At 35.8% G+C, this 57671-nt stretch carries 51 protein-coding genes, 1 tRNA gene, 1 other RNA gene, 1 pseudogene and 1 riboswitch (1 of these 55 running past the window's edge); of the genes and pseudogenes, 49 read left to right on the top strand and 5 right to left on the bottom strand.

Annotated elements, in window-relative coordinates:
* The 12 genes from I7822_RS20245 to I7822_RS20190 all read left to right on the top strand — a co-directional run.
* Positions 1–489, top strand: partial view of a DgaE family pyridoxal phosphate-dependent ammonia lyase gene (locus tag I7822_RS20245; RefSeq protein ID WP_207980885.1) — the final stretch only. It extends 618 nt beyond the left edge of the window; the window shows 489 of its 1107 coding nt (coding positions 619–1107); its start codon lies beyond the left edge, outside the window; the stop codon is at positions 487–489.
* A gap of 1 nt (position 490) precedes the next feature.
* Positions 491–1246 carry a 2-dehydro-3-deoxy-phosphogluconate aldolase gene (gene dagF / locus I7822_RS20240; protein WP_207980884.1) on the top strand — a complete coding sequence of 252 codons (756 nt, stop codon included), beginning with the start codon at positions 491–493 and terminating at the stop codon, positions 1244–1246.
* Positions 1239–2255, top strand: a complete 1017-nt coding sequence (locus I7822_RS20235; protein WP_207980883.1) for a sugar kinase — start codon at positions 1239–1241, stop codon at positions 2253–2255. Before dagF ends, I7822_RS20235 begins: the two co-directional genes overlap by 8 nt.
* Positions 2256–2374: 119 nt before the next feature.
* A complete protein-coding gene (locus I7822_RS20230) occupies positions 2375–3700 on the top strand; it encodes a GntT/GntP/DsdX family permease (protein ID WP_207980882.1) in 1326 nt (441 codons plus the stop codon).
* 197 nt (positions 3701–3897) lie between these two features.
* Positions 3898–5358, top strand: coding sequence for a tetratricopeptide repeat protein (locus I7822_RS20225; RefSeq protein ID WP_207980881.1), 1461 nt, complete (start codon positions 3898–3900; stop codon positions 5356–5358).
* Positions 5359–5702: 344 nt separating this feature from the next.
* Positions 5703–6653, top strand: a complete 951-nt coding sequence (gene trxB / locus I7822_RS20220) for a thioredoxin-disulfide reductase (RefSeq protein WP_207980880.1) — start codon at positions 5703–5705, stop codon at positions 6651–6653.
* A 607-nt stretch (positions 6654–7260) separates the two neighbouring features.
* The gene (locus tag I7822_RS20215) at positions 7261–7719 is read left to right on the top strand and encodes an 8-oxo-dGTP diphosphatase (protein WP_207980879.1); all 459 of its coding nucleotides are present in this window, start codon (positions 7261–7263) and stop codon (positions 7717–7719) included.
* 135 nt (positions 7720–7854) lie between these two features.
* Positions 7855–8760: an RNase adapter RapZ gene (gene rapZ, locus I7822_RS20210; RefSeq protein ID WP_207980878.1), complete on the top strand. Its 906-nt coding sequence runs from the start codon at positions 7855–7857 to the stop codon at positions 8758–8760.
* A gap of 3 nt (positions 8761–8763) precedes the next feature.
* The gene (mgfK, locus tag I7822_RS20205; protein ID WP_207980877.1) at positions 8764–9732 is read left to right on the top strand and encodes a gluconeogenesis morphogenetic factor MgfK; all 969 of its coding nucleotides are present in this window, start codon (positions 8764–8766) and stop codon (positions 9730–9732) included.
* 29 nt (positions 9733–9761) lie between these two features.
* Positions 9762–10712 carry a DNA-binding protein WhiA gene (gene whiA, locus I7822_RS20200; protein ID WP_207980876.1) on the top strand — a complete coding sequence of 317 codons (951 nt, stop codon included), beginning with the start codon at positions 9762–9764 and terminating at the stop codon, positions 10710–10712.
* Positions 10713–10966: 254 nt separating this feature from the next.
* Positions 10967–11224 (top strand): HPr family phosphocarrier protein, encoded by a 258-nt coding sequence (locus I7822_RS20195; RefSeq protein WP_207980875.1) that lies wholly within the window; start codon positions 10967–10969, stop codon positions 11222–11224.
* Between the two features lie 267 nt (positions 11225–11491).
* Positions 11492–13216, top strand: a complete 1725-nt coding sequence (locus tag I7822_RS20190; protein WP_207980874.1) for a methyl-accepting chemotaxis protein — start codon at positions 11492–11494, stop codon at positions 13214–13216.
* An 82-nt stretch (positions 13217–13298) separates the two neighbouring features.
* On the opposite strand, the gene clpP is transcribed toward I7822_RS20190, so the two are convergent.
* Positions 13299–13895: an ATP-dependent Clp endopeptidase proteolytic subunit ClpP gene (gene clpP, locus I7822_RS20185; RefSeq protein ID WP_207980873.1), complete on the bottom strand. Its 597-nt coding sequence runs from the start codon at positions 13893–13895 to the stop codon at positions 13299–13301.
* 368 nt (positions 13896–14263) lie between these two features.
* Here clpP and I7822_RS20180 point away from each other — a divergent pair.
* From I7822_RS20180 to I7822_RS20110, 16 genes are all read left to right on the top strand, one after another.
* A tRNA-Arg gene (locus I7822_RS20180) sits at positions 14264–14339 on the top strand.
* A 169-nt stretch (positions 14340–14508) separates the two neighbouring features.
* Positions 14509–14757, top strand: coding sequence for a hypothetical protein (locus I7822_RS20175; protein ID WP_207980872.1), 249 nt, complete (start codon positions 14509–14511; stop codon positions 14755–14757).
* Between the two features lie 358 nt (positions 14758–15115).
* Positions 15116–15202, top strand: a riboswitch (cyclic di-GMP riboswitch).
* A 100-nt stretch (positions 15203–15302) separates the two neighbouring features.
* The gene (folE, locus tag I7822_RS20170; RefSeq protein WP_207980871.1) at positions 15303–15872 is read left to right on the top strand and encodes a GTP cyclohydrolase I FolE; all 570 of its coding nucleotides are present in this window, start codon (positions 15303–15305) and stop codon (positions 15870–15872) included.
* A gap of 12 nt (positions 15873–15884) precedes the next feature.
* Positions 15885–16934 carry an alpha/beta hydrolase family protein gene (locus tag I7822_RS20165; protein ID WP_207980870.1) on the top strand — a complete coding sequence of 350 codons (1050 nt, stop codon included), beginning with the start codon at positions 15885–15887 and terminating at the stop codon, positions 16932–16934.
* Between the two features lie 11 nt (positions 16935–16945).
* Positions 16946–17188: an acyl carrier protein gene (locus I7822_RS20160; protein ID WP_207980869.1), complete on the top strand. Its 243-nt coding sequence runs from the start codon at positions 16946–16948 to the stop codon at positions 17186–17188.
* Positions 17181–18653: a class I adenylate-forming enzyme family protein gene (locus tag I7822_RS20155; RefSeq protein ID WP_207980868.1), complete on the top strand. Its 1473-nt coding sequence runs from the start codon at positions 17181–17183 to the stop codon at positions 18651–18653. The genes I7822_RS20160 and I7822_RS20155 overlap by 8 nt, the downstream gene beginning before the upstream one ends.
* A gap of 14 nt (positions 18654–18667) precedes the next feature.
* Complete coding sequence (locus I7822_RS20150) at positions 18668–20242, top strand: methyl-accepting chemotaxis protein (RefSeq protein ID WP_207980867.1); 1575 nt, start codon at positions 18668–18670, stop codon at positions 20240–20242.
* A 48-nt stretch (positions 20243–20290) separates the two neighbouring features.
* The gene (locus I7822_RS20145; RefSeq protein WP_207980866.1) at positions 20291–21610 is read left to right on the top strand and encodes a DNA-methyltransferase; all 1320 of its coding nucleotides are present in this window, start codon (positions 20291–20293) and stop codon (positions 21608–21610) included.
* A gap of 96 nt (positions 21611–21706) precedes the next feature.
* Positions 21707–22525, top strand: a complete 819-nt coding sequence (locus I7822_RS20140) for a 6-carboxytetrahydropterin synthase (RefSeq protein ID WP_207980865.1) — start codon at positions 21707–21709, stop codon at positions 22523–22525.
* A 7-nt stretch (positions 22526–22532) separates the two neighbouring features.
* The gene (locus tag I7822_RS29970; RefSeq protein WP_243459577.1) at positions 22533–23234 is read left to right on the top strand and encodes an SDR family oxidoreductase; all 702 of its coding nucleotides are present in this window, start codon (positions 22533–22535) and stop codon (positions 23232–23234) included.
* A 12-nt stretch (positions 23235–23246) separates the two neighbouring features.
* Positions 23247–24185 carry an ATP-binding protein gene (locus tag I7822_RS29965; protein ID WP_243459576.1) on the top strand — a complete coding sequence of 313 codons (939 nt, stop codon included), beginning with the start codon at positions 23247–23249 and terminating at the stop codon, positions 24183–24185.
* 64 nt (positions 24186–24249) lie between these two features.
* Entirely contained in the window at positions 24250–24567 is a 318-nt protein-coding gene (locus I7822_RS20130) for an STAS domain-containing protein (protein WP_207980864.1), read from the top strand.
* The gene (locus I7822_RS20125) at positions 24567–25406 is read left to right on the top strand and encodes a PP2C family protein-serine/threonine phosphatase (RefSeq protein WP_207980863.1); all 840 of its coding nucleotides are present in this window, start codon (positions 24567–24569) and stop codon (positions 25404–25406) included. Before I7822_RS20130 ends, I7822_RS20125 begins: the two co-directional genes overlap by 1 nt.
* Before the next feature lie 8 nt (positions 25407–25414).
* Positions 25415–27496, top strand: a complete 2082-nt coding sequence (locus tag I7822_RS20120; RefSeq protein WP_243459575.1) for a flagellar assembly protein A — start codon at positions 25415–25417, stop codon at positions 27494–27496.
* A 19-nt stretch (positions 27497–27515) separates the two neighbouring features.
* Positions 27516–27827, top strand: a complete 312-nt coding sequence (locus I7822_RS20115; RefSeq protein ID WP_207980862.1) for an STAS domain-containing protein — start codon at positions 27516–27518, stop codon at positions 27825–27827.
* A gap of 364 nt (positions 27828–28191) precedes the next feature.
* A complete protein-coding gene (locus tag I7822_RS20110) occupies positions 28192–32760 on the top strand; it encodes a PAS domain S-box protein (RefSeq protein WP_207980861.1) in 4569 nt (1522 codons plus the stop codon).
* 76 nt (positions 32761–32836) lie between these two features.
* Here the strand turns inward: I7822_RS20110 and I7822_RS20105 are convergent, their stop codons facing one another.
* The gene (locus tag I7822_RS20105; RefSeq protein WP_207980860.1) at positions 32837–33208 is read right to left on the bottom strand and encodes a PilZ domain-containing protein; all 372 of its coding nucleotides are present in this window, start codon (positions 33206–33208) and stop codon (positions 32837–32839) included.
* A 514-nt stretch (positions 33209–33722) separates the two neighbouring features.
* Between I7822_RS20105 and rpoN the strand changes: the two genes are divergently transcribed.
* The 19 genes and pseudogenes from rpoN to I7822_RS20010 all read left to right on the top strand — a co-directional run bounded on the left by rpoN (position 33723) and on the right by I7822_RS20010 (position 52929).
* A complete protein-coding gene (rpoN, locus tag I7822_RS20100; RefSeq protein WP_207980859.1) occupies positions 33723–35015 on the top strand; it encodes an RNA polymerase factor sigma-54 in 1293 nt (430 codons plus the stop codon).
* Between the two features lie 61 nt (positions 35016–35076).
* The gene (locus I7822_RS20095; RefSeq protein WP_207980858.1) at positions 35077–35310 is read left to right on the top strand and encodes a glutaredoxin family protein; all 234 of its coding nucleotides are present in this window, start codon (positions 35077–35079) and stop codon (positions 35308–35310) included.
* Positions 35311–35456: 146 nt separating this feature from the next.
* A complete protein-coding gene (locus I7822_RS20090; protein WP_207980857.1) occupies positions 35457–36476 on the top strand; it encodes a sugar-binding transcriptional regulator in 1020 nt (339 codons plus the stop codon).
* Positions 36477–36593: 117 nt separating this feature from the next.
* A complete protein-coding gene (gene gap, locus I7822_RS20085; RefSeq protein ID WP_066329186.1) occupies positions 36594–37601 on the top strand; it encodes a type I glyceraldehyde-3-phosphate dehydrogenase in 1008 nt (335 codons plus the stop codon).
* A gap of 267 nt (positions 37602–37868) precedes the next feature.
* Positions 37869–39053, top strand: a complete 1185-nt coding sequence (locus I7822_RS20080) for a phosphoglycerate kinase (protein ID WP_207980856.1) — start codon at positions 37869–37871, stop codon at positions 39051–39053.
* Between the two features lie 145 nt (positions 39054–39198).
* On the top strand, positions 39199–39960 hold the full coding sequence (tpiA, locus tag I7822_RS20075; RefSeq protein WP_207980855.1) for a triose-phosphate isomerase: 762 nt from the start codon (positions 39199–39201) through the stop codon (positions 39958–39960).
* Positions 39953–41488 (top strand): 2,3-bisphosphoglycerate-independent phosphoglycerate mutase, encoded by a 1536-nt coding sequence (gene gpmI / locus I7822_RS20070; RefSeq protein WP_207980854.1) that lies wholly within the window; start codon positions 39953–39955, stop codon positions 41486–41488. The genes tpiA and gpmI overlap by 8 nt, the downstream gene beginning before the upstream one ends.
* Positions 41489–41502: 14 nt before the next feature.
* Positions 41503–42795, top strand: coding sequence for a phosphopyruvate hydratase (gene eno / locus I7822_RS20065; protein WP_207980853.1), 1293 nt, complete (start codon positions 41503–41505; stop codon positions 42793–42795).
* Positions 42796–43033: 238 nt separating this feature from the next.
* Complete coding sequence (locus I7822_RS20060; protein ID WP_207980852.1) at positions 43034–43990, top strand: nuclease-related domain-containing protein; 957 nt, start codon at positions 43034–43036, stop codon at positions 43988–43990.
* Between the two features lie 243 nt (positions 43991–44233).
* The gene (secG, locus tag I7822_RS20055; RefSeq protein WP_066329173.1) at positions 44234–44467 is read left to right on the top strand and encodes a preprotein translocase subunit SecG; all 234 of its coding nucleotides are present in this window, start codon (positions 44234–44236) and stop codon (positions 44465–44467) included.
* Between the two features lie 202 nt (positions 44468–44669).
* Positions 44670–45410 (top strand): alpha/beta hydrolase, encoded by a 741-nt coding sequence (locus I7822_RS20050; protein WP_207980851.1) that lies wholly within the window; start codon positions 44670–44672, stop codon positions 45408–45410.
* 15 nt (positions 45411–45425) lie between these two features.
* Positions 45426–47783 carry a ribonuclease R gene (gene rnr / locus I7822_RS20045; RefSeq protein WP_207980850.1) on the top strand — a complete coding sequence of 786 codons (2358 nt, stop codon included), beginning with the start codon at positions 45426–45428 and terminating at the stop codon, positions 47781–47783.
* Positions 47784–48207: 424 nt separating this feature from the next.
* Entirely contained in the window at positions 48208–48675 is a 468-nt protein-coding gene (gene smpB / locus I7822_RS20040) for an SsrA-binding protein SmpB (protein ID WP_066329164.1), read from the top strand.
* 204 nt (positions 48676–48879) lie between these two features.
* Positions 48880–49219, top strand: a transfer-messenger RNA (tmRNA) gene (ssrA, locus tag I7822_RS20035).
* A gap of 541 nt (positions 49220–49760) precedes the next feature.
* Positions 49761–50009: pseudogene (locus I7822_RS20030) on the top strand (MFS transporter); the annotation flags it as partial.
* A 408-nt stretch (positions 50010–50417) separates the two neighbouring features.
* Positions 50418–50867, top strand: a complete 450-nt coding sequence (locus I7822_RS20025; protein ID WP_207980849.1) for an AraC family transcriptional regulator — start codon at positions 50418–50420, stop codon at positions 50865–50867.
* Between the two features lie 257 nt (positions 50868–51124).
* The gene (locus I7822_RS20020) at positions 51125–51532 is read left to right on the top strand and encodes an NUDIX hydrolase (protein ID WP_207980848.1); all 408 of its coding nucleotides are present in this window, start codon (positions 51125–51127) and stop codon (positions 51530–51532) included.
* 88 nt (positions 51533–51620) lie between these two features.
* Positions 51621–52103, top strand: a complete 483-nt coding sequence (locus I7822_RS20015) for an NUDIX hydrolase (RefSeq protein WP_207980847.1) — start codon at positions 51621–51623, stop codon at positions 52101–52103.
* Positions 52104–52377: 274 nt separating this feature from the next.
* Entirely contained in the window at positions 52378–52929 is a 552-nt protein-coding gene (locus tag I7822_RS20010; protein ID WP_207980846.1) for an acyl-CoA thioesterase, read from the top strand.
* 499 nt (positions 52930–53428) lie between these two features.
* Here the strand turns inward: I7822_RS20010 and I7822_RS20005 are convergent, their stop codons facing one another.
* The gene (locus tag I7822_RS20005; RefSeq protein WP_207980845.1) at positions 53429–53914 is read right to left on the bottom strand and encodes a hypothetical protein; all 486 of its coding nucleotides are present in this window, start codon (positions 53912–53914) and stop codon (positions 53429–53431) included.
* Positions 53915–54137: 223 nt separating this feature from the next.
* Between I7822_RS20005 and I7822_RS30720 the strand changes: the two genes are divergently transcribed.
* Entirely contained in the window at positions 54138–54236 is a 99-nt protein-coding gene (locus tag I7822_RS30720) for a hypothetical protein (RefSeq protein WP_207980939.1), read from the top strand.
* Positions 54237–54460: 224 nt separating this feature from the next.
* Positions 54461–55561, top strand: coding sequence for a GerAB/ArcD/ProY family transporter (locus tag I7822_RS19995; RefSeq protein WP_207980844.1), 1101 nt, complete (start codon positions 54461–54463; stop codon positions 55559–55561).
* Between the two features lie 388 nt (positions 55562–55949).
* On the opposite strand, the gene I7822_RS19990 is transcribed toward I7822_RS19995, so the two are convergent.
* Both I7822_RS19990 and I7822_RS19985 read right to left on the bottom strand, forming a co-directional pair.
* The gene (locus I7822_RS19990; protein WP_207980843.1) at positions 55950–56837 is read right to left on the bottom strand and encodes an AraC family transcriptional regulator; all 888 of its coding nucleotides are present in this window, start codon (positions 56835–56837) and stop codon (positions 55950–55952) included.
* Positions 56838–57321: 484 nt separating this feature from the next.
* Positions 57322–57671 (bottom strand): IS3 family transposase (locus tag I7822_RS19985; RefSeq protein ID WP_207980842.1); only part of this gene is annotated, 350 nt, incomplete at its 5' end.

Raw genomic sequence — 57671 nt, 5'->3', positions numbered from 1 at the left:
ATCTACAGTGGTTCAAAGGCCATAGAAGGCCCAACTTCAGGGATTATTGGCGGTAAGCGAACCTATATTGAGTGGGTAAAAGTTCAATTACATTGTATTGGACGCAGTATGAAAGTCGGGAAAGAAACAACATTTGGATTACTTCAAGCTCTCGATGAATACGGCAATAAAGAAGATAAAAGTGAACAAGAAAAAGAATCATTACAGGCATTAATGCCATTGAATGAACTTCAAGGTGTCAATGTGACAATTGTTCAAGATGAAGCGGGTCGGGCGATATTCCGTGCTAGGATTCAAATTGATCCAAAACAAGCGCATATAACAGCACAAGAAGTGAATACAGGTCTGCGCGAAGGTGAAATTGCCATTTATACACGTGATTATGGTGTGAGACAGGGCTATTTCGATATCGATCCCCGTCCGCTGCAAAATGATGATATTGAGGTAATTGAATCTAAGATACGTGAATTAGTAGGAGGAGGAAAATAAGATGTCAAACATGACAAAACGTTTTTACAAGAACCGTGTCGCATTAAATGTTTTAGCAAATAGTGTAGAGAATGCCAAAGGGGTATACGAAGCAGCGGAAGGTTTTGTTTTAGTCGGTGTTCTTTCAAAAGACTACCCAACGGTAGAAGAAGCTGTAGCAGCTATGAAAGACTATGGAAAAGAAATTGATGAAGCCGTATCGATTGGATTAGGTGCTGGTGACAATCGCCAAGCTGCAGTAGTAGCAGAGATTGCGAAACACTATCCTGGCAGTCATATTAACCAAGTATTTCCTGCTGTTGGAGCTACACGTGCCAACCTTGGTAAAAAAGATAGCTGGATCAATAGTTTAGTGTCTCCGACAGGACGAGTAGGATATGTGAATATTTCAACAGGTCCAGTTAGCGCTGCACAGGACGAGCATGCAATCGTACCGATCAAAACGGCGATTGCGCTTGTACGCGACATGGGCGGCAATGCATTAAAATACTTCCCAATGAACGGGTTAAGCAGTGAAAACGAGTTCCGTGCAGTTGCACAAGCATGTGGGGAAGCAGGTTTTGCGTTAGAGCCAACAGGTGGGATCGACAAAGAGAATTTTGAAACAATCTTGCGGATTGCTTTAGAGGCTAATGTGCCGCAAGTCATTCCTCACGTGTATTCATCGATTATCAACAAAGAAACAGGAAAAACAAATGTCGAAGATGTACGCGAATTACTTGAAACGATAAAGAAATTGGTAGATCAACATGGCTAAAAATGTTGCAGCATTTGGAGAGGTTATGATGCGCTTGCAGGTACCGGGGTATGAACTCCTGTCACAAGCAAGCACTTTAAATTATTCTTTCTCCGGTACGGGAGTTAATGTAACCGCAGCTCTAGCACGCTTTGGGCATACAGGGTACCTTGTCTCCACATTGCCAGCAAATGCTGTTGGGGATGCAGCAGTATCTTATCTACAAAGACTTGGTGTCACACAATCTTTCATTAGAAGAGATGGAAATTACGTTGGAATGTATTTTTTAGAAAATGGATTCGGTGCGCGGCCTAGTCGCGTTACCTATTCCAATCGACTAGAGAGTAGTTTTAATACAGCAGCTTTGGGAAAGTATGATTTTAAAAACATTGCAAAGAAAATCGATGTTGTTCATTTTTGCGGAATCACGCTTGCGATGAATGATACTGTTCGTCATCACATGAAAGCATTTGCCAAAGCGGTGAAAGAAAATGGAGGTACAGTTGTTTTTGACTGTAATTACCGTCCATCGCTTTGGGGTGAAGACGGATATGAAAAAGCGAAACCACATTATGAAGAAATGCTTCATTTAGCCGACATTGTCATGATGAATGAAACAGATGCCATGTTTGTTCTAGGGATGAAAACAGAGAAGGACGATCGCAGGGAGCAGCTTATGGAATTGATTCCAACTGTTGCGAAAACATACAAGATCTCTGTCATTGCTGGTACGCACCGTTCAATCAACGGTGACAATACACATTCTTTAAAGGGATTTATCTTTAAGAATCAAGCATTCATCTTTTCAAAAACACTTTCCTTTTCTGTCTATGACAGAATTGGTGCAGGAGATGCTTATACAAGCGGCATTGTACATGGTGAAATGGAAGGCTTTTCATCTGAGATAACTGTTGAATTTGCTGCAGCAGCAGGAATGCTTGCACATACAATTGTAGGCGACACGCCAATGTCATCGGAGAGCGAAATACTGCGGGCGATGACAGAATCAGTAGGCGATATAGAAAGGTAGAAACGTGGCAAAGGACTTAGTAAATAATAAAGGCTAGAGAGAATGCGAGAAGGGGGAAAAGCTTCTTTTCTCGCAATAGAATTGAAAACGTTTACGTATAGGGAGAAGGGGGAAGAACAATGGAAGTATATTTATTATCAATTACATTGCTAGCTATTGTGATTGTTATTTTAGGAGTAGCATGGTGGAAATGGCATGCATTCATTAGTTTAACCGTTGCGAGCTTGTTCTTAGCGATTATGTCCGGATTATCGATGGATCAAATTGTGAGTGCCTATGAAACAGGAGTTGGGAGTGTTTTAGGCCATTTAGTAGGAATTTTAGCGTTAGGGACGATTTTAGGTAAGTTGATGTCGGATTCCGGTGCTGGAATGCAAGTTGCGGATTTCTTCATTCGAATCTTTGGTGTAAAGAAATTGCCATGGGCGATGCTGCTCTCAGGCTTTATCATTGGGATCCCAGTATTTTTTGACGTAGGGATTGTTATGTTATTACCTCTCGTTATTTCAATTTATCGAACGACAAAGCAAAACATTTTATTAATCGCAATACCAGTCCTTGCTGGGTTATCCATTGTACACGGTCTTGTACCACCGCACCCGGGAGCAATGACGGCAATAGGAATCTATCAAGCTGATATAGGAAAAGTTTTAGTCTACTCACTCATTATTGCGCTGCCAGCAGCAATTATCGCAGGACCATTGTTTGCAAAGTGGGTGAAACATCGCGTGATTCCTGAAGGTGAGCCACAGTTAATACGAGTAAGTAATACGTCAGAAAAACTGCCAAGCACAGGCATTTCATTTTTCATTATCTTATTACCTGTTTTTTTAATGGTACTATCAGTTATTGCACCATATCTGGGACTACCTAGTGGTGTTCTAAAATTCTTTATCTTTATTGGAAGTCCTGTTATTGCCCTTTTAATTTCATGTTTTGCAGCTTTTTATTTCCTTGGCATTCGTCAAGGCATGGATAAAAATTTCATTCAGAAGTTATCAGAAGAGTGCCTACTTCCTGTTGGATCTATTATTTTAATAATTGGTGCAGGTGGCGGTTTTAAACAAATCCTTATTGAGAGTGGTGTTGGTACATCGATTGGGCAAATGTCCGAGCATTTTTCCCTCTCACCAATTGTATTGGCGTTTATTGTAGCAGGCTTAATTCGTATTGCGACAGGTTCAGCGACAGTCGCATTAACAACAGCCGCTGGTATCGTTGCACCAATCATTGAACACTTGTCAGGTGTAAACTTGGAATTACTCGTTATCGCAACAGGTGCAGGATCACTAATGTTCTCACACGTAAATGATGCTGGTTTCTGGATGGTAAAAGAATACTTGGGCTTAACGGTAAAAGAAACATTTAAAACGTGGACGGTATTGGAGACATTACTTTCATTTATTGCTTTCGGAACAGTTTTACTGTTCGATATGTTCGTTTAAAATCAAAACTCCTTCTACACATTGTAAAGGGAATCAGGTTATCGACAAAAGGGGTTCGGAATGGTCTAATTCCGAATCCCTTTTGAGATTTTCTATGAATTCACTTGTTTTGGAATGGTTTTGTATTCTCACTATTATTCAACACTTATCTTATGGTATACTAACCTACGGTGAATTGAATGAAATGGAGGATTTCAGTGGGAAAACAATTGAGCAAACAACAACAAAAAGCACAGGTTGTCCCGTTTCTCCAAGATGGACAATATTATTATAATAAAGGCCTGAAGGCTTATCGAGAGCAGAACTTTCAAAAAGCTAGCAAATATTTGCAAAAGGCAGTTGAGTTAAATCCTAAAGATTTAACAATGCTATCCCAATTAGCAACGATTTATACGGATATGGGGAAGTATAGCCAATCAAATGAATTGCTTTCATATATACTTGATGAAGTTGATAAAGAAATGACAGAGTGCCACTATTTTATGGCAAATAATTTCGCACATCTTGGATTATTTCAGGAAGCATATAAGTGTGCAACTGAATATTCAAACAAAGAACCTTATGGTGAATTTATAGAGGAAAACGAAGACCTCATTGATCTCCTTACAATGGAAGATGATGGAGAGGAGCCGTTTTTAAAGGATCCTGATGATTTGATATTAAAACAGGATGCAGCAAAATCTCTTTTAGAAAATAGTCAGTTTGAAGAGGCCATTTTACTACTTGAAGAGATTGTAGTGGAATACCCTGAATTTTGGTCTGCCCATAATAATTTATCGCTTGCTTATTTCTATGTTGGAGAAGTTGATAAAGCGAAGGAATATTTGCAAACTGTTCTTCAACGTAATCCTGGTAATCTTCATGCGTACTGCAATTTATTAGTATTTTATTTTTATGAACGACAAGATGAAAAGGTTGAAGAGCTTACAAAAACACTATCAACTGTTCATCCTCTTCTTTACGAGCATCGTTATAAATTAGGGGCAACCTTCGCGTTAGTAGGGTATTATCCATTTGCTTATAAATGGCTTCGTTCTCTTCATAAGTCAGGATTTGAAGGTGATGATACCTTTTATTATTGGCTATCCTATTCGGCTTATTTTACAGGACATATTTCTTTTGCTGAACAGATGTGGGAGCGGGTGTTAAAGGAAAATAAAAGTAAGGCTGGTTCTGAGCCATGGAATCAAAAGATTGACACAGCTTTCCAGCGAGCAACAAGTATGACGTTAGAAGAACGCTTGTATGCTATTTTCCTTGCAGCTCAAACAAATAATTATGAGCAAATTAATGACTACGAAGCATCAAATGTTCCACAGTCGCAATTAGAAAAAGAATTTATCAAGCTAGCCTTATCGAAGGATTTTAATGCTTATGATAAAATAACCTCTTTTTATCAGATTGCAAACTCATTATTTGTACACTCTGAGCATGATAAGCTTTTTTTATTTTCGTTTAAAATTCTTATAAAAGCATATAAGCGTGACTATTCGCTAAAAAATCATCTTGGTTGGGCAGCAGCTTTAGATTACGTATGGAAAAATCAAAGTAATGAGCATGTAAGCCAAGCTACAGTAGCAAATATGTATGGTGTATCGGTATCTTCAGTTGGGAAGTACGTAAAGCTCATCAAGAACATGACTGACATTAGCTCCTAACTGCTTTTAGAAAAGTGCTCTTTTTTCTACGTCGCTGATCAAGGCGCTTGCGCTTTTGTTCTCGTTTAGGAGATTATATAATTCTTGAACTGTGGATAAGCGCACGACATCCAGCTCCAGCGCCTAGCCCCTCGAGGTCATAAGCTAATTTAGAATTGAAGGCAAAGAACGCCTTCTATCCTAAATTAGCTTATGCTTGTCGGGGCTGATCAAGGCGCTTCCGCTTTTGTTTCTTGAGCAAAAAAATGGCATGAATCGTCATTATTTTATACGATGTGTATAGGGCAAAATGAAAAAGAGATCGTACAAATCAAAGTAAACTTTCTTGTTAGGAGTGAACATTCGTGTCAGAAGAAAAAATATATGACGTGATCATCGTAGGTGCGGGTCCAGCAGGTATGACTGCAGCTGTTTATACATCACGTGCAAACTTATCAACACTTATGATTGAACGTGGGGTGCCAGGCGGGCAAATGGCTAACACAGAAGAAGTAGAAAACTACCCTGGCTTTGATCATATATTAGGACCTGAGCTATCAACAAAGATGTTCGACCATGCGAAGAAATTCGGTGCTGAATATGCATATGGCGATATTAAAGAAGTGATTGATGGTGTAGAATACAAAACGGTTATAGCTGGAAAAAAAGAGTATAAAGCACGTGCCGTTATTATTACAGCTGGTGCTGAATATAAAAAGATTGGTGTGCCGGGCGAAAAAGAATTAGGTGGACGTGGAGTTTCTTATTGTGCCGTATGTGATGGTGCATTCTTTAAAGGTAAAGAGCTAGTTGTTGTTGGTGGTGGAGATTCAGCTGTCGAGGAAGGTGTGTATTTAACACGTTTTGCTTCTAAAGTTACAATTGTGCATCGCCGTGAAGAATTACGAGCACAAAAAATTCTACAACAACGTGCATTTGACAACGAAAAAGTAGATTTCATTTGGAACCATACTGTGAAAGAAATTCATGAACAAGATGGTAAAGTAGGAAATGTAACATTAGTGAATACTGTTAATGGTGAAGAAAAAGATTTTAAAACAGACGGTGTCTTCATTTATATTGGAATGCTGCCTTTATCAAAGCCATTTGAAAGTCTTGGTATTACGAATGAGAATGGGTATATTGAAACAAATGACCGCATGGAAACTAAAGTTGAGGGAATCTTTGCAGCTGGGGATATACGTGAAAAAATGCTTCGCCAAATTGTCACAGCAACTGGTGATGGTAGTATTGCAGCACAAAGTGCACAACACTATGTAGAAGAATTAGCGGAGAAGCTAAAAGCAGTTAAGTAAAGCTTTGGATAAGAGCTTGCGAATTTGTTCTTAACAAATTCGTAATTCTGTTTTAACCATCCTGTAACATGGGTGAAACAATTATAGGTTATTATAGAGTTAGTAATTGACCCCCTTTTATAAATAGACTTATTTTAGAGCATGGGCGCCCTTTCCCATGCTCCCTTTTTTTGTCCTCACTACTGTTGTATTTTTTTATGTACAGGGAGTAATACAGTCATTTTACCTTACCTCTAGAATGAAATTAAATTCACTATTAAAATGAATTTTGTGTGACATCGTAAGTTTTACCTTAAAAAGTGAAACTGTTTTGATTACCATCCGTATATACATATAGAAAGTCTAATATTTCAACTAATCGACTTCGTTGTTAAGACCAAATTAAAATAGTATAATAAGTGAAAGTGAAGAACGTAACAAACAAGATTAGACTTTTCTACTTAGTGTCGGTGTCTAACTCCTTAAAGAGAAAATAAAACCCTTTTTTCCTAGGGGCTGGTCACATATAAATAAAAGGTAAAGAATGCCTTCTATTTATGCTTATTCCTTTGAGGCTGAGTATACGCTTATGCTTTTCTAAAGTCATGTGAAAATTGAGGTGAAGAAGGTGCAACGAGTTACAAATTGCGTCTTAGTAGAAGGAAACAAAGTACTTCTCCTACAAAAACCAAAAAGAGGCTGGTGGGTAGCTCCTGGTGGAAAAATGGAGCTAGGTGAATCTGTTAAGGATACCGTGACCCGTGAATATCGCGAGGAAACTGGCATATACATTAAAAACCCTCAGTTAAAGGGAGTTTTTACCTTTTTAATTCAAGACGGTAAAGAAATTGTATCTGAATGGATGATGTTTACTTTCTTGGCAACAGATTATCAGGGTACAAATGTCCTTGAATCGGAAGAGGGAACGATTAAATGGCATGAGAAGGAAGCCATTCAACAATTACCAATGGCTCCAGGGGATCATCACATATTCGATTATGTCATTAAAGGGACGGGTATGCTATATGGAACCTTTACCTATACACCTGACTATGAGCTGATCTCTTATCGTTTAGATCCACAATAAATCGAATATCCTCAATGAGACTATTTAACTCCGTACATCAATAATATGTGGGAAATTTGTATAGTGAAAGCTAAGCAAATAATCCATATATTTTAGTAAATAGAGCTAGGTATCAGTAGAAAGGAGGAAAAGGCTATGACGATTGAAAATAATGAACAGCAAACTTCAACTCAAGATGTACAAATGGTGATTATCACAGGGATGTCAGGTGCAGGTAAAACTGTGGCGATTCAAAGCTTCGAAGATCTTGGGTATTTTTGCGTTGATAATTTACCGCCAACTCTGCTGCCAAAATTTTTAGAGTTAATGAAAGAATCAGGCGCTAAGATGAATAAGGTTGCATTAGTTATGGATCTACGAGGAAGGGAATTCTTCGATCATCTTTTCCAAGCACTTGATGATTTGTCTGAAAGTACTTGGCTTACACCGCAAATATTATATCTTGATGCGAAAGACGCTACACTAGTAACGAGGTATAAAGAAACACGTAGGTCACATCCTTTAGCTTCAAAAGGGCTTCCATTAGAGGGGATTGGACTTGAACGTGAGCTTCTTGAGGAGCTTAAAGGAAGAGCACAGCTAATCTATGAAACATCAGACTTGAAGCCAAGAGATTTAAGAGAAAAAATCCTGAAGCAATTTTCTTCAAATGTTGAGCATACGTTTACAGTTAATGTGACTTCATTTGGATTTAAATATGGTGTACCAATTGATGCTGATCTCATGTTTGATGTACGATTCTTGCCAAACCCGCACTATATTGACCATATGAGACCAAAAACTGGATTACAAGAGGAAGTATCCTCTTATGTGTTAAAATGGAGTGAAACACAGAAGTTTTTAGAAAAACTCATCGATTTACTCACTTTTATGCTTCCTTATTATAAGCGGGAAGGCAAAAGTCAAATCATCATTGCGATAGGTTGTACGGGAGGACAGCATCGCTCAGTTACACTAGCAGAATACATTGCAAACCATTATAAAAATGACTATCATACTCAAGTTTCTCACCGAGATATTGAGAAAAGAAAGCAACATTAATTAATGGAGAGTAAACATTTGCCAAAGGTTGTCATCATTGGCGGGGGTACTGGTTTATCTGTCCTTTTACGAGGATTAAAGCAGTTCCCCTTAGACATTACAGCAATTGTCACAGTTGCTGATGATGGCGGGAGCTCAGGCAGGCTCCGAAATGAATTAAACATTCCTCCTCCTGGTGATATTCGCAATGTATTAGCAGCTTTGTCAGATGTTGAGCCTCTTGTAGAGGAGCTTTTCCAGCATCGTTTCAATAAAGGAAATAATTTAATTGGACATTCATTAGGAAATCTGATCTTAGCTGCTATGACAAATATTACTGGTGATTTTGTCCATGCAATAAAGGAAATGAGTACTGTGTTAAATGTGCGTGGGAAAGTATTACCTGCTGCAAATACCAGTGTCATTTTAAACGCTGAAATGGAAGATGGAACCATTGTTTCTGGTGAGTCCAAAATTCCTTTTTCAGGAAAGAAAATAAAAAGAGTCTTTCTTAGTCCTGATGATATTGAGCCGTTACCTGAAACACTTGATGTGATTAGAGAAGCGGATTTAATTATAATTGGGCCTGGTAGTCTGTACACAAGTATTCTACCGAACCTTCTTGTTCCTAAAATAGGAGAAGAGGTTTGTAAAGCGAAAGCGAAAAAAGTTTACATTTGTAATGTGATGACACAAGCAGGAGAAACATTGAATTTTTCTGCAAGTGATCATGTTAAAGCATTATATGATCATATGAGATGCACATTTATGAATACCATTCTTGTTAATGAAGAAGAAATTCCTGATCATATCAAATCGTTATATGAAGAGGAGCTTGCAAAGCCAGTACATTTTGATATCGAGGCATTAAAATCATTAGGTCTTGAAGTCATCACAGATAAAATTGTAAGTTACGAAAATAGTGTAATTAGACATGATACAAATAAAGTAGCAAAGCTACTTTACGGAATGCTTCAGCAAGAAATGACATAAGTGCATGTCTTAGAATGGGGGTGCAGAGGTTGTCATTTGCATCTGAAACAAAAAAGGAACTAACAAACTTAGAGCTAAAGCCTTGCTGTCTAAAAGCAGAGCTATCTGCACTTATTAGAATGAATGGATCCCTTTCATTTTCAAATCGAGTGATTATGGTTGATATTCAAACAGAAAATGCAGCTATTGCAAGGCGTATCTATATATTATTGAAAAAGCAATATGAGGTTTCAGTGGAATTACTCGTACGTAAAAAAATGCGTTTGAAAAAGAACAATGTCTATATTGTTCGCCTAACTGAAAAGGCAAAGGCTATTTTAGAGGATTTAAATATTTTAGAGGAAGATTTTACCTTTGTTAGGGATATTTCAAGCACACTCGTGAAAAAGAAATGTTGCAAACGCTCTTATATTCGCGGAGCATTTCTTGCAGGAGGCTCTGTTAACAATCCTGAAACTTCCTCTTATCATCTCGAAATTTTCTCTCTTTACAAAGAGCATAATGATTCTCTTTGCGAGTTAATGAATACATTTGATTTAAACAGCAAGACGTTAGAACGAAAAAAGGGCTTCATTACGTATTTAAAAGAAGCAGAAAAAATTACCGAGCTTCTAAATATAATCGGTGCCCATCAAGCATTACTTCGTTTTGAGGATGTAAGAATTGTCCGAGACATGAGGAATTCTGTTAACCGTCTAGTGAATTGTGAAACAGCCAATTTGAACAAAACAATTGGTGCTGCACTAAGACAGGTTGAAAATATTCGATTCATCGATAATAAAATTGGGCTAGATGCATTACCCGATAAACTTCGAGAAATTGCAAAGCTACGAGTCGAATATCAAGATGTTACATTAAAAGAACTGGGTGAAATGGTAACAAGCGGAACAATTAGCAAATCTGGTATTAACCATCGCTTACGAAAATTAGACCAAATTGCTGAACAACTACGAACAGGCCAACCGCTATCATTAAAATAAATGGCTCTTTTCTAAGAGATTGTTGTTTTAAAGCGAGAACTGGTTAGGTTGATTGGAGCGGAAGTGCGAGACTCCTGCGGGAGTAGCGGGACAGGTGAGACCCCACAGGCGTTTACGCCGAGGAGGCTCACCGCCCGCCCCGCGGAAAGCGAACATCTGGAGTTGAAATCAACCACACCGCACTACTTGGTAAATAGCAACAAAGTTTGAGAAAACAGCCAAATAAATTAATTAAAAGAGAAGAGGAGATAACTATGGTTGAAAAAAAAGTTGAAGTTCACCTGAAAACTGGTTTACAAGCTCGTCCAGCTGCATTATTTGTTCAAGAAGCAAACCGGTTTGCATCAGATGTTTTCTTAGAGAAAGACGGAAAAAAGGTAAATGCAAAAAGTATTATGGGGCTTATGAGTTTAGCAATAAGTTCAGGATCTATCATAACACTAATTGCAGAAGGAAATGACGAACAAGAAGCAGTAGATACATTAGCTAACTACGTACAGCAAGAAGGATAAAAAAGGCAGCACACCGATTGATATACGCGGTGTGCTATTTTTTTTATCCTTAATGTTGATAATAAATAGCGACAATTTTTTTAGAATTTTCATTATTTAATATCTTGACTTAACATGAAATTAGGACTATGTTACTATCAGGAAGATTTTGTAGTTATTTGTAATATTTTGAACAGTGGTAGGATGTATCAGCAATGTAAAAAATGATTCTTTTTGTGTTTTAGTAAATAAAAAAATTAAGACAACGCATTAAGGAAGGTAAAATTTATGAAAAAGAGAATAAAAATGAAAAGTTTAAAATCTAAAATGATAACACTGTTTTCACTACTTATCTTGATCGTAGTTGTTATTATCGGGATCATCAATTTTAAGTCATCAACAGATTTAGTGAATGGGTCTTTAAACCATCAAGCTACTAATATTGCAAAATATACGATAAGTAAAATTGATATAGATGAGTTTACCAATCTTACTATCAATAAAACTGAAAACGATTATTATAAAGAACTACGAGTGGAAATGAATGAAATTCGTGAGGCTAACGGATTAACGTATTTATATACGATGGCAAAACAGGGAGATGAGTACTATTATGTCGTCGATGGAATGCCAATTGATAGCGATGATGCTTCTGCACTTGGGGAAGTAGAAGAGAATTCGGCCGAGTATTATCAGATGATTGAAACCTTTAAAACAGGTGTAAGTAGTGAAGGTCAGCTTACGTCTGATGAATATGGTAAATTGTTTTCTACCTATTTACCTATTCAAAATGAGGCTGGAGAAACGATTGGAGTTGTTGGTGTAGACCTTGATGCAACCAAAATTTATGAGGTCTTACAAAAAAACATAAATAATATGCTTCTTTTAGTAGGCGTCATATTAGTTATTAGTATTGCAATAATTTATGTATTTTCTAGAGTCTTAACAAACCCTCTTATCACATTATCAAAGCAGGCAGAGGATATTTCAAAGGGTGACTTTACTGTACAGATTAAAACGAATCGTAATGATGAGATTGGAACCTTATCACGTGCCTTTAATGAAATGGTTGTTGAATTAAAACAAACGATCACAGATATTAACACATCAACTTTTAAAATAAATGGAACCACAATGGGCTTATCAAAACATATAAATACGACGAATGATGCAGCAAACCAAATTGCTGTGTCAATGAATGAGACCGCAGCTGGAATCCATAAACAGTCAGAAGAAGTGAACAACATTTTAGACATGATGAATCTTTCAATGAAGCTTCTACAAAATGGCGAAAACAAGATGACACAAACTGTTCAAAACGCAAAAATATCTGCAGAAGTAGCTTCAGAAGGTAAGGAAGCGATGAAAAAGGCAACTGTACAGCTTGACGAGTTAGTTTTGGCTGTCAATGAAACAACAAAGACTGTTCAGAACTTAGCGAATCGTTCCGATGAAGTTGGAGGAATAATCGCTATTATTTCTGAAATTGCTAATCAAACAAATCTACTTGCCTTAAATGCTGCAATTGAAGCAGCAAGAGCTGGAGAACATGGTAAGGGGTTCGCGGTCGTTGCTGATGAGGTAAGAAAACTAGCTGAACAAACACAAGCTGCAACAAATAAAATTGCTGATTTAATTGGTAATATTCAAACTGAAACTTCCCAAACGGTAAGTAAAATGGAATCTAATATAGAAGCCGTTAAGAAACAAGAATCTTTTATCAAAAAAGGGGAAGACGCACTCCAAAACATTGTTGAAAAAGTAGATCAGACAGAGCTTGATACGACCCAGATTCAACAAATTCTTAATGAACTTAAAAATGAATCAAACAGTGTCCTTTCTGCATTAGAGAATATCTCAGCAGTGATCGAAGAAAACACAGCTGTTACGGAAGAGGTCGCTTCTTCCAGCAGAGAACAGTCACTTGCAGTTTCTGATATTACAAAGAGCGTTGCTTTCGTTGAGAGCCTATCATCTGAACTGAAAGATAAAGTAGAAAAATTCAAGTTGTAATAATATAGAAAAAACAATTAAGGATTAAATGAAAAAGAGTTAAAGCTCAGAAGAAGCTTTAACTCTTAATAAAAAAATCATTTTATTTTTCGCCAATAGGACTACGGTCTAATACTTTATCAATTAAACCATACTCTAGAGCACGATTAGCAGTCATGAAATTATCACGCTCTGTATCACGCTCAATGACATCTAAGGACTGACCAGTACGGTCTGAAAGGATTTTGTTTAATTTGTCACGCAAGAAAAGAATACGCTTTGCAGCAATTTCAATTTCTGTTGCCTGACCTTGTGCTCCACCAAGTGGTTGGTGAATCATTACTTCACTGTTCGGAAGTGCGTAACGTTTACCTTTTTCTCCAGCTGCAAGTAAGAATGCACCCATAGATGCAGCCATACCGATACAGATTGTTGAAACTTGTGGTTTAATAAATTGCATCGTGTCATAAATCGCCATACCGGCAGTGATTGATCCACCAGGAGAGTTAATATAAATGGAAATATCCTTTTCTGGATCCTCTGCTTCTAAAAATAATAGCTGAGATACGATTGAGTTTGCTACGTTATCGTCAATTCCACTTCCAAGCATAATAATGCGGTCTTTCAATAGACGAGAGTAAATGTCGTAAGCACGCTCACCACGATTTGTTTGTTCAATAACTGTAGGGATTAAATTCATTATTCTATTCCTCCTTCGTAATAAGAAAGATTGCACTAAAGGATAAACGTATACCAGTATGTAATCCTTTAGAACATAATACTAAACATGCAACTAGCAGTTGTATTACTTTATGTATTTCCATCATACAACTAAGGTCAATAAAGGTCAAACGAAAAGGTTAAAGATCCTTATTGAACCTTATTTATACTATACTATGTACTTATTAAGCATAACATGTTTATCATGTTTCCCACATTTATTGCATTTCAAACGGTATAAATAGTCAAAATTGGATTAGGAATAGGATGTAGAGTTTGCTATAAAAAGACAGTTGATATTATTGTAAAGTTCACGTATAATTTTCGTTACTGATGTATAAATATTTTGCGCTCGTAGCTCAGTCGGATAGAGCGGTGGTTTCCGGTACCACGTCTGCCGGGGGTTCGAATCCCTCCGAGCGCGTCATAGATGTTAAGGATAGCAAGGGTTTGAGTGAATCTCAGGTCCTTGTTATTTTTTATGGATAAGTTTACTCTTGTTTATTATATTAGTTTTTCTAAATTTGGAGGCCTTTTCTTTATCATTATCAAGAGTTTGTATCTAACTATATACAAATTAGGAGGAAAAAAATATGGATAAAGAACAACAGCATTCAGTCACAACAGTTGATTATAAGAGAATTGACGATAAAAAATGTTTTGTGGAAGTGAAAGGCTATGATGCGATTTTAGATTCTGAATTCAAGGGTGTCATAAAATTCTTGAATGGTGAACCTTTTGGGGATATTATTCATCCTTTAAATAGCTCGCTATCTCCAGATTGTCGTATATTTGTTACAACCTATGTAATAACCAGGTACAATGCAGATGAATATAACTAACAAAGCTAATCAACTAAGAGCTATATTATCGATTTTCGCATCTTTAGAACGTCAAACCTAACGGTGGGGTCCTTTATTAGGATCTCACCGTTTTTTTTAGTACTCCCACGTTAATGATCCTCCAATTCTTATAGAAATAGGAAGACCTTCCTAATAAAAATTCCAAAACAGTAAAACAATTAAGAGCTATTGGTGATAGGCATGATTCAGATTGTATAGGAAAATAGACATATAAAATAGTTCGACAATAAAGAGGTTATATGGATCGCTGGTAGGTTATAGGCTACCTAATAATTTATTCATGTGTAAAATTTACCACTCCAAATATTAGGGCTAAATGACGATAAAAATAATATACCTTCGATAATGGCAAACCCAGTGAAAGTTGGGGACGCAAAGCTACGGGCCTAAAGGAGAATTTCTCTACGGTCGCCGAGTTTCCGAAAAGGATTGGAATCGCGTAATTTTCTTCATTGAAGAAAAAACCATGCCCACCAATCTAGAATTGGTGGGCATTTTTTATACTTATTTTTGGGGGGTTCAAAATGACAGTTGAAATTAAAAAAGGTTTATTAGAAGAACATATCCGAGCGATTTTGGAGCAAATTGGTGAAGATCCAAACCGAGAGGGATTATTAGATACCCCAAAACGAGTTGCCAAAATGTATGGCGAAGTTTTTGCTGGGGTAGGTGTTGATCCAGCAACAGCGCTTACAACTACTTTTGAAGAAGATTATGAGGGAATCGTTGTTGTAAAGGATATTAGCTACTATACGTTTTGTGAACATCATCTGATTCCATTCTTTGGGAAAGCACATATAGGCTATATTCCAAATGGTAGAGTCGTAGGATTAAGCAAATTCGCCCGTTTAGTAGAACTAGCATCTAAGAGACCGCAAGTACAAGAACGCATGACACAACAGATTGCTGATGCTGTAATGAATGTGCTTCAACCAGAGGGAGTTATCGTAAGTATTGAAGGTCAACATCTATGTATGTGTGCGCGAGGAGTGAAAAAGCCAGGTAGTTCAACAGTAACTACAATTAAAAAAGGCGTGTTTAAAGAGGATGTTTCATTAGCGGAAGAGTTTGAAAGAGCTCTTTTGAGAGATTGATAGGTGGATTAAATGGTTGGAGAAAATTTTTTATCTACTATTAAGAAAACCTTACTAACCACTCTTGTGATGGATGGCTTCTGGGATAGATGGAAAGCCCATGGTGTTATTCCAGAGGATTTAGAAAAAATCCGTTACAAATTCACATCATTAGAAAACTGGGGTATTGGTTGGAAAGGTTTAGCGATTGAGAAATTTGAAGAGGCTAAAAGCTTGGTAAAACAAGGCCGATTTAAGGAAGCTGAATATCAGTATCGTCTAAGCTCCCTTTATTACAACCTTAATCAGTGGATCTATCCTAGCAGACATGCTGAAAAGTTAACCGGGTATAACGAATTGCTTCAATCAACGAAAGAGGCAGATGAATTGTCAGACAAGAAAACGGTATATGATGCATTTGAGGTGGACGGACAATATTGCGAAGGTCGAATTCGGATACCTGATAACCCTAAAGGGATCATCATAATTATTAACCCTATAGATTCATCAAAAGAAGAATTGTTTACTTATGAACTCGATTTTATCGAAAATGGATTCATTACAATAAGCTTTGATGGGCCTGGTCAAGGTCAGACATATACGTTAAATGGATTAAAAGCAACATACAAAAGATGGTCAACTTTTATCGATAAACAAATTGAATATGCTGATACAAACTATCGAGATTTGCCTATCAACTTATTTGGAACAAGCTCTGGTGCAGCATGGGCTATTTATGGAAGTACAAATGCTCTTGTAAATAAAGTAGTTGCCGTAAGTCCAGCATTAACGTTAAAAATGGAAACAGTGCTACTACCGGATTATTTTATAAAAAGAATGAATGCAGTTTTAGAAGAGGGAGAGCAAATATTACCTCACTATGAGCAGCTAACATACAAAAAACCAATCTTATTTTTCCATGGCAACCTAGATGTTATGGTGCCAGATAATGAAATTTATGATTACTATCATTCGATACCAGTTGAAAAAAAGTTAATTGAATACGCAGACGAAGGACATTGTTGCAACTATAAACTTCAAGATGTTAGAAAACAAGCGATTCGATGGTTTCAAAATAGATAGGAGGATTAAACATGACATTTGATGATTTTCGAAAGATTGTATCAGAACTATCAAACTTACCATTGGAAGATATAGAAAAGGATAGTAGTTTCCGAGATGATTTAGGAGTGGATTCCATGCAACTCGTTAATCTTATATGTGAAGTAGCGGAGAGATTTAAACTTGAGCTTGGGAGTATTGATAAAATAGATGATGTTTTAACTGTTGGTAGTATGTATCGTACGTTTATGAAGGGAGAGATATTAATTGGCTAATCAAACCTTTTCTGATTGGATTTTTAGTGGAAATGCAGATATGAAGAAAACCTCTTTATCTACAGTTAGAGGAGAATATTCATTAGAAGATATTAAAGAAAAAAGAGACCAATTTATTCAGCTTCTAAATGGATGTAGTGAAATAAAAGGGAAAAAAGTCGGAGTAATGATTCCTCAGGTGGAATCATTTCTAGGACTGGCTTTAGCTGTCAATGAATTAGGTGGGATTCTTATACCGTTAAGTTGGCAGTTCCGAAAAGATGACTTAACTGCTGTGCTGGAATTTCTTTCCCCTCATGTCGTATTCTCAATAAATGAAAACAATGGATTCAATTTTGAGGAAGTCCTAATTAAATGGGCACAAGAAACCAATGAAGAATGCATTATTTATACTACATCAAACAATACCGAATGGGTTGAAAACAAGTTTGAAGGTGATGAGAAGCCTGTTGAAAAAGATCGAATCGATGTCATTGGTTGTTCATCTGGAAGTACAGGGATTCCAAAAGGATTGATGTTAGGAAATGAAAACCTGGATTCTTGGATTAATGATATACAAGATTTTTTTGAACTCAATACAGAAGATGTCTTCTTTAGTATACTTCCACCAACAGCTCCTGTAGGACTGGCAACCATATTATTGAGTTTAAGAAAGAATGCGCACCTTGTTATACCGGATTCTTTCGATCCTATTACAATTGGGAGAATTTTGGACGAGAAATCATGTAATAAATTGTACTGTACACCATCCATTTTTAAATCTGTATATAAAATTGTTCAGAAAACGAACCCAGGTTGTTTACAAATTCTAAAAAAAGTAGGATTTGTAGGGGAAATGATCTCTCAAGAACTTATAGATTTAGTAGATTCCTTCCCTGATACTCAATTCATAAACTCCTATGGTTCTTCTGAAGGAGGAGCAATGTTATATAGCGAACTCAGGGAAAAAGAAATGCGAGGATTTAATGGTGTTGAGTTTAAGCTGTTTAACGTTGATGGACAAGAAGATATTGGAGAGTTACTTGCTAGAGGGAAAGGTGTTTTTTCTGGGTATTATAAACGGCCTGATTTAACAGATGAAGTTTTGAAGGATGGTTGGTACCATACAGGTGATCTTGTTAAGTCACTTGGTAATAACAGATATATCCTAATTGAAAGAATAAAAAATATGATAAAAAAGGGTGGACAAGCTGTGATACCTGGAGAGGTGGAGTACGTATTAACACAACACCCTAATGTTAAACAAGCAGCTGTTATTGGTGTACCGCATACTTTGTATGGGGAACAAGTCATAGCGTTTGTTGTACCTGAGGGTAACTTAAATGTACAAGAGTTATATTCGCACTGCTCAAGAAAAATTGCAGCCATTAAAGTACCGGATAAAATTTTACAGATTGAAGCAATTCCACTCATTCAAGGAAAGACAGATCGCTTAACCTTACGCAAAATGATAGAGACATCATAGAGGAGGATGTAAGAGTGAATATAAAACCAAAAACATTAAGGGCAAAGTTTTTAGCTCAACTTTCCGCAGTACTCATTCTCGTTGCATTAAGTTCAGGCATTATACAGTACTTTTATTTAAAGGATCAAATTTCAAAAAATATTGAAAACCAGGCTAATTTGTTGAATCAAGGACTTCAGCAAGGGATAAAGGATACTGAAATAGCATCAGTCGCAATAGAAGATCAAATCAATAGAAAAATCATTTCAAGCTCGAAATATATCGGGAATTTACTAGAAGGGAAAAATGTTGACAATATTACAAATGATGAACTGGTGGACATACAAAACCAATTAGGGCTTAACGGATTAACGGTTATGGCTAGAGTGAATGATGATATTCAGGGTGTAAAATCTACTGATCCTAATGAAATTGGATTCAGTATTAAAGAGATTAATTCTGAAGCGCACAATATACTAGATCAAATGTTAAAAGACGAAGAAATTAAAGACAATGATTATTTTAGTTTCATAGATGATGTTATTGTTCTTCCTATTGTGCAATCAGGTTCACATGGTGATAAACCAATGTTTTTCAAATATGCGTATTATAAGCCTAAAAATACAGATTATATTATAGCCCCTTATATTGAAGCAAATGAAGTTTATCAATATACAAAAGAAGTTGGTCCTGACAGTTGGATTCAAAAAATGATATCCGAAAATTCAATAACAGTAGAAATGGGTGTTTTAAACCCTAGAGTGTTTGAAGATAAAAGTTTAGAAACAGCCTATTACCCACCGTTAAAAAGAATTGAATTTGGTTCATTTAAGACAAAAGGACCGAAAGACGAAAATATATTAATCGATATGATAAAGAAACAAAAAGAAACATCGTATATCGATAATGTAAATGGAAAACAAATGTATAAAACGTTTATACCAATTAGTCAAGATCGAGTGATTTATATTGCTCTAGACTATGATTTGTTAAGTGCTCCGCTCGTTCGCCATTCGTGGATACTTATTGCTACAGGCATTATGTCATTAGTAGTGTTGTTTTTATTAGCTGTTAGTTTCTTTAATCAAATATACACAAATATCCAAAAAGTAAAAGTTCAAATGGAACGATTAGCAACAGGTGATTTAACTGCAAAGAGTAGTATCAAAAATGGAGGAGAATTAACGATCCTTTCTGAAAGTGCTAACCAAATGGTAGATACCCTTTATGAGATGTTAGATAACACAAATAACCAAGCAATAACAACTCAAAGACTATCATATTATCTTGAGCAGGATACCAAGAAATCTGTGGATGAATTGTTTAATCTTTCAATCGAAACCACCGGTAAACAAAGACAAGTAGTGGAGGATATTCTATATTTCCTAGATCAAGTAGAAAAGCATTTGAAAGAATTAGAAACACCTGAAGACAATGAAATATTACAAAAAGTTGATGATATGAGGCTGTTTGCTAGAGAAAGAGCTTCTACTACTACCGAAATGACAATTACACTTTCTGATTTAGTAAAGTCTTTGCACGGGCAATCAAAAGAGCTTTCGGATGTATCAAAAAATCTCCTAGAGCATTTGGCGAAATTTAAATTTTAATATAGGAGGTAACTTCCCTCCAAATTTAAAAAATAGGGATGGATGAATGTGAATATTTACCCCGATTTAGACATAATTAATCGTTCCTTCGTTTTGGGCGATAATCAACATATTATGAAACAGTTAATAGATAAAGGTTACAGTGGGAAATTTGACATGATCTATTTAGATGGTCCTTTTAACTCGGGCCTGATATTTTCCATGCATAATGACCAAGGGATTGAATTTGTCCACCCATGGGATGAAGCAAAAAGTATCCGTGATCATTTTCAACCAAATTTGTATTTAGAAGATTACAAAATCCGAATGGAACTTGCCAAAGAATTATTGAGCGATACAGGGCTGATTGTATTACAAACGAATCAAATCATGGGTCATTATGTCAAAATAAAATTAGATGAAGTTTTCGGTAAGGCTCATTGTTTGATGGAGGTTATTTGGAAGCATAGTCAAACACCTTGGACATTTGGCATTGATCAATTTGGTTATCAACATGAAACACTATTTTTCTATAGTAAGACAAGTAATTATTCCAAAAAGAAAGACATTGTTTATCCATCAGTTTGGGATGATGTTGGCGGTTATGACTTAGGAGAAGAAAATACTTATTTCCCATCTCAAAAACCTGAAGCGTTATTGAAGAGGGTCATTAAGGCAACTACACAAGAAGGGGATTTAGTTGGGGATTTTTATAGTGGAAGCGGCACAATTCCTTATGTGGCTGAAAAATTAAATCGACGTTGGTTTGCCTGTGATAATCATGCGTATTCTTTAAAAACAATGGAAAAACGTTTCTCTAAAAGGAATATTACTATTCATGTTCATTCACTAGTTGAAAGATTTAATCCGAATTACTTGAATGGTACAACCTATACAAAAAAAACAGCTATTCCATTTTCTATGTACGAATTAGAAACATTGAAAGAATTTGCTGGTGATCAAGTAACAAATATCTATGCTCAAAGTTATCTATCAGATATTGATTTACAGGTTAATGGTCATATCACTTTTAATCTTTTGATGCCCTCAATGGGTGATAGTATTTCAGAAGAAAATCTAGGAACGATTTCGAGACCTATTCTAATAGAAACAAAAGACGGCTATTCGCTAAAAATTGAAAATCCACTCGAATGGATTTTATACCATGTTGTCCATGTTGAGCGAAATAAATTTAATATGATTCATATAAACGAAAAAACAAATAGTTATAAAAAAGAAAGAGAAACTTTAATTAGTCAGGCTAAAGAAATTGAAAATCAGATTAATAGTAAATGGATTCAAAGTATCGAACATGTAGGTAACTTTGTGAGAATAATAGATGTTTTCGGGTACAGTTACATGTTAAACAAAGTAAGGAATTCTCAGTGAAATTGATAGTATCAACAGATTTAAAAATCGGGTCACATTAAGCTAGTAATTACTAAATGTACCTCTAAGATTGACATTATGATAGGAGGTTCAATCATGCTTTACCTTTCAAGAAAACTATATTTTTCTGCTGCTCATTCCTACCGCATAGAAAACTGGAGCGAGGAAGAAAATGTTAAGGCCTTTGGACCATGTAGTAATCTAAATGGTCACGGACACGACTATACACTAGAGGTCATGGTCAAAGGAAAGCTAGATAGTCAATCTGGTATTGTTGTTAACATTACTGATATTGATAAAGTAGTAAAGTCTTTTGTCAAAGAGGAATTAGACGGGAAGTTTTTAAATAAAGAAGTCCCATACTTTATGAAAAACATTCCTACAACCGAAAATATTGTTTCATATCTATGGGATTCATTGGACGGAAAAATAGAGAATTGTCAGCTGCATAAAATTCGTTTAAGGGAAAATGATTTCTTATATGCCGAGCAGGAGGAGAATTCAATGGTTAGACTAACGAGAAAGTATCATTTTTGCACAGCACATCGGTTGCATAGTGACCAATTAAGTAATGAAGAAAACCTTGCCCTTTTTGGGAAATGTAATAACCCATATGGACATGGACATAACTACTACTTAGAGGTAACTGTCAGTGGGAAACCTGATCCAATAACAGGTATGATTGCAAATTTAGCTAATGTAGATGAAATCGTCGACCAGGAAATCATGAAGAAGTTTGATCATAAACACTTAAATCTTGATACCGAAGAATTTCAAGAGTTAAATCCAACTTCGGAAAATGTGGCAGTTGTGGCGTGGGAGTTGCTAGCTCCTAAATTAAATAATCTATTCAAAATTGGCTTATATGAGACTGAGAAAAACTATTTTGAATATTATGGACCTGGTAAGGAGTAGAGAAAGAATGGACACTTATCAACAACTTAAAGGGAAAACGATCGCAATAACAGGTTCGAGTAAAGGGATTGGAAAAGAAACAGCAGAGTTACTCAAAGAACTAGAAGTAAATCTAGTATTAGGAAGTAGACAAAACAAAGAAGATTTAACAAATAACGTCTTAACTCTACCACTGGATGTAACAAATGAAGCATCGGTAAGTGCGTTTTATGAAAAGTCTATCAAGCATTTTGGAACAGTTGATGTTCTGATAAATAGCGCAGGTGTTGGCGTGTTTGAAAGCATCATTGACTCTTCAACAGCTGACTTTGATGAAATGCTTTCAGTTAATTTACGTGGAACATATTTAACATGTAAATATTTCGGTAAACATATGGCAGAACAAAGAAAAGGCCATATTCTAAATCTAGTTTCTGTTGCAGGTACAACTGCATTATCTGGTTGTGGTGGTTATTCTGCTTCAAAATTTGGGGTATTAGGTCTGACAAAGGTATTACAGACAGAGCTTCGTCAAAAAGGGGTTCAAGTTACATCTGTTATTCCTGGTTCAGTTAGTAGCAGTTTTTGGGAAAAAATAGAGTCAAAACCTGACTTATCCAAAATGATTCCAACAAATACAATTGCCAAACACCTAGTTTCAATCATTGGTCAACCGCAAGGAGCATTTGTCGACGAAATAACGATCATGCCTCCGCTTGGAATCCTGTAGGGAGGGACGTGCTTGAGACGGTTATTAGATAAAGTAATGAAAAGATCGGATAAAGGAATTGAAAATCAACCTAAGACTCCGTCTCCCTTGCATGAATTGTCTTATTCCGACCTCTCTTTTATGAATAAAAGAGGATTTCTTGCAATGAAGATATGTCAATATCTTCAATATAATGATGAAGATTATTTGTTTTTAAAATCCTTTACTAATCATACATTTGAAATTTTTAACGAAGAAACACAGCAAAAAGAATTTATTCTATATTTGAGTGAACTGATGTTGAAATGGAGCCAGCAAAATTTAGATATTCAACAACAAGTTAAAAAGACTGAATTAAGAAATGATATCCAAAATGCGATGCTGAAGGCTTACGAAATGTATAAACTGGAATTATTTTCTCCAGCCATAGGTAAAGATAATACTGTCACACATAATGAAACGAATCTTGATGATATCAAATGGACAGTTTATCGGGATGTCATTTCTGCTGCAACCCAGGGGCAGTTTCTTTTAATCTCTAAAGAAGAAGTAACAGAATATAAGTCAGGGCATGTCTTTTGTGAGGGAATAATTAAAGACCGTTCTGATATCCCTTTATGTCGTAATCATGCTAAGGATAGCATTGAAAATCGGGGATTTAATAAAACGAAGATCATGAGTTGGTTATTAGTTTTATCGGAAGCTATTACGAATACGATAAAGCACGGTGAAGGCGGAAAAATGACACTTATAGAAGATGTGGAAAATCATGAAGTACGATTTGTGATTGAGGATAAAGGACCTGGATTTTCTCTCGAGGATTTGCCGAAGCAAACGTTGCAGGCAGGATATTCCACTAAAAGGTCAATGGGACAAGGATTTACTTTAATGATGAAAATGACGAAGCAAGTGTTACTATATACTTCCTCTAAAGGTTCAACGATTATTTTAATTTTTGATTCTGGAGAATAAAAGGTAGCAAATTAAACTCTACTTGCTAAAATGATCAAACTTAACAAAAGGGGGAAGGGATGCAATGGAATTTACAGTAAAAAAAGAAGTTGTAGGATCTTCCATTATCCTTCAGCTGAATGGAATGTTAGATATTACAACAACAAATCTTATCGATCCCTATTTAGAAGAGCTTGAAGATATTGAAGCATTAATCATTGATTTTTCTAGTCTTGAATTTATCGATTCAACAGGCATAGGCTCAATCATGAATGCGATTTACTTATCACAGGAAAAAAACTTCAAATTAAAACTTCAAGGGATTGATGAACTTACTCATACAGTTTTCGAAACAGTTGGTTTATATAAAATCCTCGAAGCCTTTCATGGGGAGGTTGTTTGATGTATTATGATGGACGCTCCTTTTCCCATGCTGATTGTAATGAGGTAATGAATAAGACTTTACAACGAGAAATCAATCTTGCGAAAAACATCCAGTCAAAATTACTAAATGGTAAAACTCCAACATTTGAGGGTGGTGAAGTATCTGGAACCTCCCTCCCTGCACGCTTAATTGGCGGTGATTATTACGATTTTTATCCATTAGTAAACGGGAAAATCCGGATAGTCATTGGAGATGTAATGGGAAAAGGTATACCTGCTGCGATGTTGATGATCTTAACAAGGGGAGCCTTTCGTAGTGCAGCTGAAAGTACACAAAGTCCAGGAGAAACCTTAACTTCTATGAATCAAGCATTATATGAAGATTTACGAACATTAAAATCGTTTGTCACTTTATTTTGTGCAGATTGGGATCCAACAACAGGTATTCTCACCTTTGCCAATGCAGGGCATAATTTACCCTTGTTTATAGATAGTAATAATCAGAAGGTAACATCTCTTCCGAAAGTATCAGGGATTATGGTTGGTGGCCTTCCTAATCAAAATTACCCTGAAGCATCGATCAAGTTAGCTAATAATGACACTGTATTCTTTTATACAGATGGAATTGTCGAGGCTACAAATAAAGCTGGTGAACAATATCAAATAGAACGTTTAATAGGTACCTTAACTGTACATCAGGATAAAGCTGTTGGAGAAATCGAAAAGTGTGTTATGGCATCGATTCAGGAATTTACACAAGGTGTGCCGCAAAAGGATGATATCACAATGGTTCTATTAAAAATTGCGAATGAAAAATCAGATATAACGAGCTTTAATTCACCAGTATTAACTATATAGGTGGGGTAATGATGCAAAGTATAGTTTCAAAAGGTAAAGATATAAACGATGCGATAAAACTGGGTCTTGATTTATTGGATGCCACAAAAAAAGAGGTCAATATTGAAATCATTCAGAATGAAAAGAAGGGTTTCTTGGGGATTGGATCAAAAGGAGCTGTCGTTAAGCTTACAAGGCTAGAACAAACTCCTTCTGTTAGTAAAAATGATCAACAACCAATAGAAGAGGTAGATTTAGAGCAGCTTGTCTCAGATTTTCCAGAAGAAAAAATAGGACTGGATGCAACTCCGATTACAAGAAATCTAGACGAACCTCCTGTTTTTGAGGCAAAAACTGACTCCCTTGAAGGAAAGGTCTGGGTAAGGAATGGACAGCTATATTGTAAATCTTCACCAACTCAATTCCCATTAGTCACTGTTAATGAGGGGATTAAGTTGTACAAAAATAATCAACGGGTATCGGAAAAAACAACGATTATTTCAGAAAAAGACGTGTATCAAATCAAGGTTGAAAACGAAGAAATAGCAACAAGCTGGAAAGTCACGATAGATAAAGATAAATTAAAAGTCCTTTTACATGTAGAGCCAGGCTATAAGATCACTCGGACAATACCAGATATTGTTGCAGACCATCACATTGATCTTATAGTGGAAGAAATTAAAGAGATTCAACATAAACTGAATGAAGCAGAAGTTATGCAAAGGTTAGAAGCATTACAGGTGAAGCATGGGTTTAACCTAGATGAATTAAAAAAAGCCATGGAAACAAAGCAAGCTAGTACATTTGAAATTGCTAGTGGGAAGAGTCCGACACCTGGAAAAGACGGTTGGATCGAATTTAAAATTGAGTTGGACTCACAGGATGAACAAAAGGAGAGAACCGGACAAGTCGACTATCGAGAGATGAAAACAATACCTTCAGTGGATAGAGGGAAGCTGATTGCCATCCTTCATCCGCCAATACCAGGGCAAATCGGGTATACCGTAACAAATGAGCCTATCCCTGCTAAACAAACTGTTCCTATCATTCTTAAAGCAGGAAATGGAATTGTGTTACTCGATGATAAGATCGTTTCAACTGAATCAGGGCGACCGCGGATTGAACAAAGAGGAAAGCTTGTAAAAATATCGATTATGCCAAAGCTTACACATGTTGGTAATGTCGATTTATCAAGTGGGAATATAAGGTTCATGGGCGATGTTGAGATTATTGGAGAAGTAGCAGAAAACATGGTCGTTGAAGCAGAGGGTGGTATTATTATTCATCAAGCAGTAAATTTTGCTACTATCACTGCTTCAGGTGCGATCACTACTTTTGGTAATGTTGTTGGATCAGAACTTTCAGCTGGAAAAAATAATCTACTTGTTACTGAATTAGGTCATTTACTTGGAAGAATCAATCAAAATATCGAAAAAATAATCAGCTTGATCAAACAGCTTACACAAAGTCCTGCTTTTAAATCAAGTGATTTTTCTCGAGGTGGCTTACAACCTTTAATCCGGATATTACTAGAGAAGAAATTTAAAAACTTTCCTCCTTTAGCAAAGCAATATGTTGAAATTGTTAGAAGGGGTGAGAAATATTTAGATGATGATCGCTGGAGGGAAGTTTCTATCTCTTTATCACAGCTATTCTTATCATTAACAAATGAAGTGACTTCATTAGAACGAATTGAACAACTATCCTATAAAATAAGTGAACTCCAGGAGCTAAGTGATACACCCGTTGAACCGAACTCTTTTATTACCATTCCAAATGCACAAAATAGCAGGTTATATTGTAGTGGGAATGTTTTAATCTTAGGACAAGGCTGTATCAATACAAATATACATGCAGGTGGGGCATTAAAAATCAATGGTATCATTCGTGGTGGAGAAGTGTACGGAAGATTAGGTGTAGAAATGAATGAAGTAGGAGCGGAAAGTGGAACACCAACAATTATCTCAGTACCTAGTGATCAAACTATTAAGATGAACAAAGCAATGGAAGGTACTGTGATAAAAATCGGCAATGTAAAGTATACCTTTAATGAAACAAAATATCGAGTTCATGCTCGTTTAGATGAAAATGAAAGAATTGTATTTGAATAATGGTATTGGGGAGAATCGTATGATTAAATTTTCATTACATCAAGAGAAGGATCATTTAGAAGTCAAACTAGCGGGAGATTTAGATATTGAGGGTACTGAAGTTGTTGAAGAGGAACTAATCCCAGCTTTGTTAAACTACAAAACAGTCAATTTAAACTTCGCTGAGGTACCATTTGTGGACTCTTCAGGGATGGGTTTATTAATGAATTTGGTACAATCATTACATGAGTCGGGAACAAAGGTAACTGTTGGTCAGGTTAGAACTGAAGTGATGGACGTTTTTGATCTTTTGCAGCTACCAGATATTCTCGGTGAAGGTGTATTTGTATAAAACGCTATAGTTTTTTTCAAGACTGGAAGAGTAGTTATTCAATTTTCTATTTAATCCTAGATATTAATGTTTAGATTATAATGGTGTAGTGCTAAGGTACTACATAGAGGCTATTTTAATTTTTAAAATAGCCTTTTCAAATAATAAATCTTAGATTTACTACCCTTTCCGAAGTAATGAGCCGTTTTTTAATGGAATGTAAAGAAGTACCTTCTATTAAAAAACGACTTATTTATATAATCAGCGTTTATATTCTGTAGAGGATAATAGAGGATAATATAAGAATAACTAAGACATCAGCAATTAGGTCTGTTTTTTCTATTAGAAGAATATTCTCTTTCTTACTATACTTGAGGTGAACTACGTGATTAATTCGATTTTTGCTAATTATCATCCATTACTTGGTGTTATTTCATTTATTATTGCGATCTTATCTTCGTATACAGGTTTTGATATTCTTTACCGACTTTCGAACCAAGTAGGGAGAAAGAAAACATTTTGGATATTGTATGGTTCTTTTACTATCGGTATTGGAATTTGGACGGCGCATTTTTTAGGAATGCTTGCTTTTATACCGTATCATTCATTTGACTTATCTCTTGTAGTTATTTCTTTACTAGTTGCAATAAGTCTTATGTTTTTGACATTAGTAATCAGTACAAAAGCTAAAAAAAGTAAAGCTCATAGCCACTTAGCTAGTCTTTTTTGGGGGTTAAGCTTTCTCGTACTTCATTTTATCGGAATAAAGTCATTTCATGGTCATATTGAATACAATTTATTCTCAGTTTTAGTATCGATGCTATGTGCCTTATTACCCCCCTTCTATATTCTAAAAATGTTTATGAGGAATATGTCATCGCATTCATTAGGTGTTTTTGGTATGAAGATGATAAGCGGGGTTCTTATAGGAATTAACTTAATGTGTTTGCATTATTTATCAATGGTAGGAATAAACAGTCATCTTCATGATTCTGAGCATACCACCATCAACCATAATATTTACTTAATTGTCGGACTAGGAGTAGGTAGTGTAGTTATTCTTTTCTTTTTTATTTTGATTTCTATAATAGATCGAAAGTTTACCATCCAGTCACAAAGATTAGCACAAACTGAACAAAATTATCAGTCTCTTTTTGAGCATAATCCTGATATCGTTGTTACTCTGGATCGAGATGGAGTGATTTTATCAATAAATAAAGCATTGGAAAAGATCACGGGATATAAAGTTGAAGATTGGGAAAACAAGCATTTTAAACGGATGATTGAACCTGAATATTACGAATTAACAAATAAACACTTTATGAAAGCAGCAAAAGGTACAGCAACAAATTATGAAAGTGTGTTGGTTCATATAAATGGTGACCTTGTACATGTTAGTGTTACAAATGTTCCTATTATTGTAAATGACGAAATTGTTGGTGTATATGGAATTGCAAAGGATATCTCAAGTCAAAAGCGGATTTTATCTGAACTTGCATTAAATGAGGAGAAATATCGTTTAATAACAGAAAATATTTCAGATATTGTCGCGCTATTTTCAACTGACGGTAGGATGAAGTTTTGTTCTGCATCGATGGAACGAGTCTTAGGGTATAAAATGTCTGACTTTAATCGCAAATCAAACGAGTTGGTTCATCCTCAAGATAGAGAACGAATAGATGAATGGAATCAAAGGCTTATTCAAACAAAATCGGAACAAAAAATTGAATTTCGCCATAAGCATAGAGATGGACACTATGTCTATTTAGAAGCAGTTGGAATGCCGATTGTCTCTGTATCAGGTGAAGTGAATGATGTAGTCTTAGTTGCCAGAGATATCACGAAAAAGAAACAGGTAGAAAATGAACTTATTGAAAGTGAAGAACGTTATCGTAATCTAGTTGAGAAATCCCCTATGGCACTGCTTGTAAGTCAAGATGACATCATTGTTTACGCAAATCCTGAAGCGATGAAATTATATGGTGCTTCTCATGCGGATCAATTAATTGGAACATCATTTGAAAAAATCGTTCATCCTGATAGTTTAGAACACTTTAAGAATCAAGTAGAAGATGTATTAAAGGGCAAGGAACAACATTTTCAGGAATATAAGCTTTTTACACTTGATAAAAGACCAATTGTTGTAGAGGGCTCTGGAGCAAAAATTATGTATAATGGTAAGCCAGCGCTTTTAGCAATGGGGAAAGATCTTACTGAACAGAAGGTACTCGAAGAACAATTAACGATCAACGAGCAACGTTATCAGTCTCTCTTTGAATATAACAAAGATGCGGTCTATTCTTTTGATTTAAAAGGGAAATTTACTAATGTTAACAAAGCAACTGAACAACTGTCAGGTTACAGTTCAGCTGAGTTATATAATATGTCATTTGAAGAGATTATCCATCCGGATGAATTATCAAAAGCAAAGACTGCTTTTGATAATGCAATGAAAGGGAGTACAGAAACACTTTATCTAAACGTTGTTCATAAATCGGGGAAACTAGTTTATGTAAATGTAACAAATATTCCGATTGTTATTGAAGAGGAAATTGTGGGTATTTATGGAATTGCAAAGGACATTACAGAGCAAAAGAAAGCGCAGGATATGGTACAACATATGGCGTATCATGATCATCTAACTGGGTTGCCAAACAGAAGTATGCTTGAGAGATGTTTGTCAACCGGATTAGAACGTTCAACGAAAAAGGCAGTCTTATTTATTGACCTTGACCGTTTTAAAGTTATAAACGATACATTAGGTCATACAATAGGCGATCAATTATTAAAAGAAGTAGCGGAACGTTTGAAGTGCTCTGTAAATGAAAATGATATGGTATTCCGACAGGGCGGAGATGAATTTATTGTTATTTTGGAAAATGTCGATCGTGATCATGCAGCAAAGATCGCAGAACGAATGATTGAAGTGCTATCTAAGCCTACCAAAATTAACGAATATGATATTTTTACTTCTCCTAGTATTGGGATTAGCTTATATCCTGATGATGGTGAAACGGGTGAGATCTTAATTAAACATGCTGATTTTGCGATGTACCAAGCAAAGTCTGCTGGTAAGAAAACTTATAAATTTTATTCTTCAAATAAGGATAAAAGTAGCTACAATTCTTTAGAAATGGAAATGGAATTGCACAAAGCAATCCAACGAAATGAGCTTGTCTTACACTATCAACCAAAAGTAGATCTTAAAACAGGTAAAATCTCTGGAGCAGAGGCTTTAATTCGTTGGAATCATCCAGAATGGGGAATTGTTTCTCCTGCAGTTTTTATCCCAATTGCAGAAGAAACAGGACAAATTATTTCGATAGGCGAATGGGTCATATATACAGCTTGTGCTCAAAACAAGACATGGCATGATAAAGGATTTTCGGACATGGTTATATCTGTGAATTTATCAGCACGGCAATTTTCTCAAGTTAACCTAGTTCATGCAGTTGCAAAAATATTAAATGATACTGGGCTTGATCCACAATACTTGGAGCTTGAAATTACCGAAAGTATGACAACAGATATTGAAAGGACAATCACTACTTTAAAGGATTTAAAACGTTTAGGCGTACGAATTAGTATCGATGATTTTGGGACAGGCTTTAGCTCCTTGAATTATCTAAAACGTTTCCCTGTTGATACATTAAAGATCGATCAATCTTTTGTACGTGACCTCAATAATAATCTTAATGACGAAACAATTTTAAAAACAATCATTTCAATGGCTCATAACTTAAATTTAAATGTTGTAGCAGAGGGGATTGAAACGAAGGAGCATTTAGTATTTCTTCAACAATATGTCTGTAATGAAGGTCAGGGATATTACTTTAGTAAACCAGTTCTAGCGGAAGAATTTGAAAGCAAGTTTAAGGACATTGAAAAAATAGTGACCTCATGTGGAATTTCTCAAGATCTAAATGATCGTATATGGGCTGAAAAATTAATTCAAAATGCAAGAAAAGAACTTCAAGAAACGATTCGTCTACAGCAAGGGATGACCATGAAGTTCAAAAAAGTAAATGGACGATTTATTCATACCTTATTCGACGGAGAACTAGTTTATCAACTTGGCCTTGTTCCAGAACAAACGATAGGAAAAGAATTAATTGATTTTATACCAGTTGAAAAAGCAAAAGAGAAAACAAAATTTTATCAAAGAGCATGGGATGGAGAGGAAAATGTAACGTACGAAGGTGAACTTAATGGTATATATTATCTTGCTGCTTTAAGTCCGATTAAAAGAGGCGGAGAAATTGTTGAGATTATTGGATCATGTATCGACATAACAAAATTGAAAGAAACAGAAAAAGCGTTACGCAAAAGTCAAGAAATGTATCGCCTAATGGCTGAAAATATGAAAGATCTTATCTCAATTTATGATGTGAATGGGACAACGGTGTACGCTTCTCCTTCTCATGAAACAGTCCTCGGTTATCCGCTTAGTCATTTCGAAGGCAGGAAACTATTTAATCTTTTCCCTGAAGCTGATCAAGAGAAGCATAAGTTAAACTTCATGGAAATGATAAGAACAAAGCAAGCAATTCAGAGAGAAATTAGACTCAACAAGCTTGATGGTAGCTTCTGTATTTTTGAGACGGTATTAACACCGATTTTGGATGAAAAAGGGAATGTTCAGCATGTTATTGGGGTGGCAAGAAATATCACTGAAAAGCGTAAAGCTGAAGAACTTTTGCGGAGATCTGAAAAGTTAACAATTGCAGGAGAGATAGCTGCTGAAGTTGCTCAAGAAATTAGGAACCCGATGACTTCAATAAAAGGTTTGTTTCAGTTACTTAAAAAAGGAACATATAAACCAGAATACTTTGATATCATCCAGGCTGAAATTACATTGATCGAAGAGATCATTAATGAGTTTCTTAAACAGTATAATCACACGTTGACCACCAAAGACAAAAGAACTAAAAGTATGACAGAGGAAGATGAATGATCGAGTTAAGTGGGAGATTGAATTGCTACCAATAGAAAGAGGCTGACTTAATAAATTGTCAGCCTCTTTTCGTTTATTATTGATAACTTTTTTGTTTAATAAAGGTTTTTAATTCTTCCATGATCACTTCTGGAAGCACAGAAATATTAACAAACTTAACTCCGTATTGGAAGCCTAGGTGATTTAATTCCTTTCGCCACACTAATATACCAACGACATAAATCATATCTATATTTATTCTAAAATTTAATTTAATTTTAACCTCTTGCTTTCCTAAGGGGATATTAAGCTTAGAGGTCAGTTTTACCCCTTTTGGGCTAAGGTCAATAATATGGCCATCAGCATTTCCAGTATTTATATTTTTATTATCTATCTCAACAATGCTAAAAGTGCAAGATAGCGGGGGATTAAATTCATAACGGAATGGTTCTTCCCTTTTATACCTCATAGACGGTACTCCTTTAATAAATTGGTTAAAAAAGGGGCTGATGATTTTTTAACCCCACAATTCTTTGATAATAGCATGATTATAAATCAATCTGCTATGGAAAAAATAGCAACAATTTTAAGTTTTTTTCTAAACTCTGTTAAAGCTCACTGTTAGTTTTGGTACTTTGTTGATTGGAACTGATAAGTGAGACTAAACTCACAGACTGCCCGTAGAAATCGAACGCCTGTAGCGGAAATCAACAACCAAGTTTGCAGAGCCTATTTCTATAGGAAAATATATGGCAGCCTAAAGACAGGATTTAACGATTCTTTAGCGAATAATACAAAAAAACCCTAATTACAGCATTTTTTTGTGACAGAAACATAAGCATGTAGTAGGATTATAATTAAGAGGTTTGTAGGATTGTTTGTTGAAAGAAGAAAACATCACTAAATGTAAGCGTTTCCTTACGGCATATACCGTACCTTTTTTCTTTAACTTTGAGTAGTATGTAAAATAGGGGGAAGTCAACATGAAAATTGGATTAATTCAAGAACAAACGTTAAAATTGAAAATGACTCAAGAATTACAGCAAGCTATTACTTTATTACAATATTCCTCAGCTGATCTCCTTTCTTACGTCCAGGAACTCATAATGGAAAATCCCCTCATTGAAGTAAAAGAAACCTACAGTTCACCATATCGTAAGTCAAGCTCAAAATCAGATAGAAAAACGTTTATTGAGAACTCCTGCGAAGAAAAGCCTAGCCTGAGAGAGCATTTGCGGAATCAGCTAGTTGATTTTTCGATGACCAAGAACGATAGAGCTTGTCTCGATTTATTAATCAATGCTCTTGATGCAAATGGATATTTAAAGGATAACTTAATAGACTTGGCACGTATCGTTAACGTTAGCGAAGAATTGCTTGAAAGCAAGCTATATATGCTGCAAAGTTTAGAACCTGCAGGTATTGGTGCACGTTCTCTGCAAGAGTGTATTTTACTACAGTTAAGACGATTACCGATTAGAAATGAACTCGCGGAAACGATCATATCAGACCATTTCCGGAGCTTTGCTGAAAAGTCTTGGAAGGACTTAGCAAAAAAATTAAATGTCTCGATAATTGAAATCCAGGAAATCCAACACGAAATAAGAAAACTTGAACCAAGACCAGGGCTAAAGTTTGAAAGTGATGAATCAACATATGTAACTCCTGACATGATCGTTAGAAAGACAAATAATGAGTTGCAGATTATTTATAATGACGAGCTTATTCCCCAACTATTATTTAATCAACCTTTAGAACCAGCTATTCAGAATACGATGGATACAGAGACAAAGGATTATTATTCTAAAAAGCTAACACAGGGAAGATGGCTGCAAAGAGCGATTGAACAGCGAAAAGAGACAATGTTAAATGTAATGAAGGTGATCATTCAAAAACAACACGATTATTTTTTATATGGAAAAAACCTACTGAAGCCTCTTACATTAAAGGATATCGCTGAAGCTTTGGACATACATGAATCAACGGTTAGCAGGACTGTAAAGGATAAATTCATCCAAACACCTCATGGCTTAGTAAGTATGAAATCATTTTTCTCAACTAAGCTTGATGAAGAAAGTGGAGAGGTTTCATCTGCCTCAGTAAAAATGAAACTTCAGGAAATGATTAATTCTGAAGATAAAAAGAAGCCTTTATCAGATCAAAAAATTGCAAATGAGTTAAAATCTAGTTATGGTATAAATATTTCAAGAAGAACTGTTACAAAATACCGTGAACAATTAAATATTTCAACATCAGCGATAAGAAAGCAGTATTAATTATCGCAATACATTCATGCAATTAATATAGTAGTCAACAGAATGGAAGGGTTAATGAATCATGAAAAAGGTTATCTTCTACTCAAAGGAAAATTGCTCTCTATGTGATAAGGGCTTAGTTATTTTAAAAGACATTCAAAAAGAAATTCCTTTTGAATATGATATAGTGGATATTTATAAGGATGATGAACTTTTGGAGTTATTTCAAATTATGATTCCTGTCGTGAAAATCGATAATGAAATCGCTTCATATGGAATATTGGAAAAAGATAACATAAGAAAGCGGTTACTTTAAAAAGTCGTAAAACATTCCTTGAATATGCAATTTTACCCTGTTAAAATAAAGATGTAGCAGGGGAGATTTTTTTTTGAGTAGGTGGGACATAATAAGTCATAGCGGGACGTTAAAAGTCCAGATCGACTCAGAAAGGGATAGCAAAGATGAAATCATTAATAGAAGTACAAAAGAAATTATTGCCTGACCTTTTACAGGTTATGCAAAAACGCTATCAAGTTCTGCAATACATTCGGTTAATGCAGCCGATTGGACGAAGAAGTCTCTCAATTAGTCTAGGATTAAGTGAAAGAGTCCTAAGAAATGAAGTTCAATTTCTGAAAGATCAGAATTTAATTGAAATTCACACTTCGGGTATGAACTTAACGAAAGACGGAACATCTCTATTGACTGTTCTCGAAGAAATGATGAAAGACGTATTAGGATTGACTCTTTTGGAAAATACATTAAAGGAGAAATTTAATCTTAACAAAGTGATCGTCGTTTCGGGTGACAGTGATCAATCTCCATGGGTGCAAAAAGAAATGGGAAGAGCATGTGTATCATGTATAAAAAAGCGATTAGATGCAAAAAATATCGTCGCTGTTACTGGAGGCACTACCCTTGCTGCTGTTGCAGAAATGATGACTCCAGATAGCAAAAATCGCGAAATTCTATTTGTTCCTGCACGTGGAGGACTTGGTGAAACAGTTGAGAATCAAGCGAACACAATCTGTGCAAAGATGGCAGAGCGTGCGAGTGGAAATTACCGACTATTACACGTTCCAGATCAGCTTAGTAAGGATGCTTATCTATCAATCATTGAAGAACCTTCTATTAAAGAACTCTTAGATATGATGAAATCCTCAAGTATGGTTATTCATGGAATAGGAGACGCTAAAACGATGGCGGAACGCCGGAGAACTCCGGAAAAGGATTTCCTTAAAATCGAAAAAGGGAATGCCGTAGCAGAAGCGTTTGGTTATTATTTTGACCAAGAGGGTAAAATCGTACATAAGGTTCAAACAGTCGGAATTCAGCTAGAAGACATTGATGAAGTGCCAAATGTTATTGCGGTAGCAGGTGGAGCATCAAAGGCAAAGGCAATTAATGCCTATATGAAACAAGCATTAGACTCTGTTTTAATAACAGATGAAGGTGCTGCAAATGAGTTAATAAGGGATTAATTATCCCTGATTATATATGTTCATTTCTTTAATACTTTTTGAGAATTGAACAACCTTAGTAATGTAGCGTTCAAAGGTATATCACCTATTGAACACAATTAAAGGAGGAAATTAATCATGGCAGTAAAAATCGGTATTAATGGTTTTGGTCGTATTGGTCGTAATGTATTCCGTGCAGCATTAAAAAATCCTAACGTTGACGTTGTAGCAGTTAACGATTTAACAGATGCTAACATGTTAGCTCATCTTTTAAAATATGATACAGTTCACGGAAAATTAGATGCAGAAGTTTCTGTTGACGGTAACAACCTAGTAGTAGAAGGAAAAACAATTCAAGTATCTGCTGAGCGTGACCCAGCTAAATTAACTTGGGGCGAGCAAGGCGTTGATATCGTAGTTGAATCTACTGGTTTCTTCACTAAGCGTGCAGACGCTGCGAAACACTTAGAAGCAGGCGCTAAAAAAGTTATCATCTCTGCTCCAGCAAGTGACGAAGATATTACAATCGTTATGGGTGTTAACGAAGACAAATATGATGCAGCTAGCCACGATGTAATTTCTAACGCTTCTTGTACTACTAACTGTTTAGCTCCATTTGCTAAAGTATTAAATGATAAATTCGGTATCAAACGTGGTATGATGACAACTGTTCACTCATACACAAATGATCAACAAATCTTAGATTTACCACATAAAGACTACCGTCGTGCTCGTGCGGCAGCTGAAAACATCATTCCAACTACAACTGGTGCTGCTAAAGCTGTTTCTCTAGTATTACCTGAATTAAAAGGTAAATTAAACGGTGGAGCTATGCGTGTTCCAACTCCTAACGTTTCTTTAGTTGACTTAGTTGCTGAATTAGATAAAGAAGTAACTGTTGATGAAGTAAACGCAGCATTACAAGCAGCTGCTGAAGGCGAATTAAAAGGTATCCTTGGATACAGTGAAGAGCCATTAGTATCTGGAGATTACAACGGTAACATTAATTCTTCTACAATCGATGCTCTATCTACTATGGTTATGGAAGGTAGCATGGTTAAAGTTATTTCTTGGTATGATAACGAGAGTGGCTACTCTAACCGTGTAGTAGATCTTGCTGAATACCTTGCGTCTAAAGGTCTTTAATTCTTAAAGAATTATCAGATAGAGAATTAATTGAATAAGACTTAAATGTATGAAAAAATGGGGAAAGGGGATCATCCCCTTTCCTTGTTTTGTTTTTAAGACATAGAGGCTTGATACTTAGTTTTTGTGTCTAGCTTCAGCGCCTAGCTCCTCGAGTCACAAGCCAATTCTACCTGAAAGGCAAAAAACGCCTTTCTGGTAGACTTGTCTTGTGCTTGTCGGAGCTGGTCAAGGCGCTTACGCATTTCATATTAGGGAGGGCTTTTCATGAACAAAAAGTCAGTTAAAGACATTGATGTAAAAGGAAAAGTCGTCTTTTGTCGCGTTGATTTTAACGTTCCGATGAAGGATGGACAAGTTACAGATGATACACGTATTCGTGCAGCTTTACCTACCATTGAGTACCTAACTGAGCAAGGTGCAAAGGTCGTATTAGCAAGTCATTTAGGACGTCCCAAGGGACAAGTAGTTGAAGAGCTACGCTTAAATGCAGTGGCAGAAAAGCTACAGGAGCTTTCAGGTAAGAATGTTGTAAAAACCGATGAAGCTTATGGTGAAACTGTAAAAGCTGAAATTGCGAAGCTAGAAGAAGGTGGCGTTCTTTTATTAGAAAACGTTCGCTTCTACCCTGGTGAAGAAAAGAATGACCCAGAACTAGCAAAAGCATTTGCTGACTTAGCAGATGTTTATGTTAATGACGCATTTGGCGCTGCTCACCGTGCACATGCTTCAACTGAAGGAATTGCAAAACATCTTCCAGCTGTTGCAGGCTTCTTAATGGAAAAAGAGCTTGAAGTATTAGGTAAAGCTTTATCAAATCCTGAACGCCCATTTACAGCGATTATCGGTGGTGCGAAAGTTAAGGATAAAATTGGTGTTATTCAACACTTACTAGATAAAGTTGATAACCTAATCATTGGTGGAGGATTAGCTTACACATTCATCAAAGCATTAGGCCATGATGTAGGTAAATCACTTTTAGAAGAAGATAAAGTTGATTTAGCGAAATCATTCCTTGACCAAGCAAAAGAAAAAGGCGTAAATTTTTATGTGCCTGTTGATATTGTTGTAGCAGATGATTTCTCAAATGATGCAAATACTCAAATTGTTCCAATCGATAGCATTCCTAGTGATTGGGAAGGTCTTGATGCAGGTCCAAAAACACGAGAAATCTATGCGGATGTTATTAAAAAGTCTAAATTAGTTATTTGGAACGGACCAATGGGTGTATTTGAATTAGATGCATTTGCAGGTGGTACGAAAGCTGTTGCCGAAGCACTTGCTGAAGCAAATGATACATATTCCGTAATCGGAGGAGGAGATTCAGCAGCGGCTGTAGAAAAGTTTGAGTTGGCAGATAAAATGAGCCATATTTCTACAGGCGGTGGAGCTTCTCTTGAATTTATGGAAGGTAAAGAACTTCCAGGTGTTGTAGCGTTAAATGAAAAATAAAAAAATGAATACGAATTTGTTTGTAAAATAAGAAACCAAGATTAGTCGCGACATCTTGACTATTATTTTTACACAAGCATTTTACTTCATTTTTGATCGTGACGTTAATTCGTCATAGGAAACTTGTAAAGAGGACGGTGTAATCGTGAGAAAACCAATTATTGCAGGTAACTGGAAAATGAACAAAGTTTCTTCTGAAGCAAGAAGCTTTGTTGAAGAAGTAAAAGGTTTAGTACCTACTGCAGCTAACGTTGACTCAGTAGTATGTGCTCCAGCACTATTTTTAGAAAGCCTAGTAGGTTTAACTGAAGGTAGTGACCTTAAAGTAGGTGCGCAAAACATGCACTTTGAAGAAAATGGCGCATTCACTGGCGAAATTAGTCCAGTAGCACTTAAAGATTTAGGTGTTAGCTATGTTGTTTTAGGGCATTCAGAGCGTAGAGAAATGTTTGCTGAAACAGATGAAACAGTTAACAAGAAAACTTTAGCTGCTTTCAAACATGGTTTAACTCCAATTGTTTGCTGTGGTGAAACGTTAGAAGAACGTGAATCTGGTAAGACAAATGATCTTGTAGGTGAACAAGTGAAACAAGCTTTACAAGGTTTATCTGAAGATCAAATAACGCAAACAGTTATTGCATATGAACCAATTTGGGCTATTGGAACTGGCAAATCTTCATCTGCTCAAGATGCAAATGAAGTATGTGCACATATCCGCCAAGTTGTTGGTGAGCAATTTTCACAAGCTGCTGCACAAGCTGTACGTATTCAATACGGTGGTAGTGTAAAGCCTGAAAATATTAAAGAATATATGGCACAGCCTGATATCGATGGTGCACTAGTAGGTGGAGCAAGTTTAGAAGCACAATCCTTCCTTCAGCTTTTGGAGGCAAGTAGCAATGAGTAAAGCACCTGTTGCACTAATTATTCTTGACGGCTTTGCTTGCCGTGAAGAATCGAAAGGAAATGCAGTTGCTCATGCTAAGAAGCCAAACTTTGACCGTTTTTGGAATCAATATCCACATTCGCAATTAACGGCTTCTGGTGAAGCAGTAGGTCTTCCTGAAGGACAAATGGGTAACTCTGAAGTAGGTCACTTAAATATTGGTGCAGGGCGTGTTGTTTATCAAAGCTTAACACGTGTAAACGTAGCAATTCGTGAAGGCGAATTTGAAAAAAATGACACTTTCACTGCTGCTATTGATCATGTAAAGCAAAACGGTACAAATCTACATTTATTTGGCCTATTATCGGACGGTGGCGTTCATAGTCATATCCAGCATTTATTTGCTCTTCTGCAGCTTGCAGCTAAAGAAGGCGTGAAAAATGTGTACATCCATGGCTTCCTTGATGGCCGTGATGTAGGACCAAAAACTGCTAAAACATACTTGAATGATTTACAAGAAAAACTCACAGAATACGGTGTCGGGGAAATTGCGACTTTATCAGGACGTTACTACTCAATGGACCGTGATAAGCGTTGGGACCGTGTAGAAAAATCATACCGTTCAATGGTGTACGGAGAAGGTCCTACTTACAGTACTCCAATGGAATGTATCGATGATTCTTATAACAATGGTATCTTCGATGAATTCGTACTTCCATCTGTTATGACGAAGGAAGACGGTTCACCTGTTGCAACGATTAGTGATAACGATGCGGTAATTTTCTATAATTTCCGTCCAGACCGTGCAATTCAAATTTCAAACACGTTTACAAATGAAGATTTCCGTTCATTTGATCGTGGAGAAAAACATCCTAAGAACTTACACTTTGTTTGTTTAACACATTTTAGTGAAACAGTTGATGGATATGTTGCTTTTAAACCAACAAACTTAGATAATACAATTGGAGAAGTGTTAGCACAAAATAACTTAACACAGCTTCGTATTGCTGAAACTGAAAAATACCCGCACGTAACCTTCTTTATGAGTGGTGGACGTGAAGAGAAATTTCCAGGTGAAGAGCGTATTTTAATTGATTCACCAAAGGTTGCAACTTATGATCTTCAGCCAGAAATGAGTGCATATGAAGTAACGGACGCGTTACTTGCCGAAATTGAAGCTGATAAATTTGATGCCATCCTTTTGAACTTTGCAAATCCAGATATGGTAGGACATTCTGGTATGCTAGAGCCAACAATTAAAGCAATTGAAACTGTTGATGAGTGTCTTGGAAAAATAGTTGATGCAATCATCGCTAAAGGTGGAAAAGCAATCATTACTGCTGACCATGGTAACTCTGATGAAGTTGTAACATTAGAAGGTGAGCCAATGACAGCTCATACGACAAATCCTGTTCCAGTCATTGTGACTGAAGAGGGTGTTACACTTCGTGAAGGTGGAATTCTTGGTGATTTAGCACCAACAATGCTTGATCTATTAAATGTGGAATTACCTAAAGAAATGACAGGAAAAACATTAATCCAAAAATAAAGGAGAGAAATTAAATGCCATACATTGTAGACGTATATGCACGCGAAGTATTAGACTCACGTGGAAATCCAACAATTGAAGTAGAAGTACACACAGAATCAGGTGCGTTTGGACGCGCAATGGTACCAAGTGGTGCTTCAACAGGTGAATACGAAGCAGTTGAGCTTCGTGATGGAGATAAAGAGCGTTATTTAGGAAAAGGTGTTTTAACAGCTGTTAAAAACGTAAATGAATTAATCGCTCCAGAATTACTTGGTTTCGAAGTAACAGAACAAGTTGCAATTGACCAAGCATTAATCGAGCTTGATGGTACAGAAAACAAAGGTAAATTAGGTGCGAACGCAATCCTTGGTGTTTCTATGGCTGCTGCTCGTGCTGCTGCAGATTTCTTACAAGTACCTTTATACCAATACCTTGGCGGATTCAGCGCGAAAACATTACCAGTACCAATGATGAACATCGTTAACGGTGGTGAGCACGCTGATAACAATGTTGACATTCAAGAATTCATGGTAATGCCTGTAGGTGCTGAAAACTTCCGTGAAGCTCTACGCATGGGAGCAGAAATCTTCCATAGCTTAAAATCAGTTCTTCATGGTAAAGGTCTTAACACTGCTGTAGGTGATGAAGGTGGATTCGCTCCAAACTTAGGTTCAAACGAAGAAGCTCTTCAAACAATTATCGAAGCAATCGAAAAAGCTGGTTACAAACCAGGCGAGCAAGTTATGCTTGCTATGGATGCTGCTTCTTCTGAGTTCTACAACAAAGAAGACGGTAAATACCATCTTTCAGGTGAAGGTGTTGTCAAAACATCTGCTGAAATGGTTGACTGGTATGAAGAAATGTCTTCTAAATACCCAATCATCTCAATCGAAGATGGTTTAGATGAAAATGACTGGGAAGGTCATAAATTATTGACTGAGCGTCTTGGCGGTAAAGTTCAACTTGTTGGTGATGATTTATTCGTTACAAACACGAAGAAGCTTGCTGAAGGTATTGAAAAAGGAATTGGTAACTCAATCTTAATCAAAGTGAACCAAATCGGTACATTAACTGAAACATTTGAAGCAATCGAAATGGCGAAACGCGCTGGTTACACTGCAGTAATTTCACATCGTTCTGGTGAAACAGAAGATACGACAATTGCTGACATCGCAGTAGCAACTAACGCTGGCCAAATCAAAACTGGTGCTCCATCACGTACAGACCGTGTTGCAAAATACAACCAACTTCTTCGTATCGAAGATCAACTTGTTGACGCAGCAAAATATGATGGAATTAAAACTTTCTATAACTTAAAGAAATAAGCTTTGGGAAAGGAACTGCTTTGGCAGTTCCTTTTTTTTAATATCCTGTTTTTGGTTTTTGTCGAATTTTGATGGGATGTGTCTAATCGATGATAAATTGCCAGAATCGAAGATAAATTTGAAAAATCGAAGATAAACTCATCAAAATCGAAGATAAACTATAAATGAGGATAAAAAGTAGCAGGATTTCCTTAAGAATTGGCGAAGGGTTTAACAAAATAAAATATGGAGTGAGAAAATGATCTTAAAACACCGTGAATACCCCCTTACGATTGAAAAATTAGAAGCATTACTTCTAAGACTTCCTCTAAAACATCCAAAAATCCCAATTATTAATGATGATTTGAAAAAAAGAATGGCTGGCTACAAAGGTGAAGAAGCTATTGACTATTATCTAAGTTTCCTTGAAGAAAAAGACTACTATATCTTCCATGACATAAGGCTAAAAGGTAAAAATCATTACTTCCAAATTGATACCCTTATCTTAACTAGGAAATTTGCAATAATCATTGAGGTGAAAAATATATCAGGAACCATTTACTTCGATCCGATCTTTAAACAACTGATTCAAACAAAAGATCAAACGGAAAAGGCATATCAATATCCGATAATACAATTGGAACGGCAAGAATCACAATTAAAAGAATGGCTGGTAAATAATAATTTAAAAGAAATGAAAATCACCTCAATTGTTGTCATAAGCAACTCATTTACAGTAATTCGCTCCTCTCCACAAGACCAAATAATTCACCACAAAGTAATCCGCAAAGAAAACCTTCCCGCTAAAATTATGCAAATAGCACAATCCATCATTTCACAAGAACTTGAAGAAAAGGAACTAAAAAAGATCTCTCGAAAATTGCTCAAAAAGCATACTATAGCGGAATTTTCTATCTTAGACCGCTTTAAAATAATTGAAAGTGAAATTCTGAATGGAGTGATATGTCCAAGTTGCAATTACCTTCCCTTAATTCGAGTAAAGGCTAACTGGCATTGTCCAAAATGTAATAGAAAAAATAAACAGGCTCACATTCAGGCCTTAAAAGAGTACAAACTATTATTAAAACCAACAATTTCAAATTCTGAACTGAGATGTTTTTTGAACATAACCTCATCAGCAACAGCGAATAGACTACTTAAATCAATGAACCTCAGTTACACAGGGAGTAATAAAGATCGGGTCTATCAATTATAGTCAGCCTTTTTGTCGATTTTTGTCTAATAGTCGATAAAAACGAAAAATCGAAGATAAATCCCCAGAATCGAAGATAAATTCTCCAATATAGAAGATAAATCCCCAAAATAGAAGATAACCTACCACATAGTCGGTTCCGAATTTCTATCCATGAAGACAACCTAAACTTGTATTGTGAATTACGTATAGATATGATACATTAAAACTATCTAGTTGTGCGTATATCAGGAGGTGTCGTTTTTCATGCATACAGCATTAATTATCCTACTTGTTTTAGTATCAGTCGCTTTAATTACAGTTGTATTATTACAATCTGGTAAGAGTGCAGGTCTATCAGGTGCAATTTCTGGTGGTGCCGAGCAGCTTTTTGGTAAGCAAAAGGCTCGTGGTCTTGATTTAGTTTTACACCGTGCGACAGTTATTTTATCAGTGCTATTCTTTATTTTGACTATCTTGGTAGCATATATCGTTAAATAATCTTTAAAACAAAGGGTCTGAGCATCAGGCTCTTTTTTTATTAGAAAGAAATTCAAGCAAACCTTTTGGCTATAAATCAAACGTTTGTTTAAATAGATATATGACATTAAGCGTAGTGAAACATCTATTACAAGATGTACTACTGCAAGTTAAAGTGGGATAAACTAGTTAAAAGATCTTTATTTTGAAGGAGTTACTAAGAATGAAAAGAGTATTACCAAAGCCGTTTACGTTTGAGGGCGGAGAGAAAGCAGTTTTATTATTACATGGATTTACTGGGAATACAGCAGATGTACGGATGCTGGCTCGTTATTTAAGTGAAAGAGGCTATACTTGTCATGCACCACAATATAAGGGGCATGGTGTTCCCCCAGAAGAGTTAGTACATACAGGTCCTAAGGATTGGTGGCAAGATGTCCAGCAAGGCTATGATCACTTAAAGGATATGGGGTTTGAAAAGATAGCAGTAGGCGGTTTATCACTTGGCGGAGTGTTTTCCCTTAAATTAGGTTACACTGTACCTGTAAAGGGTATTGTCCCAATGTGTGCTCCAATGTATATAAAAAGCGAAGAAGTAATGTATCAAGGTGTTCTTGAGTATGCGAGAAATTATAAAAAGTTTGAAGGGAAATCACCAGATAAAATTGAAGAAGAAATGGAAGAGTTTGCGAAATCTCCGATGAACACATTAAAAGCTTTACAGGGGTTAATTGCAGACGTCCGTAATAATGTCGATATGATCTATTCCCCAACGTTTGTCGCACAAGGAAGACATGATCACATGATTAATACCGATAGTGCCAACATTATATATAACGAAGTAGAAACCGATCAAAAGCAAATAAAATGGTATGAGGAGTCTGGACATGTTCTTACACTTGATAAAGAACGCGACCAGCTGCATGAAGACGTCTACCAATTTCTAGAAAGCCTTGATTGGTAAAAAGGAGGATACTACATGGATCAAGAAATACAAGTACATATCAATAAACTACTAGCTTTCATGAAGGAAGAAGCATACAAGCCTCTTACCGTTCAAGAACTAGAGGAAGCCTTTGGAATAGAGGACTCAGCTGAATTTAAAGATTTTGTCAAAGCGTTAGTAGCGATGGAGGATCAAGGATTAGTCGTTAGAACGAGAAGTAACCGTTATGGCTTACCAGAAAAAATGAATTTATTAAAAGGGAAGCTTATCGGTCATGCTAAAGGCTTTGCTTTCGTAGACCCTGAAGATACTAGCTTAGATGATGTATTTATCCCACCTACCGAACTAAAAACAGCGATGCATGGTGATATTGTTTTAGTAAGAGTAAGCGCTAAGTCTGCAGGTGGATCACGTCAAGAAGGTACGATTATTCGTATTTTAGAACGAGGCGTAAAAGAAATTGTTGGGACATATACAGAAAGCAAAAATTTTGGTTTTGTTATTCCTGATGATAAAAAAATTGCCAATGATATTTTCATTCCCAAAAATGCTGCAAATGGGGCAGTAGAGGGCCATAAAGTTGTTGTAAAACTAACAACTTATCCTGAAGGACGTATGAGTGCAGAAGGTGAAGTAATTGATATTTTAGGTCATAAAAATGACCCTGGTGTTGATATTTTATCTGTTATTCATAAACATGGACTACCAGGTCCGTTTCCTGAAGAAGCCATCCAACAAGCAAACGATGTACCAGAGTCAATTAAAGAAGAAGATTTAAAAGACCGCCGTGATTTACGTAATGAAATAATTGTGACTATTGATGGAGCAGATGCAAAGGATTTAGATGATGCTGTTACCGTTCAAAAATTAGAAAATGGAAACTACAAACTAGGTGTTCACATTGCCGATGTAAGTCATTATGTAACAGAGCAGTCCCCAATTGACCGTGAAGCATTAGAGCGTGGGACAAGTGTGTACCTTGTAGACCGAGTAATCCCAATGATTCCTCATCGTCTCTCAAATGGAATATGTTCATTGAATCCAAAGGTAGATCGACTAACATTGTCATGTGAAATGGAAATCGATGAGGCAGGAACGGTTGTAAAACATGAGATCTTCCAAAGTGTCATTAAAACGACTGAACGGATGACCTACTCTGATGTAAAAAAAATCCTCGAAGATCGTGATGAGGCACTTTTACAAAAGTATGAAAAGCTTGTACCAATGTTTGAGCAAATGGGTGAACTTGCACAAATTCTACGTACAAAACGAATGAACCGTGGTGCAATAGATTTTGATTTTAAAGAAGCAAAGGTGCTTGTAAATGATGAAGGCCACCCACATGATGTTGTGATTCGAGAACGTTCGGTTGCAGAACGATTGATCGAAGAATTCATGTTATTAGCAAATGAAACAGTTGCCGAGCATTTTCACTGGATGAACGTGCCGTTTATTTATCGGATTCATGAAGACCCGAATACTGAAAAACTTCAGCGTTTCCTAGAGTTTATTACAAATTTCGGATACACGGTTAAAGGTTCTGCTAACGAAATCCATCCGAGAGCATTGCAAAATATTTTGGAGGAAGTAGCGGGAACACCGGAGGAAACGGTTATATCAACGGTTATGCTTCGTTCAATGAAGCAAGCAAAATATGACCCAGAAAGCCTAGGTCACTTTGGATTATCAACGGAATATTACACACATTTCACTTCACCAATCCGTCGTTATCCTGACTTAATTGTTCATCGCTTAATTCGAACATACTTAATTGAAGGCAAAGTCGATGAAGCGACCCGTTCAAGATGGGGAGAAAGCTTACCTGTCATTGCAGAACAAGCATCAAATATGGAACGAAGAGCGGTTGAAGCAGAGCGTGAAACAGATGAGTTGAAAAAGGCTGAATACATGCTTGATAAAATTGGCGAAGAATATGACGGCATGATCAGCTCAGTTACAAACTTTGGTATGTTTGTTGAGCTCCCAAATACAATTGAAGGTCTTGTTCATGTAAGCTATATGACGGATGACTATTATCGATATGATGAACGTCATTACGCAATGATTGGCGAACGTACTGGAAATGTGTATCGAATTGGTGATGAAACTACGGTCCGTGTCGTAAATGTCAATAAAGAAGAGCGCTCAATCGACTTTGAGATCGTTGGCATGAAGGGAACAAGAAGACCACAAGCAAAGGACAGGCCGAAGGTAATCATAGCTGGTAAAGGTCGAAAAGATTCAAATCAAAAAGGTACCAGAAACGGCAGTGGAAAAGATAAGGAAAAGGATAAGGATGGCGACTGGTCAACACGTCCACCACGAAAAAAGAAGAAAAAGCACTATGAAAATGCACCGAAAGCGAAGCGGAAAAAGAAAAAGAAAGCTTGATCATTTTAAAAGATGGGTCTGGCACAGACAACTTGTGTCAGACCCTCATTAAGTTGTAAAACAAATTTACTTTGGATAATAAAATGGGCGGGGCTGCGAAATCATTGGTAGTTGCAAAAATGTCGGGTATGCAGAATCATTGGAAGCTACAAAAAATTGCCGTGGCTGCAAATTATTGGGAGTTGCAAAAAAAATGACCTAAATTGCAAAAAAAATAATGAAAGTTACAAAATAATAACCTAAATTTGCAAAAAAACCAAGTAAGTTGCAAAAAAAAGATCAAAATTGCAAAAAAAACCATCTAAGTTCAATCATTTCATTCGTTTTTGTTCGAATTAACACGTACATATTGAGGAAAAGTCCAATTTTTGCTAAAATATAATTTATCGCTATCTGAAATAGCTATTAAAGGGAGGGTCAAGCAATGCCTAAAGGAACTGGAAAAGTATTAGCTCAAAACAAAAAGGCTAATCATGATTTCTCAATTGAAGAAACGTATGAAGCCGGCATTGTCCTTCAAGGTACTGAAATAAAATCAATACGTAATGGCCGAGTACAATTAAAGGATTCCTTCGCACGAGTGGAACATGGGGAAGTATATTTGCACAATATGCACATTAGTCCATATGAGCAGGGGAATCGTTATAACCATGAACCATTACGCACAAGAAAGCTCTTATTGCATAGACGTGAAATTGTAAAGTTAATAGGTGCTACGAAAGAAGAAGGCTATGCACTAGTACCATTAAAAATGTATTTGAAAAATGGTTATGCTAAAGTGTTAATAGGCCTTGGTAAGGGTAAAAGGAAATACGATAAACGTGAGGATTTAAAGAAAAAAGAAGCTAAGCGTGATATCGAACGTGCCTTTAGAGAACGTCAAAAGGAATAGTAGGAAAAACCTTACAATTGCATTCTTGTATCAGTCTGTTATAATAGATTTTGTAAGACAGTCACTTACAACTCTGATGGCAGATTAACACGTCATCAAAAATGAAGGTTAATTCCTTCACAACAATTTCATAAGCAATTAAGCTTTAACTGCTTTATCTCCCGTATTCCCTAGCTGGTATAATACGGCTTATCATGGGGACGTTACGGATTCGACAGGGGTAGTTCGAGCTTAGGTTGCGGGCCGAAGGGATCGTCTTCGTTAAAACGTCACGCCAATAATAACTGGCAAAACTAACAATAACTTAGCTTTCGCAGCTTAATAACTGCGTAGCTGTTCCTCCCTCCATCGTCCATGTGGTAGGGTAAGGGACTCACTCTTAGTGGACTACGCCTAATTCCTCCGTCTGGGGATGATGGAAGAGACCAATCAGACTAGCTGCTCTGACGCCTGTCGATAGGCATAGGAGTTAGCGAAACTGCGAATATATCGACTACGCTCGTAGACGCTTAAGTGGCGATGTTTCTGGACGTGGGTTCGATTAGTTATTAGTCGCCTTATGTGGTAACACATAAGTGAAAATTCGGCTTTATCGGTGAAACCTAAGTCACAAAAATGTGATAGGGCAATGCCGAGCGGTATGTGGAGTAATCCAACAGCCGTGTATCGACTTATAGGCTGCCATGATTGGTAGTACTAGGATACGAAAACCTGCCTGATTCATTACAGGTAAATCAATGTTTCGTATAAGACGCCGAAGGACCTGTATCTGTCAGGTTCAAGATATAGTCAGTGCCATGTCGAAAGTATGGAATAGCACGTCCCACCGTCTCCACCAAATACATATTTGGTGGTTTTTGTTTTGTCTGTGACTTGAACCATAATTTTGCCGTTTTGGCAATGATATGCTTCAATAAACCTTTGGCGAAAATATGCTTTAAAGTAATAAACTGTAGAGATAAAACTCTACAGTTATTTTTGTTTTGTAACATTAATCAGGAAATTGTGTGATATCATAATGCTTTAAATTTTCTTTAAAATAGTTAAAATGACTGTCGATTAATCTTATATATTAAATAAAAACATGGAACTTTGGCTTAATTAGCGGAACGGCTCTCATCATAGATGCTACACATCCATCGATTCGTGCAAAAGCACAGGGATCGGTTGATGTCTTGATTGCATTATCAGGTGCTTCAGGCAGTGCGTTATCAGGAATGGTGGTCGCTCATTCTAGTTATACAGTACTATCACTTGCTGGAGCTCTTCTCTCACTTCTGCTTATTCCTGTAGTGGTTTGGTCTTGTAAGGCTCATAGCAAAGAGCTGATATAAAGTTTTCCTTATACCTATCCTTTTAATTAATTAATCAGTATCAATGCAGAATTTTATCTGGCAAGGATGATTAGGTTCCAATGAATAAAGGCAGCTTTCGGTCAGAAATCGAAAGCTGCCTTTGTTGTATACCCTCGTCTAGTTTAGTAAATTAAGGTATCAATTATATCTTTTATGGAGGTGTTTTGCATTTATATATGATTTTCCTATTAAACCTGGTTCGTTAGTGGAACAAGAAAAATAGCTGCCGCAGCAACCAAATCTTTAACTTTTGCTAACTTTATTTGAAAAAACATTATTTTACAAAATTTCAAAAATTTTTAAATAATAAAATGTATATATTTTTAAAGCATGCTACATTCGTAAATGTAACAAATAAATAAAAATGAAGAAGGGAAGAAAGAGTCTATGAAATTTAAAGTCGAAACACTACCAAACTATCGCATCGCTTATGTACGACGAGTTGGTCCATATGGTCCTGCAAATGTTGAAGTAATGGAGAAGTTAAAAAAATGGGCTAAGGAGAAAAATCTACTTAAATCGGCAATTCTACTTGCAATCCCACAAGATAACCCTGAGACAACACTTCCTGAAAACTGTAGATTTGATGCTTGTATTGTGATATCAGAAGATTATCAAATGGATGATTCAATGAGAAAAAGGGAACTTTCTGGTGGGAAATACCTTATTTACGAAGTCAAACATACAGCAGAAGATATTCAAAAAGCATACGCGTATATTTTTTCATCTCTACAAAACAATGGATATCAAATTGATAACAAACCCATTTTCGAAAGATACACTGATGATATGATTAATAACCCTTCTTGCGAAATATGCGTACCGGTAAATCCGTAATCGTTTGATTAGTTTTTTCTTGCATGTATTTATCATTAAAAAAAATATCGATAAGTGAAACTGATAAAGTAATGTCTGCTCAGAATCAAGAAATAGAATTAGTCAATCAAAGCCAAAAAACAATAAAAAGAAAAGCCCAATTTCACTAAATTTGGTTTTTCTTTTTGTATTAACTAAAATATTTAACTTAAGGAGGATTACTATACAAAATTATAGAATTGACACAAATAAAGCATTAACTTTTATGGAGGTTAAATATGTCACCACCCAAACATATTGTATCAGCAGCTACTATTGTATTAAATAATCAAAATGAAATTTTATTAATTAAAGGCCCGCGTAGAGGATGGGAAATGCCTGGTGGGCAGGTTGAAGAAGGGGAATCGTTAAAGGACGCTGCTATTAGAGAAACAAAGGAAGAATCGGGTATTGATATTGAAGTAGTTAGATTTTGTGGTGTATTTCAGAATGTAAGGGGATCAATATGTAATACATTGTTTTTGGGTGTACCTATAGGTGGAGAATTAACAACTAGTTCTGAAAGTTTAGAAGTAGGTTTTTTTCCAATAACAAAGGCACTAGAGATGGTCACCTGGAAAAATTTCCGGCAAAGAATAGAATATTGTCTAAACGACAGTCTTCAACCCTTTTATGTTGAATTCTAATGTAACGTATGTAGGAAAGCACCAATAAATAAAAAATCAAATACTCTAAAACTTGAAGTGATTTTTAAGGTTGGGGAGGGGGGATTTTTTGGAGCAGTGGGATTTATATGACAAGAATAGGAATAAGACAAATAGGACTCATAAACGTGGAAATCAATTAAAGGGAGGCTATTATCATATAGTTGTTCATGTATGGATTAGAAATAATAAAGGTGAAATTCTCTTGACTAAACGTCATCCAGATAAGACTCACCCAAATCTATGGGAATGTACAGGGGGATCTATCTTAGCAGGAGAAGAGAGTCTTGAAGGCGCTTTACGAGAAGTAAAAGAAGAAATAGGGATAAGTTTATTAAGATCTAATGGTGGGTTAGTAAAAAGTGAACGACGTGATAAATATAATAATTTCTGTGATATATGGCTTTTTGACCAAAGTTTTGATCTATCAGCAACAGAGCTTCAGCAAGATGAGGTAAGTGATATTAAGTGGGTAACTAGCTCAGAACTTGATAGTATCTATAACTCAAATATGCTAGTACCTACCCTAAGTTATTATAAGGAAATCCTCTAATCTATCGATGTATGTTTGTAAATGTAGCATTCAACATTTTAAAATGTGAAGTTACTATAAGGTTGTTGAAAAAGAGGAAGTCTATGAAATTCAAAAGGGCAAAGATTAATGATGCTCCACATTGGGCGCTTTCCAGTAACAAGGATGAGCGCTTATTTTCATTATAGGTGATAGGTATTTTTACCTATTTTACTTACTGACTATAATATAACAACAAATTAATAATACATCTGTTATAATACAATTTATATTTACTATATTATGAGGTGATATTATGGATGCTAAACCCTGTAAACTTTCGCGTTGTGTCAAAGCCAATGTTGTTCTTCCACCAGATACGCAGCATCACCACACATTATTCGGTGGTAGACTCATGCAGTTAATAGATGAAGTGGCTGTATTATCTGCAACCCGCCATGCAAGAAGACCTTGTGTCACAGCTTCTACAGATTCCGTCGATTTCCTTTCCCCGGTTCGAGTAGGAGATTCAATCTGTTTAGTAGCTTATGTAACATGGACAAGCAGAACTTCGATGGAAGTCTTTATTCGCTCTACTGCTGAAGACTTGATGACAGGAGAAAGAAGAATTGCAGCGGTATCGTTCCAGACTCTTGTAGCTGTGGATGACAATGGAAAACCAGTGCCTGTACCAGAAGTAATCCCTGAGACAGAGGAAGAGGAGTATTTATTTAGAACTGCTCCGAAGCGTGCCATTTCACGAAAAAAACATAGGAAGGAAACAAAAGAACTAATTGAAACTTTAACTTTTATCAACACAAATCATCTTGATGTGAATGAACAGTTATATGGTGTTGTGACAGGATAAGCAGAATTGATAATCAAGCTTCGCTACTTTCCTACATTGTATTTGCTAATTTGTTTTGAAATTGATGGTGTTTATCGAATCTATTCCTTTACTCAAGAATAACGCCATTATAATTCTGAATATTTAAAATACATAATCGATAAAATATTAACATATGAAGGAACTAGTAGTGTAAATGGATCCTCAAACGGGAGGTGTTGACAAACTAAAGAGCCTTTTTAATAGACATAGAATATAGTGAATAAAAGTGAGATGAACACTACATTAGTAGATATTCATCTTCTTTTATGTTTGAAGGGACATTTGTCAACATCCCAAACGAAGATTCCTTTTCAGTGATGATAACATCGTATTTATGTAAACTAAATTTATATATCATATTCATAAGATACCTTGTGTCTTGTTTAACTATCTAAGGTAATATAATTCTAAAATATTAGACGTAAACTCCATAACAAATTAGTTCTATGCAGGCTCAAGGTCATTTGATTACCTAAAATTATGACTCCCTTCGTATTAACCTTAAATGCCAAGGCAACCAAAAAGCAAAAACAATAATAAATACAGGGATAGACCACCAAGTATGCCATCCTTTTAACTTCATGTATCCAACTTGAACAAGCATCCATTCAGATAGGAAGGACAAAAGTGTAAAGAGAGTAACATATATCCATTTCTTTTCCTGTTTTAAATGGTTAAGAAATATTACAGCATAACAAGAAGGGATGATACCATAACTTATCAAATCACCAATTCCTTCTTGCTTTGGCTCACGGCCTAAATCAAAGACATCAAAGTAATTTAACATAAAGAACATATCTATTATTAATGCTACATAGCCAATCGTACCAAAGGTAAGATAAATTTCTTTCCAATTTAATCGTTTTGGCATGAAAAGTATGTAAATCAAAGCGATAATACATAAAGTAATTGGAAACCATATACCTTTTGCTGACAAATCTAAGTTTTGTATAAACTTTTCCATAGAATGTCTCCTTTAAGATGTCTAAAATCATTAAATATTATTTGTTAAATTAAAATAAATATGCTCATAAGCATTGAAAACATTGGTATTTCCTAAGTTTTATAATGAAAATATAGATAAAAGCAAATTCTAATTATTAAAAAAGAAGTGGAACATGAACGATCTTCCGCAATCAGGGGTATTAGCCGTAACAGAATGTTAAAGTGATATCTAAAAACTTAGAATATCTCTTAATAAAATAGTAGTATTTGGTGAGGTTTTTAATGAAATAGGATTATTTAAGCTATGTGGCTATCCCGTTGCAATGGGAAAAGTAATATGAGTATTATAGTACTTAGCAAAAGAAGTAACTGAAACCAACGATAATAATGGAGTGGCAAAAACTTTGGAAACTATCTTCACTTATTGAATAAGAACATCTTTATGAATGTCGCAATAGAATAGAAATTCTATTAACGGATAAAATAACCAAAATGAGTAAGGATCGTTACTGGTATTATATAAAGTTCCAACAAATAATTTTTCAATATCCTTTAGGGTGATAAAATGAAACACGAAAAAATAAGTCCTCTTCAGCTATTTTATGTGATACTGGGGTTTCAAATTGGTAATACTTTTGTTTTTGGATTAGGTGGAGAGGCAAAACAAGATGCTTGGTTAGTTATTTTGGTGTCTATGCTAGGTGGCTTTATCTTGATGTTAGTGTATACAAAATTATCGAACTATTATCCAGATGATACGCTGATCCAGATGATCCCAAAAATTATTGGGAAGTTTTTGGCCATCCCATTTATTTTGATTTATATCAGCTATTTTACATATTTAGCTGCTCGAGCTTGTAGAGATTTCGCTGAAATTCTCGCTGCATCAATCTTAGTCGAAACCCCACTGGTATTTGTAATAGGTAGTTTTATGGTATTAATTGTATATTGTTTTCGAGGTGGAATTGAAACATTCAGCAGAATGGGAGAAGCCGTTATTCCTTCCTATATTATGGCCTTGAGTATCATTTGGGTTCTGTTATTAACTGTTAAAGAATTTGATATAAACAATCTTTCCCCTATTTTAGGAAATGGCCCAAAACCAATTTTAAAAGAAGTATTTCCAAAAGTATTAACCTTTCCATTCGGAGAGTCAATCATCATTAGTATGTTTTTCCCTTATTTAAACAATATGGGGAGAAAAAGAGCTGTAGGCATGGCAGCGATACTATTTACAGGTGTTTTAATGACAATAAATTTGATCATGGTTTTATCTGTATTAGGACCTGAAATATATAGCCAGGATTTTTTTCCTCTTCTTACTGCTGCTCGAATGGTTTCAATTGCAGATTTTCTGGAACGATTTGATGCATTGGTTATTTTAACGATGTTAGCTGGCGTGTTTTTTAAGATTGGTGGATGGACATTCGGTTCAGCTGTCGGGATTGCTCAATTATTTAAATTAAAACAAAATCGTTCTGTATTCCTTGGCCTAGGGACTATTATTACCCCATTATCCCTTTTAATCGCATCAAACCAAATTCGACATAATGAAATTGGGTTAGATTTTTTCACATTATACTTTCATATACCTTTGCAAATTGTTTTTCCGATATTGTTGCTCTGTATCGCATTTATTCGGAAAAAATTTAACCTCCTAGTATAAGAAGAACTGTGTTATGAAGTAAACAAACATAATTGGGTAGCTTTACAGCAAATAATCTAGCTTTGTGGAACTGATCGTTTCGGGGTGTAACAGCCAAAAAAGGGTTACTTATACTAAACTAAAGGCGCTTCATTCAAGCGCCTTTAGTATTTTTTAATAGGCTCTTTTCTAAGAGATTGTTGCTTTTAAAACAAAAACTAATTCAGGTTGATTGGAACGGATTGCGAGACTCCTGCGGGAGCAGCGGGACAGGTGAGACTCATGCAGGCGTTTACGCCGAGGAGGCTCACCGCCCGCCCCGCGGAAAGCGAGCATCTCTCACTGCAATCAACCACCGTATTACTTGGTAAATAGCAACAAAGTTTGTGAAAACAGCCTTTTAATATAATCAGTTCATCTTTTTACTGGTCTGTTGAGTATTTTCTTTTCTATAAACTGATGGAGTCATATTGATATATTTTTTGAAAATTCGATGAAAATGAGACATGCTTTCGAAACCACATATTTCAGCGATATGTGAAAGGGTATGATTCGTTTCTAATAAAAGTTCTTTAGCTTTAATAACTCTTTTCGTGTTCAGATACACTATTAACCCTATTCCGGTAGTTTCCTTGAATACTCTGCTGAAATGAGAGGGACTGACCAAGGATTTACTTGCGAGTTTTGTTAATGTTAATGGTTCACTTAGATGGTCATTTATATAGGTTAGAATGTCTGAAATCCAATCTGAACTATATGTACTTTTCTTTGTTATGTTCTCATTATTTTTCATCCGAGTGCGATATAAATCGATCAGAATTCTGTGAACAATAAGCAAGGATGCATGTTTGGAGCCTGGCTCAGTGCTTATTGTTTCTTGATAAATGTTTAGAAGTTGCTCTTCCATTTCTTTGCGCTTTTCTGATAGAAAGGATATTTTATAGTTTTTTAATTTCTTTGTAATATCAAACAAGTTTAAATAAGAAAAGGAATCATCCACAAAGTTATTATAAATTAATATTGGACTGAAAAAAATAATCGTTGATGTAACAGGATCGTCCTTATCGGGCATTGCTCGATGAATTGTATTGTTTGGGATCAAGAACACATCCCCTTGTTTCATATCATAAAGAACATCACCGATAAAAAAAGTCCCTTTGCCACCATAGACATAAACAATTTCATAATAATCATGCATATGATCAGACAGTTCCCTTTGAGGACTTTTCGTATCTTGATAAACAAAAGAAAAAGGAAAAAGCAAATCATTTTTGGAAACTTTTTGAAATGTTTTCATATACTCATCACCTGATAGTATATTACATCAAAAATGGCCATATTGTTTATTTGGATTATCCATCGTTAGAGGAAGCACACAAAGTATCTAAAGATGAAATTTTAGTTATCTACCGTGACTTGTTTAGAACTTCTGGAATCTGGCAATATCCTGAACTTCAAAGGTAAACCAAAAGCTAAAATCTTATAGGATATCGAACCTGAATATATCCCTTTTGTATAGACAGTTAGAAAAAACATACTGTCACACAAAAGGGATTTTTTAATACTAAAAAATAATATTATAAAACAACGTACTATAAAGAGTTCTGGGGCTTTTTTATAGTGTCATAACTCACAAGAATTGATACCGTTTTCTTACTACTATATTATCAAGGTATTATTGGGTGTCATAACTTAGTAAAAATAACTTAACAAATAGTAAAAAAGGATCTTCAAGTTGGTCTTATCCCCGTCAAGTAGACAATTAATAAAAGGTTCACTTATTAGGCAGCCTTAGCTCTATATTCAGTAGGCCTAAGGTTATTTAATTTTTTTTGAAAACGTTTATTGTTATAAAACTTAATATAATTTTTTACTGCTTCCTTAACCTCATTTGAACTCTCAAATTGGTATCGGTAAAAACATTCAGCTTTAAAGTGGCTAAAAAAACTCTCCATACATGCGTTATCTAAACAATTTCCTTTCCTAGACATACTTTGCTTAATATTGTATCTATTTAATAGTTTGTTATATCTTTTTGAGGTGTACTGGAATCCTTGATCGCTATGTAATAGGAGTCCTTTCACATCTCTTTTTTTTATGGCTTCTTTTACTGTATCAGCTACTAGTTTAA

The sequence above is a fragment of the Metabacillus bambusae genome, assembly GCF_017497975.1.
Lineage (GTDB): Bacteria > Bacillota > Bacilli > Bacillales > Bacillaceae > Metabacillus > Metabacillus bambusae.
Note: the sequence above shows the minus strand (reverse complement) of the source record. Positions and strands in the feature narration are given on the sequence as shown.

Bases quoted from the DNA above. Each gene is read 5' to 3' on its own strand.
- dagF (WP_207980884.1), top strand. From the start codon at position 491: ATGTCAAACATGACAAAACGTTTTTACAAGAACCGTGTCGCATTAAAT.
- I7822_RS20235 (WP_207980883.1), top strand. From the start codon at position 1,239: ATGGCTAAAAATGTTGCAGCATTTGGAGAGGTTATGATGCGCTTGCAG.
- I7822_RS20230 (WP_207980882.1), top strand. From the start codon at position 2,375: ATGGAAGTATATTTATTATCAATTACATTGCTAGCTATTGTGATTGTT.
- rapZ (WP_207980878.1), top strand. From the start codon at position 7,855: ATGACGATTGAAAATAATGAACAGCAAACTTCAACTCAAGATGTACAA.
- mgfK (WP_207980877.1), top strand. From the start codon at position 8,764: ATGGAGAGTAAACATTTGCCAAAGGTTGTCATCATTGGCGGGGGTACT.
- I7822_RS20195 (WP_207980875.1), top strand. From the start codon at position 10,967: ATGGTTGAAAAAAAAGTTGAAGTTCACCTGAAAACTGGTTTACAAGCT.
- I7822_RS20190 (WP_207980874.1), top strand. From the start codon at position 11,492: ATGAAAAAGAGAATAAAAATGAAAAGTTTAAAATCTAAAATGATAACA.
- clpP (WP_207980873.1), bottom strand. From the start codon at position 13,895: ATGAATTTAATCCCTACAGTTATTGAACAAACAAATCGTGGTGAGCGT.
- I7822_RS20175 (WP_207980872.1), top strand. From the start codon at position 14,509: ATGGATAAAGAACAACAGCATTCAGTCACAACAGTTGATTATAAGAGA.
- folE (WP_207980871.1), top strand. From the start codon at position 15,303: ATGACAGTTGAAATTAAAAAAGGTTTATTAGAAGAACATATCCGAGCG.
- I7822_RS20165 (WP_207980870.1), top strand. From the start codon at position 15,885: ATGGTTGGAGAAAATTTTTTATCTACTATTAAGAAAACCTTACTAACC.
- I7822_RS20160 (WP_207980869.1), top strand. From the start codon at position 16,946: ATGACATTTGATGATTTTCGAAAGATTGTATCAGAACTATCAAACTTA.
- I7822_RS20140 (WP_207980865.1), top strand. From the start codon at position 21,707: ATGCTTTACCTTTCAAGAAAACTATATTTTTCTGCTGCTCATTCCTAC.
- I7822_RS29970 (WP_243459577.1), top strand. From the start codon at position 22,533: ATGGACACTTATCAACAACTTAAAGGGAAAACGATCGCAATAACAGGT.
- I7822_RS20130 (WP_207980864.1), top strand. From the start codon at position 24,250: ATGGAATTTACAGTAAAAAAAGAAGTTGTAGGATCTTCCATTATCCTT.
- I7822_RS20125 (WP_207980863.1), top strand. From the start codon at position 24,567: ATGTATTATGATGGACGCTCCTTTTCCCATGCTGATTGTAATGAGGTA.
- I7822_RS20120 (WP_243459575.1), top strand. From the start codon at position 25,415: ATGATGCAAAGTATAGTTTCAAAAGGTAAAGATATAAACGATGCGATA.
- I7822_RS20115 (WP_207980862.1), top strand. From the start codon at position 27,516: ATGATTAAATTTTCATTACATCAAGAGAAGGATCATTTAGAAGTCAAA.
- I7822_RS20105 (WP_207980860.1), bottom strand. From the start codon at position 33,208: ATGAGGTATAAAAGGGAAGAACCATTCCGTTATGAATTTAATCCCCCG.
- rpoN (WP_207980859.1), top strand. From the start codon at position 33,723: ATGAAAATTGGATTAATTCAAGAACAAACGTTAAAATTGAAAATGACT.
- I7822_RS20095 (WP_207980858.1), top strand. From the start codon at position 35,077: ATGAAAAAGGTTATCTTCTACTCAAAGGAAAATTGCTCTCTATGTGAT.
- I7822_RS20090 (WP_207980857.1), top strand. From the start codon at position 35,457: ATGAAATCATTAATAGAAGTACAAAAGAAATTATTGCCTGACCTTTTA.
- gap (WP_066329186.1), top strand. From the start codon at position 36,594: ATGGCAGTAAAAATCGGTATTAATGGTTTTGGTCGTATTGGTCGTAAT.
- I7822_RS20080 (WP_207980856.1), top strand. From the start codon at position 37,869: ATGAACAAAAAGTCAGTTAAAGACATTGATGTAAAAGGAAAAGTCGTC.
- gpmI (WP_207980854.1), top strand. From the start codon at position 39,953: ATGAGTAAAGCACCTGTTGCACTAATTATTCTTGACGGCTTTGCTTGC.
- eno (WP_207980853.1), top strand. From the start codon at position 41,503: ATGCCATACATTGTAGACGTATATGCACGCGAAGTATTAGACTCACGT.
- I7822_RS20060 (WP_207980852.1), top strand. From the start codon at position 43,034: ATGATCTTAAAACACCGTGAATACCCCCTTACGATTGAAAAATTAGAA.
- secG (WP_066329173.1), top strand. From the start codon at position 44,234: ATGCATACAGCATTAATTATCCTACTTGTTTTAGTATCAGTCGCTTTA.
- I7822_RS20050 (WP_207980851.1), top strand. From the start codon at position 44,670: ATGAAAAGAGTATTACCAAAGCCGTTTACGTTTGAGGGCGGAGAGAAA.
- rnr (WP_207980850.1), top strand. From the start codon at position 45,426: ATGGATCAAGAAATACAAGTACATATCAATAAACTACTAGCTTTCATG.
- smpB (WP_066329164.1), top strand. From the start codon at position 48,208: ATGCCTAAAGGAACTGGAAAAGTATTAGCTCAAAACAAAAAGGCTAAT.
- I7822_RS20025 (WP_207980849.1), top strand. From the start codon at position 50,418: ATGAAATTTAAAGTCGAAACACTACCAAACTATCGCATCGCTTATGTA.
- I7822_RS20020 (WP_207980848.1), top strand. From the start codon at position 51,125: ATGTCACCACCCAAACATATTGTATCAGCAGCTACTATTGTATTAAAT.
- I7822_RS20010 (WP_207980846.1), top strand. From the start codon at position 52,378: ATGGATGCTAAACCCTGTAAACTTTCGCGTTGTGTCAAAGCCAATGTT.
- I7822_RS20005 (WP_207980845.1), bottom strand. From the start codon at position 53,914: ATGGAAAAGTTTATACAAAACTTAGATTTGTCAGCAAAAGGTATATGG.
- I7822_RS19995 (WP_207980844.1), top strand. From the start codon at position 54,461: ATGAAACACGAAAAAATAAGTCCTCTTCAGCTATTTTATGTGATACTG.
- I7822_RS19990 (WP_207980843.1), bottom strand. From the start codon at position 56,837: ATGAAAACATTTCAAAAAGTTTCCAAAAATGATTTGCTTTTTCCTTTT.